The organism is Rhizobium sp. P2_G9 (assembly GCF_056403475.1).
The window spans coordinates 55505-111116 of record NZ_JBFUFK010000005.1 but is presented as its reverse complement, the minus strand read 5'-3'; the positions used below and the strand labels follow the sequence as shown (position 1 = coordinate 111116).

The window sequence follows — 55612 nt, the reverse complement described above, 5'->3', positions numbered from 1 at the left end:
GGCGTTATGACCGAAGGCGACGCCCTGGTGATTTCGTCCAATCCGACCGAAGCGCAGGACTATTCCCGCAAGACCAACAGATTGGCGGCGAGCGCATTCCCCGTCGATAGCGATGCCGCCGCGCTGATGACCGCGGACATGGGCAGGACGGCAGCCATTGCAGTCGACCCGCATCGCGACGACGGCAGCAACGACCTGATCCAGGCCTTCGAGAACGCCAATGCCCATAGTGACGTGCAGCGCTCATGGACGGCGCAGCTCAAGTCGATCGTTGCATCGGCATCCGCGCAGTTCCGCAGCTGGCTGCAATATGACGATAGCCGGCCGGAGCAGACCTCCCAGGCCAACGCGCTGCTGATGATCCGCCAGTCCGAGCGCGACGACGGCAGTCTGCTCACCGAAATCCGCGCCGGCTCCGGCGATGATCTCTCCAAGGGCATTCGTCAGCTCACCGACAATGCGGTGTGGAGCCAGCTGGATGGCGGCACTGCCTTCATCGACGCGAGCTCGATGGCGCTGGTCGACCTGCCGGGGCAGAAGCAGCACTTCGTCGAAGTGACCGAGCAAAGCTTGGGCAACTATCGCCGCATCGCCGCAGCCTGGCTCTCCGACAATTTCCAGATTTATGTCGTGCTGGTGATCGCGCTGGTCGGCTTCTTTGCCGCCTGGCTGGGCAAGGTCGTGCAGCGCAAGGGTGTGAGGACCGCGCCATGAGACGGATCGTTCCCATCGCCGCATCGCTGCTGGCCCTCACTTGCGCTTCCGCGCATGCTGAAGATCCGGTGATGCTGCTGACCCAGCACGACCAGGTCGCCCAGATCATCCGCCAGGCCGATCCGGCCCGAACCGATCCGGCATTGGATGGCAAGAAGGACGCGACCGAACCGTTGATCCGGCCCGCCCGGGTCATCGTCGAAACCACCGACAAAGCCAAGCCGGCGGCGACGGCGGTCAAGGGACCGGACAAGGTCGAGCTTGCCGCGATCTATTACTACGCCCAACAGAAGCAGGATCAGCGCGTCAAGGCTGAATATGAGCGGCTGAAGGTCAAATATCCCGACTTCCAGATGCCCGCCGACCTCTACAAGCCGAAGGTCGAGCGGGAAGACGAGCACCTGCTCTGGGCGCTCTACAACAAGAATGATGTCGCCGGCGTCGAGCAGGAAATCGCCCGTCGCAAAGCCGCCGATCCCAATTGGCAGGCGACGGACGATTTTGTCGCAAAATTCGCGCGCAAGAAATTGCGCAGTGCGGTCACCTCCTTCCACAATTCGAAGAACTGGGCCTCGGTGATCGCCGCCGGCGCCGCACTCAATCCCGAAGCCGAGAAGGAAGTCGACCTCCTCTGGGATATGATCGACGCCTATTCGGCGACCAACAACAAGGAGGCGCTCGGCCGCTTCTATCGCGGCATCCTGTTCCGCGATCAGGCCAATGCGCTGCCCAAGTCGGTGATCGTCGCGACGATCCAGAAGGCGACGCGTGATTTTGCGCCGGACGATATCCGCGCGGTCATGGCGCAGTTCGCCGCCGATCCGGAAATCATGGCCGGGCTCTCCAACGTCTCCGTCGACCTGATCCGTAAGGAAGTGGCCGACTTCAACACCGATGACAGCCGCACGGCGCCTTTGGCCGGCGACGACATCAACGCGCTGCGCACCGCGGCCGGCGGCAAGGAAGCAACGGTCTCGGATTTTTCGCTGCTCGGCTGGTACTATCTCAAGGTCAAGCAGCCGGCTGAGGCAGGCGCCTGGTTCCGCCGTGCTTTGGAGAAAGAACAGGATATCGATCACGCCAAGGGTCTTTACCTGGCGCTGGTACAGCAGAACCGCCAGGGCGAGGCCTATGACCTGGCGCTGAAATATCATGGTGCCCTGGCCGCCGATCCCGTGTTCCTGATGAACGCGCTCGCCGAGCGCTTCGCCAAGCCCAATACCGGTACGATCGACGCCAACGCAGTCCAGGCCTATGCCGGCACGATCCTGTCGACCAAGAGCGCCCCGCATGCCGAGATCCTCGCCTGGTATGCCTATAATTCCGGCCAGTACGAGGCAGCGCGGGCCTGGTTCAGCAAATCCTTCGACTGGAAGCCGGAAGCGGCGAGCCTAAAGGGTCTGGCACTGTCGGAAGGCCAGCTCGGCGATCGGGACGCGCTTGTCGCCCTCTATCAGAGCTATGGCGCGAAATATCCCGAGATCTGGGCCGACATCCATCTCAGCAAGGGCGGCCGCAGGAAACCCTCGGCGGCACGGGTCAACCCGATCGACAAGATGCAGGTCGGCGCCGTCGATCAGCAGAGTACTGCGGCAAAACCTGATTTTCTCCGAGACGATCAGCAGCCGGTGCGCAAGCCCGTGCGCCACAAGCGCCCGGCGAATGACGATTCATCATCCTCGTCCGTGCCATCCAGCAACGCCTCCGGCTATCTGTCCCCCAAGCGCGATGGCGCCTGTATCGGTGCACTTTCCGGCCGGCTTTCGCCCGACGCGTCACTGGCCAAGGGCTGGTGCCTGCTCGGCCTGAAGCGCACGACCGAGGCCAAAAACGCCTTCTCCGCGGCACTTGCCGGCGGCGGCAAGACCAGGGCCGACGCCGCCTATGGCCTGGCACTGACATTGCTGCGCGCCAAGATGACGGGCGACGCGGAATCGGTGGTTGCGCTCTATCCGCTGACGCCGGCGCGCGACAAGGAGATCAAGCTGGAAATCTACTGGCAGAAGGCGCGTTCCGCTTTCGACCAGAAGCAATACCAGCAGACGCTCAATGCGCTCAATGCTCGTCTGGCGCTGATGCCGGAGCCTGCCGACATGACGCAGCTGCGCGCCTGGTCACACTACAATCTCGGCCATATCGACGAGGCACATCAGATCTTCGAACGGCTGGCAGCCTATACCGACGATCCCGGCGTGCGCCGCGGGCTTGCGGCGACGAGCGGCCAGACCCCAACGGTTCCGGATTGATCGAATGAATGATAGGACAAAACCTGTGCGGAGCAGAGCGTTGAAAACCGTGAGCAGCCTCAGCCTTCTCCTCGCTTTGGCCTCCTGCACGGCTGCGACGACCGATCCCTACCTGACCACCCAGGCAGTGTCGCCCGATGTGGCGCCTTCGGTGACGGATGTGTCGGCGGATTTCGCCGCCGCCTATCTGCCGGGCTTTGCCGGCGCCATCCAGTCGGTGCGGCAGACGGTGTCCAACAATTCGCTGCACCAGGAAATCGTCTATGCCAACCAGACGTCGCTGTCCGGCGAGAACGTGCTGACCATCGACATCGGCGCGCCGGAAGACGCCACCTTCCTGCGTCCGCCCAGTGCGTGGCGCATCAAGAACGACATGCGCCAGGCGCTGCCGGGCATCCCCATGACGATCAGCCCGATCATTGCCGACAATGCCAGTGGTACCTACGGCTATGCGACCGCCGCGGTCGGCCAGGGCGCCTGCCTCTATGCCTGGCAATATGTCAAGCAGGTGACCCCTGCCGATTCGACCGGCTTCGCCAAATTGACCCGCCGCCATCTCGCCGCGACGATTCGCCTGCGCTACTGCCACCCCGCCATCGCGGCCGATCGCATTCACGTGCTGATGGATGGGCTCAAGCTGAAGGACATGAACAGCCAGACGATCGACATGCTGCGCTTTGCCGCCGGCACCGCCCATGTCGACCAGCCGCCGGCCGTGGTCACCGCCGAACCGGTGGTGCGCCGGCCGAAAGTCGTGCGTCACACTGCGTCGAACGACGAGGATTGGCGGCAGCCACAGAAGGCCAGTGCCAAAACGGCAACCAACCCGTCCTTTATCGACAATGCGGCATCCGTGCCGTTGCCGGAAAGCGATACGACACAACCGGTGACAGAACCGGCCAATGACGCTATGTCACAAGACCAGACAAAGATTGACCATGCAACGACGGTGCCAATCCCGCAATAGTGTATACTGACTCAGTTTCGACATCGTTTTGCCGAATATTCGCGGAACTGTACCGTTACCTTTCCGTTGAGGAAAACGAGAGGATTGTCGTTTTGAAACAGTCGGGCTGGTTCAGCAGAATCGTTCGTGAAGTGATGCGCATTGTCGGAGGCCACGAGCAATCGAGGCATCTGGCCTGGGAAAACGTGCATTCGGGACGGCCTTATCCGGACCGCGCCGATGCCTACCGCGTGCCGCGCGTACCGGCACAGACGCAGCGTGTCGAGGATGCCTTGGCAAACGAGGAAAACGTGCAGCTTGCCTGCGCCTGCTACCAGGCCTTTATCGACAAGGACCGGGCGGCGATCGAATCCTTGCTGGACGAGGATTTCCATTTCACCAGCCCCTACGACAACCGAATCGATCGCAAGACCTATTTCGACCGTTGCTGGCCGCAGAGCGAACGGATTTCCGGCTTCGATTTCGTCCATCTTGCCGCCGACGGCGATAGCGTCTTCATCACCTATGAGGCAGAGGAAATCAACGGCACGCGCTTCCGCAACACGGAGGTGATGACCATCCGCAACGGCCGGATTCGTGAAGTCGAAGTCTATTTCGGCTGGAGCGTGCCGCATCAGGCACGGCGCGGCGGGTTCTTGGGACGATAAACGCCGCGGTCGATCGCGGCTTCAGCTCTTCAAGCCTTCGACATATTTCACATTGAACCTGATATAGCCGTCCTCGATCTCCTTGAGATGCGCTTCGATCACGTCATGGAACTCCGGCAGCCGATAGAACGGCACGCCCGGATAGGAATGATGCTCGGCGTGATAGGGCATGTTCCAGGCGAGCTTGCGCACCAGCCAGGTCGTCTTGGTCGTGCGCGTATTCTCCAGCATATTGGCAACGAGGGGGCAGCGCCCATGCTCGGCGAGCAGATAAAGCCGAAGGAAAGGCTGGCCGACCACTGCCGGCAACAGCCACACCCAGACAAGCACGGCGGTGTGAAACCAGACGGACAGAACCAGCAGAGCCGCATAGAGCGCGATTATCACCCGCGTCTCGTCCCGCACCTTGGGATAGCCCTTGGGCGGGATATAGGTAGCCCGATTGCGGTCGCGGGCGTTGAGCAGCAGGCCGGAGAAAGCACCCCACCAGATCGGCAGACCCGAGACATGCTTGACATATTGCCATACCGTCTCCGGCTTGGCCGACGCCAGTTCCGGATCGTTGTCGGGATCCTGCGTGTAACGGTGATGGGCAAAATGGAAATAACGGAACCAGGCGGGCGGCAGAAACAGCAGGAAGCCTGAGACCCAGGCAGCAAGCTCGTTGATCCAAGGCGTCCGGAACGGCGTCTGATGCACTGCCTCGTGCAGCAGTGTGAACAGGAAAACGATGAGCACGCCCTGCGGCAGCATCAGCACCCACCAGAAGGGCACGTGCGCGGCGATCAGGACACCGAGCAGCACGATCAGTCCCCAATGAACGGCAAGATGCGCCAACCCGGCATAGTCCGATTTTTCGGTCAGCCGTTGGCGCAGTTCGGGGGTAAGTGAGGCGATGATGTCGCGGTGATCCATGATGCGCTCGATTGTTTTCCGATATTGACGACGGTAATCAAAACCAAAACTTTTTAATAGCGAGATTTTCTGATATGCGAGAAAGGAAAACTTTCGGATTATTGTCCATGGATATGACGCCATCGCTACGCGGTCTTCAGGCATTCGATGCTGCTGCGCGAACGGGCAGCTTCGCCACGGCGGCTCTCGAATTGAGCGTATCGCCAGCCGCCATCAGCCAGTTGGTGCGTATGCTGGAGGAGCAGCTTGGTCGCAAGCTGTTTCATCGGCAGAACCGTCGCATCACGTTGACGGAGGCCGGCCGAGAGGCGCTTCCACGCCTGACGGCAGCGTTTGAAGAAATTCGCAGTGTCTCCAGCGTCTTGCGCGGCGGCGTCGCCCGCCCGTCGCTGACCGTGTCGGTGCCGCCATCGATGCTTGCCGGATGGCTGCCGGCGCAGTTTGCCGATTTTGCCGCGACGCATGGCGTCGTCGACGTGTCGATGCGAGGCGAGGACGATCCCGTCTCCTTCGAGCGCGACAGGATAGATATCAGGCTTTCCTATGGCCGATTCCATTATCCAGGCCACGTTACGCAGGAGCTTGCGACGGATGCGGTCTATCCGGTCTGCTCCAGGCGTCTGCTCGCCGAACTCGGTTCGCTTGCGAGTGCTTGCGAGTGCTTGCGCTTTGCTTGATGCGCCGTTGATTCACACTGACTGGGGGCCGGTTGCCGCAGCCTATCCCTCGTGGTCGACCTGGTTCGAGGTGCAGGGGCTGCCGCCCAATCCGCGCATACGCCATGGCCTGACGGTCAACAGCTCACGCGCGGCACTCGATCTGGCGGAGCATGGTCTGGGCATTGCGCTGGGGCAGGGCATCTATGTCGCACCGCTTTTGGACGAGGGCAGGCTGGCTGTGGCGATGAACATATCGCATCGACTGAGCCAACCCTATTGCCTGACGGTCCTGGAGCAGAGCGCCCGCAAACCGGTCGTCGGCCTGTTTCGCGACTGGCTGTCGCGGCGCTGTATCGCTGCGATCGAGCATCCTGGGTTTGGCCCGTAGATCGCATCGTCCCGGCTGCGAAGGAGACGATGATCCGCGGCACTAACCGACGATGGTTTCATAGTCACGTCTGGTCTTGCTTGCGAGCCAAATCTTCGGTGAACTTTTGTTGCAGCTCGATGCTCTGCGCCAGCACGCGCTGCAAAAGCTGAAGCTCGGTCTCGGTGAAACTGGCCAGCATCGAGGCGCCGGCTTCGGCGACGGGTCCGTAGACTTCGGCCGTCAATTGCTCGGTTTTCTCGGCGGTTTCGATCAATACCTTGCGCCTGTCTCCTTCGTCGCGCCGGCGGCGGACGAAACCGCGGCGCTCCAGCCTGTCAATCAGTGCGGTGACCGCCGGCGGCGTCAGATTGATCTCCTGGGCGATACGACTGGCGGTCTGGGGGCCGTGAAACAGAAAGCTCAGGCAGAGACGCTCCGAAATGTTCAGGTCGTAGATTTTCCCGACCATTTCGTCGAATTTCTGCGTCGCGTCCTGCCATCGCATGATCATGCGCCCGATGGCGTCGATCAGCTGGTTTCGATCCGTCATTGACATATTAATTCCATGATCTAATAGTTAGATGACTTTAAGTAATTTTATGAGTCCCCAATCATGGAGATAAATTTGATCATGGCAAGCATGGAGCTTCGGAATCGGCGGGTAGCCATTGTCGGTGCGGGAATAGCAGGACTTGCGCTGGCTGTTGCGCTCAGCCGCAAAGGCTGTCGCCCTCTCGTCATGGAGCAGCGCGAGAGGGAGAGCCTCGGCATGGACGGGCTGTTTCTGACCCTGGCGCCGAATGGCATGAACGCGCTCAAAGCCCTGGGCCTCGATCAAGCCATCATCGACGTCGGCGTGACGATGAGCGGGCTGACGCTGTTCAACGAAGCGGGCAAGCAACTTGGCATCATCGACTATTCCCGAAATCAAAGCGATTTCGGTGCCTCTTCCGTCACCGTCCGGCGCGGCGCAATCGTCCAGGTCCTGCTCGATGCAGCGCTTGGGCTTGGCGTCGAGATCAGATTCGGATCCAGGATCGCTCTGACACGCAAGACGTCTGCCGGCTTCACGCTCAAGATCGACCAGGAAGAGCAGGCCTTCGATGCGATCATTGCTTGCGACGGCCTGCGCTCGACGGTCCGGCGGATGGCATTTCCAGATGCTCCCGAGCCGGCCTATACCGGTCTGATCGGCACAGGCGGTGTCGTGGACGGCGAGGCGATAGCGCCGACGCATGGACAGATGAACATGGTCTTCGGTCGCCAGGCATTCTTCGGCTATATCCGGGACGAGGGCGGGCCGACTTTCTGGTTCAATACCTATGCGGCTGACGACCTCAGGGGCGGCAGCAACTGGGACAGCCGCGCGGAAGCCGCCAGGATCGCAGCGATGCACCGGGGCGACCCGCTCGACATCCCGGAAATCGTCAAGGACCTGACCGCCATCGATCGCAACTACCCGATCTACGACATGCCCGCACTGCCTCGCTGGTGGAGCGACAATGTGTTGTTGATCGGCGATGCTGCGCACGCGGTGGCGCCGCATTCCGGCCAAGGCGCCTCGATGGCGCTTGAGGATGCGATCGTCCTGTCGGAATGTCTTGCAAACGATCCAATACCGCACGCTTTCCAGCGCTTCGAAAGCCTGCGGCGTGACCGGACAGCGCAGGCGATCAAGCTCGGGCGCCGCAGCGGTTCGACCAAGAAGGCCGAAAGCTGGCTGTCGCGACGCATCCGCGACTGGCTTCTTCCCCTGTTCCTGCCGATGAGCGGGCGGATGCAGGCGCAACTCTTCCGCCACCGTGTCGATCTCAATCCACTCGCTATGCCGGAACGCTGAAGCTGGACTGCCGCCCGGACCTTCAGATGACCAGGAAGTCCGTCTCCGACACGTTCAGATTGGCAGCGATGGTTGCGAACTGGACAGCTTTGCCGCTGGCCGAGCCGTCTTCGTCGTAGAACAACGCACCCGTCGTTGCGTCATAAACGATGTGGACATGCGTATCGGAGGCTGCACTTCCCGTCTCGAACGCATCATCAGCGAGTTTGCCTTTGGCGAGCGTGGTGAAAATGGCGTGGTCGAGCACGATCTTGTCCTCGCCCACGACAAAATCCTTGATCGTATCGATATTGCCGGCGCCCAGTTTCGTGTCGAAAACGAACTGGTCGCTGCCCTTGCCGCCCGTCAGCGTGTCATTGCCCAGGCCGCCATTGAGCTTGTCGTCGCCATCTCGGCCATTGACCGTGTCATTCCCGGCAAGTGCTGCGATCGTGTCGGCAACGTTCGAGCCGTGCAGCTTGTCACTCCCGGGGGTCGGCCGGATATAGGTCGGGCTGCCGTCGAAGGGGCTGCCAAGCGAGTCGAGATCGCGGCTCGGCGCGGCATAGGGAATGAAGCCGTCCTTGAGCGCCAGCTTCTCGAACTCGGCCACTTTCTTCGGATCGTTGAGATAATCGACGACATAGACCGGCTTGCCGTTGTCGAGGAAGTCGTGCTTGAGAATGTTGATCGTCTGCTTATCGGGGTGCAAACGATTGTTTTCGTCCTTGTTGCCGCGGAAATAGAGATCTTCGACGCCGATGCCGCCGATCGCGTTCAGATAGGCTTCCTTGCGTGCCTTGTCACTGCCGAGGTCTTCGAGAATCCATTCGCCGTTCTGCGGGATGACGAAGAAATCCGGATTGGTCTCGCGTGCATGCGCCGTCATGTCGACGACGAAATCGACCATGCGCTCGGCCGCCTGCTTGTCATTCTTCGGATCACCCGGCTCCTGATCCTTGGCTGAGACTTCGCTGCCCCAGAAATAATAAGCGTCGATAATGTCGAGATAGGCGGCGTCGAAACCGGCCTTGACGATGCCGTCGAGCTCGCCCGTGCCCTTGTCGTTGTAGATGATGTTCTGCCAGTCGGACTCCCAGTAGCGTACCTTGCGCGATTCCGGCCAGTCGGGATTGGTCGGGCCGAGAAAGTCCGGCGCGTCGTCGGTCAGCTTGCCGCTTGCCTTGCCGTTGGTGGTCCAGTCCTTGTCCCAGAAGTCGCGAAAATCGTCGGCTTCGCCGATCGACAGATAGGAGGCAGCGAGCGTGCGTCCGCCCATCCCGTCCTTGATCTGGCTAAGCTCGTCGGACGTGAAGCGGGTCGCGTCGCTGCCGTTATGGGTGGCGTCGATGACCATGAGGTCATAGGTCGCGGAGGCTAGGTCGCCCGTGTTGAGCGGTCGGCCGTTCAGCCCCTGCAACTCATAGCCCCAATTGCTGACGGAGACAGGGCCGGTCGAGGTTTTGTATTTGATCATCATTATTCCATTTTGAAGATCGATATCGTTCAGTCCACCCTACTGTTTCACCGCGATGATGAACAGTCGCGGGAAACGGAACAGCGTCTTGCCATCGGCAAGTTTGGGATAGGCCTTATCGAGTCGCGCCTGATAAGCCGTGAGGAAATCGCCTTGTTGCTCCGGAGCGACGCGGGCGAGATAGGGCATGAGACCCGTGCTCTTGACCCATTCGACAATCCCCGCAGCACCGTCCATCGGGTGATTGTAGATCGTGTGCCAGATGTCGAGCCGGGCCGATTTTCCGATCAGCCGGCTGTAATAATCTGATGTCGTGGGCATGTCGGCGCGGCGGGCCGAGCTTGCGGCGAAAGCAGAACTCCACGGTCCGTCATGGGCGGTTTCCTCCATCAGGAGGTGGCTGGGTTCGTTGCGATTGTCGGGCATTTGCACCGCCAGCACGCCGCCTGGCGCCAGTGCGTCCATCAGCCGGTCGAAGATGTCGACATGATGAGGCAGCCATTGGAAGACGGCGTTGGCGAACAGCAGGTCCTGCGGCTCAGAGGGATGCCAGATCGCAAGATCGGCCTGCTCGAAGTGTGTGCCGGGCAGGCGCTTGCGAGCTGCGTCGAGCATGTTGTCGTCGCTGTCGAGGCCGGAAATGCCAGCCGCCCCCCAGCGCTCGATAAGAAGTTCGGTGGAATTGCCCGGCCCGCAGCCGAGGTCGATGCCGCGTGTCACCTCGTCGAGCGGCACCTGTGCAAGCAGGTCACGCGCCGGGCGCGTGCGCTGATCCTCGAACTTGACATATTGAGTGGGAGACCAGGCCATCGCGCGACTCCTTTGCAAGTTGTTGGCTTCGTCTCCCATGCTCTGTAACGGCGGTCAAGCGCGCCGTCGGACACCATGACGTCTTGGTAAAAGTTGCCTATACCGCAAATGCCCCCAGCAACGACTTCGGCTCCAGATAGGCCTCCAGCCCGAAACTGCCGAATTCACGGCCGATGCCGGACTGCTTGAAGCCACCGAACGGTGCCTGCGGCTCCAGATAGCTGCCGTTGATCTGCACGCGGCCCGCCTGCAATTGCGAGGCGACCTCGACGGCATGCCGGTGATCGGCGCCGATGACCATGGCCTGCAGGCCATAGTCGGTCTCATTGGCGATGGCGATCGCCTCGGCCTCGTCGCGATAGCTGATGATCGACAGCACCGGTCCGAAGATCTCTTCGCGGGCGATCGCCATGTCGTTGGTGACATGGGTGAACACCGTCGGTTTGACGAAATAGCCATCCAATCCCTCCGGCTTGCCTTCTCCGCCGGCGAGCAGGGTGGCGCCGCATTCGGTGCCGATGCGGATATAGCGCTGCACCCGCTCCCATTGTTTCTGGCTGACCATCGGCCCGACCCTGACTTCGGGATCGCTGGGGTCGCCGACCTTCACGGCTTCGACGGCAGCCTTGGCCAGATGATTGAACTCTTCGAGCCTGCCCTCGTGGACCAGGATACGCGTACCGGCAATGCAGGCCTGGCCCGAATTGTTGAAACCAGCCTGAACCGCGAGCGGGATCGCCTTTTCGAGATCGGCGTCGGGCAGGATCACGGTCGGCGACTTGCCGCCGAGTTCCAGTGTCACCCGCTTCAACGTATCAGCCGCGTTGCGCATGATCGTCTTGCCGACCACGGTTGAGCCGGTGAAGGAGATTTTGGCGATATCGCGGCTGCGCGTCAGTTCGTCGCCCACCACATCGCCGCGGCCGTTGACGAGATTGAACAGGCCCTTCGGCAAGCCGGCGGCATGAATGGCCTCAAGCACGACCTGGGTCTGGATGGCGCTCATTTCGGAGGGCTTGACCACGACCGAGCAGCCTGCGGCGAGCGCGGTGGCGAATTTCGAGCAGATGAAGCCGGCATTGGAATTCCACGGCGTGATCAGCGCCGCCACGCCCACCGGCTCCATCACCACTTCGGCCTGGCCGACGCGGCGGGTGAGCGGATAGTCTTCGAGYACCTGTGCTGCGTTGGCAAAGGCCGAAGCCGCGTAAGGTGCACTGAAGGAGCGGAAATAGTCGGGCGCGCCATATTCCTCGCGCATGGCTTCGGCAATGTCCTTTTCCCGCGCCGACACGGCAGCATGCAATCGCTTCAACAGGTCGATCCGTTCGGCCACCGTGGTTTTCGAAGACACCGCGAAGGCCCGCCTGGCTGCCGCGATTGCCCGGCGTGCATCCTCGACATCACCGAGCCGAACCGTGCCGATCACCTTGGCTGTCGTCGGGTTGTAGAGCTCGAACAGGCCCTCGCCATGTGGCGTGACGAATTCCCCGTCGATATAGATCTTGTCGATGCTTCTCATGGGTATTGCTCCTGGTGGTGATGTCGATGCCCAGGAGATAGAGCGCTGGTATTGATCCGATAAGCAGCATAAATACGTATGCGGTGATGCAGGAATCGAAACAATGCGCGACAATGTCAGCGAATATGAAATGATTGTCCGGCTCGCCCAGACCAGCAATTTTCGCGCCGCTGCCGCCGAACTCGGCATGTCGCCCTCGGCTCTCAGCCATGCCGTCGCCGCCGTCGAAGCAAGGCTCGGCATCCGGCTGTTCAACCGGACGACCCGCAGTGTGTCGCTGACCGAAGCCGGCGAACAGTTCGTCACCCGTGTCGCGCCGGCGCTTGTCGATATCCGCAGGGCGGTGGAGGACATCAATGTCCATCGCGAACGGCCGGTCGGCACATTGCGGCTCAACATGGCAGTCGGCGCAGCACGGCAGTTCATGCCGACCATCCTCGACTATCTGCGCCGCTATCCGGAGATGAAGGTCGACCTCGTCACCGACAACAAGCTCATCGATATCGTTGCAGGCGGCTTCGATGCCGGCATAAGGCTCGCAGAATATCTGCCGCAGGACATGATCTCGGTGCCGCTCGGCGATAAGCAGTGCATGGTCGTGGTTGGTTCGCCCGGCTATTTCGCCCTCAATCCGCCCCCGGTGACGCCGGCCGATCTCCAACATCATCAATGCATCCGCATGCGCATGCCCAATGGTACAATCTGGTCATGGGAATTCGAACGGCGCGGCGAAATCCTCACCGTCGACGTCTCCGGAGTGCTCACCCTTGATGAGCCGAACCTGATGCTGGAGGCGGTGCTGGCCGATCTCGGCCTCTGCTACATGAACGAATGGCAGATCGCCGGTGCTATCGCCGATGGCAGGCTGGTGCGCGTGCTCGAGGAATGGACGCCACCATTCCCCGGCCTCTGCCTCTATTATCCCGGCCGCCGGCATGTGCCGGCAGGCCTGCGCGCATTGATCGAGCTGATCAAGGAAACGCGCGCTCAAACCTTTCAGTCGGCCAGTGCCTTGTCGATGTCCTGAGCGATGACCGGATCGGTCACCGGCATATTCGGCGAATAGCGGCCGATCACCTGGCCTTCACGCGAAACGAGGAATTTCTCGAAATTCCACAGCACGTCTTCAGGCTTTTCCGGCCCAAGCCCCGAATCGACCATGCGTTTGCGGAAGGCTCCGGCTCCGGCCGGCTCCGGCTGCGCCTCAGTCAGCGCCTTGTAGAGCGGATGCTGGTCGCCGCCCTTGACCGAGACCTTAGAGAACATCGGGAAAGTCACATCATAAGTGAGCGAGCAGAAGGCGGCGATCTCTTCTTCGGTGCCTGGCTCCTGGCCTTTGAAATTGTTGGCCGGAAAGCCGAGGATTTCCAGGCCTTCGCCGTTCTTGGCGCGATAGAGTGCTTCCAGCCCCTCATATTGCGGCGTCAGCCCGCATTTCGAGGCAACGTTGACGATCAGCAGCACCTTGCCGTCGTAATCGGCGAGCTGGGCGGGCGTGCCGTCTATGCGGGTTAGGGGGATGGACTGGATATCGGTCATAGGAGGCTCCGAGCGGTGGCAATAGCGTTCAGGTGATGAAGAAAAGTGCGCGAAGGCAATGCCACCAAATGCCGCGCCCGTCCAGCCTCGCCAAAGGACAGTCTCATCCCGATTGCGTGACCCGCCGAACACTGGCGCTCGCCGGCTGTTGTGGATTGGCGTGGCGTCGGAAAAGAAAATTGCAGCCGATTACCAGTGCCGCGCCGATCAGCGTGGCGATCAATCGATCGGTCAGCAAACCGGTCTCCGGCGGCTGGCCGTGATCGAGGATGAAAACGATGATCATCGTCTGGACCACGGAATAGATGAGATAATTGCCGGCCCGCGCCAGCGGTCGGATGGCGGCTAGAATGACGAAGAGGCTGAGCAGCAGCGCCTGCGGCGGCCAGTGAAACAGGAAAAGCCCGCTCAACCCCACGCCGAGCGCAGTGCCCACCACGCGCTGCGTCGTCTTGAGCGGCACGATTTCGATCTGCCGCTCGGTCAGCAGGGCAACGGCGAGCGTGATCCAGAGGAAATGATGCCCCGGCCAGGCGTAGCGGATGACGGTGGCGATCGTCAGCCCAATCACCAGCCGAAGCGTATATTGCCAGCCGGCGACCTGCCACAGCAGGCGGCGCCAGCGTGCCCATTTCTGCGCCGCTGTCGCGGTGGAGGCGGCCGGCTCGTCAAAAGGTGGCGGTTGATATCCCATCGATCGCCTTACAGAGGCGATCAGCAGGCCGATCGCGATCGTCAGCCCCATGCCACCGATGGCAAGCAGGACAAAGAAAACCTTGTCCGAGACCTTTTCCGCTGCCGAAAAGGTCAGCACCAGATAGGGAACGAAGTATGCGGCCGCGACGGCAGCGGGGCGGCTGTAGCCGCCGAACAATGCCGCGAGACCCGCCAGCAGAATCATCAGCCCTTCGGCGGGCCAGCCATGCCCGGCCAGCAGCGCAGCCAGCACGGTCGCCGCGATGGCTGGTGCGGCGCTGATAGCAGAGGTCGTCAGTTCCGCGTCTCGGCTGAGGCCCTGGGCGATGCCGCCGATCATCAAACCACCGAGGCCGGCGGCAAATCCCGAGGGCAGGTGGCCCGTCGTCGACGCGAAGACAGCGGGTCCGGCGATGCCGAGTGCAGAGCTGCCGATTTCGACCCAGCCGGGCCTCTTTTCGACCGACCAAGCCAGCGATCGGGCAAAATGGGAACGCCATGCGGACGACGACATGTTATATCCTTCCCGTGATACGTTTCAAATTAATACGCTATGCGTATTAATTTTTCAAGGCAGGGATTTGCATGGACAAAGAAGATGCGGCGCTGATCGTCAGGGGAATGCTATCGCTGAACCGGCGGATGCGTGCGGAGCGTCCTCCGGGATCGGTGAGCCTTTCGGCGCTCGGTATTCTCGGTACGCTCCGCCGCAAAGGACCGATGCCCGCCGCGAGGTTGGCGGATGAGGAGAATTTGCAGCCGCAATCACTGACCCGCTTGCTCGCCAGCCTTGAGGAGGATGGCTTGATCGAGCGTACCGCAGGCGTGACCGATCGTCGGGAAAAGCTGGTGGCGCTGACGGCGCAAGGATTGTCTGTTTTGACAACCGATATCCAGACACGCAGTCGCTGGCTTAGCACGGCAATAGCGGATCTCGAACCGCACGAACGTGACACTTTGCTGCATGCTGCGATGCTGATGGCCAGGCTGGCTGAAAAGTGACGCTTGATCACGCCCCCTCGTCATCTCAGTCTCGTCGGCTGCGATCACTTATATTTCGCCAAGAGCCGGGACACTCTCTCCTTGATCTTGCGCGGGAGCAACATTGGATTCGACTTCAGCAGCTCTGAGCGAATTCTCGCTAATTCCGTATCCTCTACGATCCGTAAGTTTTCCCAGCTCAGCAACCATGTGGCTTGCAGGTCTTCGATCGGCATTTCCTCGTGCGCTTCACCTAAGCGGCCATCGAGCTTTTCGAGATATTCCCAGGCATCGTCATCGAAACCATAACCCTCGGTGAACCGTCCGAGAAAGTCGCTTTCCCTTAACCACGTGACCATGTCGCCAAGAGGTCGGGCAAGCGTATCGGCACCCATTGCGGCGAAACCCTGCAGTGCAAAGGCGATGACGGCTTCGAAATCATCCTCAATGGTGTTCTCGATGAACTGCGAGTGCCCGCCATTCATGACTTGCCCGAAATAATAGTCGACATAATAGAGCTGCATCACGTTCTTCGGAAGCTCATTGGGCAGGAAAAAGCCTTTGTAGAGCAAGTCGTTGGTGAACACCGCGACCGAGTAGACGATGTCAAAACTATCTGGCCTCTCTCCCGCTACGAGCGATTTCGGCAGATAGACGAGTGAAGGCGAAGAGGATGCCGAAGATGAATTCTGCAAATGGATCTCCCAATGCAATTTCGCGCGATGAATGGCCTAAAATTATGCTGCGCTCAGATAAATTCGCCCTTCTCCTCCCGCACCGCCTCATGCAGGAAATCGGCGACGATGCGCACGCGTGCCAGATCGCGGGCGCTCTCGTGGAAAATCGTCCAATAGGTACGACGGATTTCCGTCTCCGGCATGACCCGGACGAGGTCCGGATATTGCCGGGCGATGTAATTGTGCAGGATGCCGATGCCTGCGCCGGAGCGCACAGCCTCGGTCTGTCCGATCGCCGAGGAGATCTCGAAACCGGCACTCCAGTTGCGCATCACCTCACCGGTGAAATTCAGCGATTGTGAGAAGATCAGGTCCTCGACATAACCGATGCGGCGATGCGCCTTCAGCCCCTCGGCGTCCTCTGGTATGCCGTTGAGGTTGGCATAGCCGCGCGACGCGTAGAGGCCGAGCGTGTAGTCGGTGAGTTTTGATGAGATGAGGCGCCCCTGTTCGGGCCGCTCGAGCGTGATTGCGATATCCGCCTCGCGGCTCGACAGCGAAAAGGCGCGCGGCACCGGCACGAGCTGGATCTTCAATTCCGGATGCCGCTCGATCAGCCGTCCCATGCGCGGCGCCAGGAAACAGACGCCGAAACCATCCGGCGCGCCGATCCGCACCGTGCCGGCGATAGCCGTGTCGGTACGGCCAAGATTGGCCTGCGCGGCCAACATCTCGGTTTCCATCCGCTCCGCAGACGCCAGGAAAATCTCGCCTTCGGCCGTGAGTTCGCAGCCATTGGTGCGGCGGACGAAAAGCCGGGTCTTGAGTGCCTCTTCAAGGGCGGTCAACCGGCGTGAAAGCGTGGCGTGGTTAACCCCGAGCCGTTTCGATGCCGCGAGAATCTGGCCGGTGCGGGCCACCGCGAGAAAGATGCGGACATCGTCCCAGTTCATGGCAGTCCTGATACAAACCCAACGTCGTTGACTGAGTTTGTATCAGGCTCGAATTGCATGCGACAGCGCTATTTCAGTGCCGCCACCAATCCCGCCGTCGAGCTGTCCAGCCCCTCGGTTCCCTTCGTGCCCTGCACGACCGGGAGCAGGCCCGTCGCCAGTTCCTTGCCGAGTTCCACGCCCCACTGGTCGAAGGAATTGATGCCGAACAGCGCGCCTTCGACGAACACCCGATGTTCGTAGAGCGCGATCAGCCTGCCGAGTGCGTAAGGTGTGAGCTTGTCATAGACGAAGGTGATCGACGGGCGATTGCCGGTGAACACCCGGTGGGGCGCAATATGGTCCGCTTTCCTCTCATCCCAGCCCATGCCCATCAGCTGCGCCTTGGCCTCGGTGAGCGAGCGGCCCTTGAGCAGCGCCTGCGACTGCGCCAGGCAGTTGGACATCAGCAGTTCGTGCTGGTAGCGCAGTTCGGGCTCGAATCCCTGCTTGGCGATCATGAACTCGACCGGGATATGGTCGGTGCCCTGGTGCAGCAGTTGGAAGAAGGCATGCTGGCCGTTGGTGCCAGGCTCGCCCCAGACGACGGGGCCGGACGAGCCATCGACCGGTGAGCCGTCCATCTGCACGCCCTTGCCGTTCGATTCCATATCGAGCTGTTGCAGATAGGCCGGGAAGCGGCTCAGCCGCTGGTCATAGGGGATGACGGCGCGCGAGGTCAGGCCGAGAATGTTGCGCTGATAGTAGCCGATCAGGCCAAGCAGCATCGGCAGGTTCTGGTCTGCCGGAGCCGTGCGGAAATGCTTGTCCATCGCATGCGCGCCATCGAGGAATTTACCGAAATTCTCCGGGCCGATGGCGACCATCAGCGGCAGGCCGATGGCCGACCAGATCGAATAGCGACCGCCGACCCAATCCCAGAAGCCGAAGACGCGATAAGGATTGATACCAAAGGCCGCAACCTTATCGAGCGCCGTCGAGACGGCGGCGAAATGGTGCTGCACGGCGTCTTCGCCAAGCGCCTTGACGATAAACGCGCGCGCCGTCTTGGCATTGGTGATCGTCTCGACCGTCGTGAACGTCTTGGAGGCGACGATGAACAGCGACGTCTCGGGATCGAGCAGCTTGATCGTGTCAGCGATATGGGCGCCGTCGATATTGGAGACATAATGCGCGCGCGGGCCGTCATGGAACGGAGCGAGCGCCAGCGTCGTCATGACAGGACCAAGATCGGAGCCGCCGATGCCGATATTGACGATATCGGTGATCTTCTTGCCGGTCGCGCCCGTGATCTTGCCGGAGCGGATGCCGTCGGCGAATTCGCCCATTGCCTCCAGCACGTCGTTGACCTCGGGCATCACGTCCTTGCCGTCGACCATGACAGGCGTGTTGGAACGATTGCGCAATGCCGTATGCAGCACCGCGCGGTTTTCGGTGATGTTGATGATCTCGCCCTTGAACATCGCTTCGCGCTTCGCAGCCACACCGCCGGCATCGGCCAGTTCGGCGAGCAGAGCGAGGACCTGATCGTTGATCGGGGTCTTCGAATAATCCATCAGCAGGTCTTCGAACCGGGTATGGTATTTGTCGAAACGGCCGGGATCGCTGGCAAAGGCCTCGCGGATCTGGGTAGCATGGGTGGAGAGGGCGATTTCCTTGAGTTTCGCGACGATGACCTGCATGGCGAGTCCTCCTGATGGCTGTGCGAACCTAGCGATTTAAATCGATTGTAGCAAGGGCGGCGGAACCGCTACATGGCCGAGCCACCTTCGATCACCGGCCGGATTCTCAACCTTGTAATGCGGTTCTTTACCCGCTTCATGACAAGGAAGCGCTTGCCGTGAAATGTGAAAGCCTGCCTCTCGTCGGGGATCGAGCGGGACTCGTAGATGACCAGTCCGGCGACCGTCGTCGCCTCGCTGTCGGGCAGTGCCCAGCCCATGGCCCGATTGAGGTCGCGGATGCTCACCGAGCCGTCGACCACGATCGAGCCGTCGGCCTCCTTGCGCACGCCGGGCAGATTGACTTCGCCTTCCTCTGAGGTGTCGCCAACCACGTCTTCGAGGATGTCCTGCATGGTCACCATGCCCTGGACGTCGCCATATTCGTCGAAGACGATGGCGAAATGGGTGTTGCGGTTCAGGAAGGCTGCCAATTGCTCGCGCAGGCTGGTCGTTTCGGGCACGAACCACGGCCGCTCGGCGATCTTGACGATGTCGAGCTTGTCAGTYGTCATCCCAGGCTCGCTAAGCGCGCGCAACAGGTCCTTGGCATGCACGACACCGATAATATTGTCGATCGAGTTGCGCCAGAGCGGCATGCGCGTATAGCGGCTGTCGAGGATCGCTCGGATGATCGCGTCGGGAGAATCGTCGGCATTGACGCCGCGCATCTGCGTGCGGTGGATCAGGAGGTCGGCGATCTCGCGTTTGTCGAGTTCGGCCATGCTGTCGGGTTTTTCCCGCGGCGCCGCGCCATTGCTGCGCGATGCCGTCTCCGCCGGTTCATTCGCCGCAATGGCAACAGGCACCGGGCGGCCCGACACCAGCCAGATCAGCCTCTGCCAGAAGGTCGTCCCGCCGTTCATGGCTAGCCGCGCTTCTCCTTGAGGAAGGAAAGGACCTCGGAGGCCGGCACATCGTCGGCGACGAAGGATTGGCCCAGCCCGCGTGTCAGGATGAAGGTCWGTTTGCCGCCCTTGACCTTCTTGTCCTGGGTAATGGCTTCGAGCAGCGTCTCGGCCGGCGGCAGTTCGCCGGGGATATCCTGCATCACCGTCGGCAGGCCGACATCGCGAAGATGCGTTTGCACCCGGCTTGCCAGATCATAGCTCGAAAGGTTCATCCGCGCCGAGAACTGATGCGCCAGCACCATGCCGATCGACACGCCTTCACCGTGGACCAAACGAGACGAGTCATAGTTCGTCGCCGCCTCCAGCGCATGGCCGAAGGTGTGGCCGAGATTGAGCAGGGCCCTGAGGCCATTCTCACGCTCGTCCTGGGCGACGACATCGGCCTTGGCCTGGCACGAGACGGCAATCGCCTCGATCCGCGACGGGCCGCCGGAAAAGACGTCCTGCCAGTTCTTCTCCAGCCATTCGAAGAAATCCGGCTTGTCGATCAGCCCGTATTTGGCGACCTCGGCATAGCCGGCGCGAAATTCGCGCTCGGAAAGCGTGTTGAGCGTGTCGGTATCCGCCAGAACCAGGTCCGGCTGGTGGAAGACGCCGATCAGGTTCTTGCCGTGGCGGGAATTGATGCCGGTCTTGCCGCCGACGGAGCTATCGACTTGCGCCAGCAACGAGGTCGGGATCTGGATGAAACGCGTGCCACGCCGGGCGATGCCGGCAGCAAAGCCGGTCAAGTCGCCGATCACGCCGCCGCCCAGCGCAATGACCGCGTCGTTGCGCTCGATCTTCGAGGCGAGGATATGATCGACCGCCTGCATCAGCGGCTCGAAGCTCTTGGTCTTCTCGCCGGCCGGCAGCGTCAGCGGATAGGTGCTGATGCCTTCGGCCTCGAGGCTGGACGTCAGCGCCGGCAGATAGGAGGCGACATGCTCGTCAGTGATAACAGCCATCCGCTTGCCCTTGAGGCGCGCGGCGATCTCGCGGCCGGCGCGGGTGATCAGACCGGAGCCGATCAGGATGTCATAGGCACGGTCGCCGAGTTCGACCCGCACCGTCTTGGTTTCATGCGTCATGAGTTCACATTTTCCAGCGTCGAGGCCACCGCGGCAATCACCTCGGCGGCCACCATGTCCTTCTTGATGTCGCGCGACTTGACCCTCAGATGCGCCGTGGCATAGGTCGGATAGCGCGCATTCATCAGGTTTTCCAGCGTCTGCTTCGGGTTTTCGGTCTTGAGCAGCGGCCGGTTGTCGCGCTTGATCACCCGTTCCCAGAGTGTCTCCAGATCGGCGTCGAGCCACAGCGACAGACCGTTCTCGCGGATCGCGTCGCGCGTCTCCTCGTTCATGAAGGCGCCGCCGCCGGTCGACAATACCCTGGGTCCGGTCTTCAACAGCCGCTTGATGACGCGCTGTTCGAGCTTGCGGAATTCCGGCTCGCCATAATGTTCGAAAAGTTCGGGAATGGTCATGCGCGAGACGCGCTCGATCTCGTGATCGGAATCGACGAAGGGAATGGCCAGCGTATGCGCCACCAGCTTGCCGACCGCCGACTTGCCGGCGCCCATCAAGCCGACCAGCACGAGATTGCGCTTGCCGAGCGCCTTGAGCGCCCGTTCGGTATCGCCACCGTCCGCCTCCCGAGCCTTCATGGTCCCCTTTCCCGGATATTGCCCGGTTTCTGTTCTCTTGCGCTTCCTATGAGAAAAGAAAGGGTAACGTCAAGCTTGGCGATGAAGACGGGCTGTGACTGGCCAACTCAGCTGTCGAATTCATTGTTGAATTCAGCCGCTTCAGGTGGTGTCTCGGCCTTCTCGATGGATGTCAGCTTCTGTGAAATCTTCCAGCCGCATCATGCGCCGAGTGCTGGTCGTGCGGATCACAAAGCGATGCCCGCCATCCGTTTGCTCCTGCGAGACCAACACGTGACCATTCTCATTGCAGAAATGCGGAATATCGATCGATGCCAGCGGATCGGTCGTCTCGACTGAAACTGTGGCATCAACTGGCAGTACTGCTATCGCTTTGCGCGTCCGGAGTACGGGCAGGGGACATTTCAGCCCGCGCAGGTCGAGCGCGAGCGCAATCTCGCCCGCCTCTTCCATTACCAGATCTTCCAGAAAGGCTTCTGTGCCGGCTGCGCGTCTTCGGTCTCGGGCTTCTGCTCGGCGACAACGGGTTGCGCGTCGGCTTTCTTCGTCTCGGTCTTCGCCTGCTTGGTCTCGACCTTGGTCTGCGCCGGCGTGGCAGACGTCTGCATTGCCTGGTCCGCCTGCTCGGTGGTCGCCGTCATCTCGGACTTTTCCGCCTGCTTCTTGGTCCAGAAGCGCAGTAGTGCCAGGCCATTGCCGCCGTCGAGCGCCACCTGCGGCTGCTCGACCGGCTTGATCGGATTGGCTTGGGGAACCGGGATCGCGGCCTTGGCGAGGCGCTTTTCGATCTTTTCCTGTTCCTTCTGCTCGGCTTCGGCAGCTTTCTTCTTGGCCTCGACCTCGGCGACCGACAGCCAGATCACTTCCTTTTCGGTGCCGTTCTTGCGGGCTTCGACCTTGGCATAGGCGGCCTCATACGAGGGGACCGCATCGGAGGTCGGCGTCAGCTTCGCCGTCGGGTCGACGAGGACGTAATCGGCATCATTTTCGATCCGCGGCTTCCTGCCCATGCGCTTGGCCTGACGCGCCAGCGCCTTGCGATCGAATTCCGGTGTGTCTTTCCAGGCGTTCTGATCGTATTTCGCCGAAGCAACAGTGAAGGCGGCGTCATAGGTCCTGGAATAGCTGGCATAGGCCGCCGTCAGGTCGGCCGGCGTGCCGGAGTTGCAGCCACCCACCTGGTTGAAGACATATTTCCGGCTGCAGACGTCGACGTTGGGCGGACGATGGGTAATCTCGAAATAGTCGTATCCGGTCTTGATGTTCTTCCAGAAATCGTAGTCTTGCGAGAACCGATGCTTGGCCATGTTCTCGGCCGTCATCCGGAAAGGAAAGGCCTCGACCTGGAAACTCTTCTGGCCGCCGACAAAGGCTTCGCGTGCAAAGGTGTAGATCTGCAGGATCGCCGCATCCGACATCGAATAACAGCCCGCCGAAGCGCAGGCGCCGTGCACCATGATGTTGCGGCCGCCGCGGCCATAGGCGCGGTCATATTTGTTGGGGTAGCCGATGTCGAAGGACAGATAATATTGCGAATGCGGGTTCATCTGGCCAGGGGTGATGTTGTAGAACCCTTCCGGCGCCTGCCGGTCGCCTTCCTTCTTCTTCGGTCCCAGCATGCCGGACCAGGCGCAGATCGGATAGGTGGCGACGAGTTGGTAGCGATCGGAAGCATTCGCCTTCCAGACCTCCATCACCTCTTCTTCCTTGAAGACGCGGATCATGATCGGCGAAGACATGGAGAGGCCCATCTGGGCGATCTTCAGCTGCATCTTCGGCGGCAATGGATGCTGGGTGCGATCGGTCACTTCTTCGATCTGCAGCGTGTCCTTGGGCGTGCAGCCTGCAAGCAGGCCGAGGCCAACAGCGATTGCAAATCCCGTCCATACGCGCATTTCAGCAATCCCGCCTTTCGTCCGCCCGGCCGCCGCCGGGAATCATGCCATGAGGCTTATAAGATAGAAAATGTTACCGGAATATTCACATCCGGTTAACGCTATCCATATCCGACCGAAACTACAAAAATCAAACCCTGCGGTCCAGAGACAAACCGCGTGAATATGGCCGAGTTTAGGCAGTCGGTGGAAGGGTTTAATAATGGCTCAGCGCAGTCGCGACCGGCTCAGAGATGACGACCCATTTCCAGGAATTTCTGCCGACGCTCGCCCTTCAGGTCCTCGCGGCCCGTCAGCTCCGACAGCGCGCCTGCGATCACGTCGCCGGTGGCGCCGATCACCTTCTCCGGATCGCGATGAGCACCGCCGATGGGCTCGGGAATGATGCCGTCGACAATGCCGAACTGCTTCAGGTCCTCGGCGGTGATTTTCATGTTCTGCGCCGCTTCCTTGGCGCGGGTTGAATCGCGCCAGAGGATCGAGGCCGCACCTTCCGGCGAGATGACCGAATAGATCGAATGTTCGAGCATGTAGACACGGTTGCCGGTGGCGATCGCAATCGCGCCGCCCGAGCCGCCTTCGCCGATAATCACGGAAACCACCGGCACCTTGACGTTCAGGCACATTTCCGTCGACCGGGCAATGGCTTCCGCCTGGCCGCGCTCTTCGGCGCCGACACCGGGATAGGCGCCGGCCGTATCCACCAGCGTCACGATCGGCATGGAAAAGCGGTCGGCGAGTTCCATGATGCGGATCGCCTTGCGATAGCCTTCCGGCCGTGCCGAGCCGAAATTGTGGCGGATGCGGGTCTTGGTGTCGTTGCCCTTTTCCTGGCCAATCAGCGCCACCGCCTGGCCGCGAAAACGGGCAAAGCCAGCCTGGATGGCGTCGTCATTGGCAAATTTGCGATCGCCGGCGAGCGGGGTGAATTCCGTGAACAGCTTTTCCTGATAATCGATGAAATGCGGGCGCGATGGATGGCGGGCCACCTGAGTCTTCTGCCATGGCGTCAGCTTGGCATAGATTTCAGCCGTGGCGTCGCGCGCCCGGGCCTCGAGGCGAGCAATTTCCTCGGAGGTATCGATGCTTTCATTCTCCGCGGCAAGGTTCTTGAGTTCGAGGATCTTGCCTTCGAGATCGGATATCGGCTTTTCGAAATCGAGATAGTTATACATGGTGATCCGTCTGATCCGTTCCGGGAAGTCGCTTGCCGCTCCTATGCCCTGTTTTTCGCGGCTTTTGCAAGAGGGTGGTGCGTTTCGACCAGTTGCCTGAGCTTTGCGTCGAGCACATGCGTGTAGATTTGTGTCGTGGCAATGTCGCTGTGACCGAGAAGTTCCTGGACGACACGCAGGTCGGCGCCATTGGCCAGGAGGTGGCTGGCAAAGGCGTGGCGGATCACATGTGGGGAGAGTTTGTCGGCACGCAAGCCTGCCCGCGCGCCAAGGCTTTTCAGGTCGCGGGCGAAGACTTGCCGCGGCAGGTAGCCCGTGGCGCTGTCGGCCGGAAAGAGGTGACGGAACTGCTTGTCGCCATGACTAGCCTGCAATTCCCGGCCATAGGCCGCCACCGCAGCGATCGCGGCCTTGGTCAGCGGCACCAGCCTCTCCTTGGCGCCCTTGCCGCGGATCACCAGGAAGCGGCCTTCCTCACCGAGCACGGTTGCCGGCAGCGACACGACTTCGCTGACGCGCATGCCGGTCGCATAGCAGAGTTCGATCAGGGCCAGCATTCTCAGCCGCACAAGCCTGTCATCGCCTTCCGTGCCGGCTTCTTCGGCAGCGCGGGCGAGCAGGCGATCGGTTTCCTCCTCCGACAAGGTCTTGGGCAGCGCACGTCCCTTTTTCGGCGCATCGAGAATGCCGGATGGATCGTCACCGCGGATATTTTCGGCATAGAGGAACTTGTAGAACTGGCGGATCGCCGACAGCCGCCGCGCTTGCGACGAGGCCTTGTAGCCCTCCTTGGCCATGTGGCCGAGAAAGGCCTGCAGGTCCGCTGAGGCGGCGGAGGTCATCGAAACGCCGCGTCCTGTCAGAAACGAGCGCAGTTCCTCCAGATCCTTCTCATAGGAAATGAGCGTATTCTTGGCCGCGCCGCGCTCGGCGCTCATCATTTCGAGGAAGGCTTCGGCATGCGCGGCGGACATATCCATGGCGGGCGACCTCATTTCGGCGCTGGCGGATTGGTGCGTTCCGATGGGATTTCGATGGTTGCCGGACGCGGTTTCGGATCGACCAGATAGGCGAGCGAAAACAGCACGGCATAGATGAGCCCCGCAATGATGGCGCACCAATAGAGAAACCTGAAAAGCGTAGGCATTCAGTCTTGTACCTGCGGGACCGAGTCATGGGCCGGAGTCTATGCGGCAATGTTTATATAGTTCTTTACCGGCGAGTAAATCTGTTGCGGTTGCGAAGGGATCGACGGAAAGCGCGCCATTTGGCCGCTAGAGTCCCCACACCACAGAATTCTCGTGCCGCTTGATCAAAAGCTTCAAATCCTCGAACCCCGCGCCAATAAACTTGGCGAACTGATCTATCGCCGGCGCTCGCAATGCATCCGCCCGCCTGAGCAGCCCCAGCGCCCGCTCTGGATGCGGGATCGTCACCGGCAGCGCCGTGATGGATCTCTCGTTGCGCAGCGCGAAGACGACGCTGTGCGGCATGATCGTCAGCGCCTCTGAATTCTTGAGGTAGTTGATGACACTCATCAACGAGCCACCGGAATATCGGATCTTGATCTCGGTGGCGCCGAACGAGAGCAGCATGCTGCGAAGGTCGGCCAGCAGCGGGCTGCCGGGTGGCGGCGCGATCCACGGATAGTCGAGCAGATGCGATGGTTGCGGCCGCCGTTTCATCAGGAGTGGATGAGTGGCGCTGCAGGCGACGACATTGCGGCCGGGCAGGATCTGCTGGAAGACCAGCCCCGATCCTTCATCGAGGATATCGATCGGGCAGATCGCGAGGTCGATCTGGTCGGCGTTCAGCGCCGCACGCAGGTCCGGGAAATAGCCGTAGGTCAGGTCGACCCGCACATCCGGATGCTTGCCTTGGAAGTCGGCGATCATCGCGGCAATCAGGGCATCCATGAAGAAAGGCGTACCGCCGACACGCACGACGCCGCTTTTGCCGACCCGGAAACTTTCCACCGTCTCCGACGCCTTGCGGCCGGCGGCCATCATCGAAAGTCCATGCTCGGCCAGCGCCTTGCCCAGCGGTGTCGGCTGTAGCGGCCGCCTGCCTTTGATGAACAGCGGCTCGCCAAGGCGCTTTTCCAGCATGGCAATGGTGCGGGAGATGGCCGGCTGGGCGAGGCCGAGAAAGGCCGCACCTTCCGTCACGCCGCCGGTTTGCACCACCGCTGCCAGTTGCACCAGATGTCGTTCATCGATCTTCATAACGATATGTTATATAAACTGGGAATAAAATGATCAACCGGCAGGCTGAGCTTTGCTACTCTCTTCAATGACAGGATTGGAGGAGAGCATGTCGCCTGGGATCAACGCGCTGAATTTCACGGAAGCCAATTCCGCTGACATGTTCGCGCAACGTCTTTCCAGCACGAAGAAGAGCGAATTGCCGCAAATCCTCGCGGCGGCGGTGCAGCATCTGCACGCCCTGATCCGGGAATTCCGCCCGACGCCGGAGGAGTGGCGCAATGTCATTGCCTTCCTCACCGAAGTCGGCCATGCCTGCGACGAGCGTCGCCAGGAATGGGTGCTGCTGTCAGATCTTCTCGGCGCGTCCGCGCTTGTCGACGAGATCAATACGCGCCGGCCGAAAGGCGCCACCCCCAACACCGTGCGCGGCCCTTTTTATCGACCAGACGCGCCGCACTATTCACCGGGCGCCTCGATCTCGCTGGACGGCATCGGCGAACCGCTCCACGTCGGCGGCCGCATCACCGACCTTGATGGCCGCCCGGTTGCCGGTGCCGTCATCGAAACCTGGCAGGCCAATGCCGAGGGTTTTTACGAAAACCAGCAGCCCGACCGGCAGCCGGAATTCAATCTGCGCGGGGCGTTCCAAGCCGATGCCGACGGCCACTTTCGCTATCGCACGATCAAGCCCGCCGGCTACGGCGTGCCGGACGACGGCCCGGTTGGCCAATTGCTGAAGCAGGCAGGCTATCCGCTTCGCCGTCCGGCGCATCTGCATTTCCTGGTCAAAGCGCCGGGCTTCGATACCATCACCACGCATCTCTACGACAGCTGCGATCCGCATCTCGGTGAAGATGCTATTTTCGGGGTCAAACCGGAATTGGTGACCGATTTCGGCGACGGCCGGATCGAGTTCACATTCGTCATGGCCCGGGCCAGGAACGGAGCACGCCTATGAGCCGCATTTTCACCTATCAGGGCAGTGCTGCCCACATCGTTTTCGGCGAAGGCAAGGCGGAGACCGCCGACGAGTGGATCCAGAAGCTGGGCTGCAAAAAGGCGCTCGTGCTATCAACCCCGCATCAAAAGGCCGATGCCGAAAGACTGGCCGGAAAGCTCGGAGCACTGGCGGCCGGCACCTTTCCCGGTGCGGTGATGCACACGCCCGTCGACGTCACCGAAGAGGCAATGAAAGTTGTCGCGGCAACGGGCGCCGATTGCGTCGTTTCGCTTGGCGGCGGCTCGACCACCGGGTTGGGCAAGGCCATTGCCTATCGCACCGACCTGCCGCAGATCGTCATCCCCACCACTTATGCGGGCTCGGAAGTCACGCCCATTCTTGGCCAGACTGAGGGCGGCCGCAAGACGACGGTGCGAGACGCGAAAATCCTGCCCGAGGTGGTGATCTACGACGCGACGCTGACCACCGGCCTGCCGGTGGCACTGTCAGTCACGTCCGGCCTCAACGCCATGGCGCACGCGGTCGAGGCGCTCTATGCGCAGGATCGCAACCCGATTTCCAGCCTGATGGCGGCGGAAGGCCTGCGCGCTTTCAAAACGGCCTTGCCGGCGATCATCAAAACCCCCGGCGATCTTCCGGTGCGCGCCGATGGCCTCTACGGTGCCTGGCTCTGCGGTACAGTGCTCGGCACGGTCGGCATGGCCCTGCATCACAAGATTTGCCACACGCTGGGCGGCACGTTCGATACGCCGCATGCCGACACCCATGCAATCATGCTGCCGCACACGGCAGGCTTCAATGCCGCCGCCGTGCCGGACCTGCTCGAGCCGGTGGCCGACACATTCGGCGGCTCGGTCGGCGGCGGGCTTTGGGATTTTGCCAAGTCGATCAATGCACCGATGGCGCTGCGCGATCTCGGCCTGACCGAAGCCGATCTCGACAAGGCGGCGAACATCGCCACCGAAAACCCCTATTGGAACCCGCGCCCGATCGACAAGCCGTCGATCCGCGCGCTGCTGCAGCAGGCCTGGGAGGGCCTACGACCGACCGCATGACGCCAACGAAAACTGGGAGGAGAGGACAATGACAACAAGACGCGAATTTCTGAAGCAGACCGCTGCCACCGGCGTGCTCGCCGCCACATCCGGTCTGGCTCTGCCGGCAATCGCCGCCGACAAGACAATCAAGCTCGGCTATGTCAGCCCACAGACCGGCCCGCTTGCCGCTTTCGGCGAGGCAGATAAATTCGTGATCAGCAATTTCCTGGCGACCACGAAGAAAATGGGCCTGAATTACGAGGTCGTGGTCAAGGACAGCCAGTCCAACCCCAACCGCGCCGCCGAAGTCGCCAAGGAACTGATCGTCAAGGATCAGGTCAACCTTATGCTCGTCTCGTCGACGCCGGAAACCACCAATCCGGTTTCGACCACCTGCGAGGCTGAGGAAATGCCCTGCATTTCCACGGTGGCGCCCTGGCAGCCCTGGTTCATCGGCCAGCAAGCCAATCCGGGCGACCCGAAGTCGTGGAAGCCGTTCAACTTCGCCTACCATTTTTTCTGGGGCCTGGAAGACATCATCGCCGTCTTCACCGGCATGTGGGGCCAGATCGAGACCAACAAGCAGATCGGCGGCCTGTTCCCCAATGATGGCGACGGCAATGCCTGGGGCGACAAGGTCGTAGGCTTTCCGCCGGTGCTGGAAAAACTCGGCTACAAGCTGACCGATCCCGGCCGCTTCCAGGACCTGACCGACGATTTCTCCGCACAGATCAACGCTTTCAAGCAGGCCAACGCCGAGATCATTACCGGCGTGGTGATCCCGCCGGACCTGACCACCTTCTGGAACCAGGCCAAGCAGCAGGGCCTCAAGCCGAAAATCGCCTCGATCGGCAAGGCGCTGCTCTTCCCGCAGACGGTGGAATCGCTCGGCGATGCCGGCCACAACCTCTCGACCGAGGTCTGGTGGACGCCCAGCCATCCGTTCAAGTCGTCGCTGACCGGTGAGACCGCCAAACAGGTTGCCGACGCCTTCACCGCCGCCACCAACCGGCCATGGACACAGCCGATCGGCTTTGCCCATGCGCTGTTCGAACTGGCTGTCGACGTGATGAAGCGCGCCGAGGACCCGACGGACGGTGAGGGCGTGGCCAAGGCGATCGGCGAAACCAGGCTCGATACGCTGGTCGGCCCGATTGCCTGGGGCAATGACAAGCTACCGCCCTTTGCCCAGAAGAACGTCGCCAAGACCCCGCTCGTCGGCGGCCAGTGGCGCCTGAAGCAGGGCGGCAAGGGTTATGATCTGGTGGTGGTGGAGAATTCGCTGGCGACGAATGTGCCATTGGGTGGAAAGCTGGAGGCGCTGAGCTAAGTGCCCGCTCACCCTTAGTGCGCGTGTCTGCCCCTCACCCTAGCCCTCTCCCCGCAGGCGGGGAGAGGGAATCCGCTCCGAAACCGCCTCGCCGTCAGCATTCGGCAGACGTTTGAGAGAGGCTCGAGCGGGTGCCCCAGGTCCCTTCTCCCCGTCACTACGGGGAGAAGATGCCGGCAGGCAGATGAGGGGCATGGCACTTAGGGCGCGGATCAAGACAACCCGATCATGCTCACAAAAACGAATGAACTTGGACAACTGACCCCATGCCCATCCTCGAACTCACCGGAATCTCGAAAAAATTCGGCGCGCTGACCGTCGCCGAACAGATTTCGTTTTCCGTCGAGGCAGGCGAGGCGCTCGGCATCATCGGTCCCAACGGTGCCGGCAAATCTACCCTCTTCAACCTGATCACCGGCAACATCCCAGCAGATAGCGGCACGATCCGCTTCTGCGATCAGGATGTCACCCGCGTCCCGCCGATGCACCGCTGCTTTTCCGGCATGGGCCGCACCTTCCAGATTCCGCAGCCCTTTGAACAGCTCACCGTCTTCGAAAACCTGCTGGTCGCCGGCGCCTTCGGGGCGCAGAAATCCGAAGGCGGGGTGGCCGACCGCTGTGCCGAAATCCTGATCGACACCGGCTTGATCGACAAGGCCAATGCCACAGCCGGCAGCCTCAGCCTGCTGCAGCGCAAGCGGCTGGAACTGGCTCGCGCCATGGCCACGGACCCGAAACTTCTGCTGCTCGATGAGATCGCCGGCGGCCTGACCGAAGGCGAATGTCGTGCGCTGGTCGCCACCATCCGCGGCGTGCATGAAAAGGGCATTGCCGTGATCTGGATCGAGCACGTGCTGCACGCACTGAATTCCGTCGTCGAGCGGCTGCTCGTGCTGCATTTCGGCAAGGTGCTCGGCATCGGCAAGCCGGATGCGATCATGGCCTCGAAAGAGGTGCGCGAAATCTATCTGGGGATCGAGATATGACGTTGATCGAGACTCGCGACCTCAAAGCCTTCTACGCGGATTTCCAGGCGCTGTTCGGCGTCGACATCACCCTGAACGAGAGCGAAACCATCGCCATCATCGGCGCCAATGGCGCCGGCAAGACGACCCTGATGCGTTCCCTATCGGGCGTGCTTCGGAATGAGCCCGGCTCCATCCGTTATCGTGGCACGGAAATCGGCGCATTGCCCGCGCCCGACGTCATGGCGCGCGGCATCGCCATGGTGCCGGAAGGCCGAAAACTTTTCCCATCGCTGACGGTCGAGGAAAATCTTCTCGTCGGCGCCTATGGCCGCAAAGTCGCCGGTCCCTGGAACCTCGACAGCATCTTCTCGCTCTTTCCGATCCTGAAAGAGCGTCGCAATAGTCCGGCGACCGCGCTCTCGGGCGGTCAGCAGCAGATGGTGGCGATCGGCCGGGCGCTGATGTCGAACCCCGATGTGCTGCTTTGCGACGAGATCAGCCTCGGCCTCGCGCCCGTCGTCATCCGCGATATCTATGCCGCCTTTCCGAAAATACGCGAGACGGGTGCGGCGATCGTCATCGTCGAACAAGACATTGCACAAGCGCTGAAAGTCGCCGATCGCATCTATTGCATGATGGAGGGGCGCATCACCCTGACAGGCAAATCCGGCGAACTCGACCGCGCCGCCATTCACAAAGCCTATTTCGGAGCGGATGGCCATGAACTGGTTTGACACCATTCTCCAAGGCGTCCTGCTTGGCGGGCTCTATGCGCTGTTCGCGGCGGGTCTAAGCCTCGTCTTCGGCATCATGCGGCTGGTCAACCTCGCCCATGGCGACCTGATCATCCTCGCCGCCTTCCTGATTCTGCTGCTTGTCTCGGCGCTCGGCCTCAATCCCTTCCTGGCGGCGCTGATTGCCGCTCCGCTGATGTTCGCCATCGGCTGGGCGCTGCAATATTACCTACTCAACCGCACGCTCGGCAAAGACATCCTGCCGCCGCTCCTCGTCACCTTCGGCCTCTCCATCGTCATCCAGAACGGCTTGCTTGAAGGCTTCACCGCCGACAGTCGCCGCATCTCGGCCGGCAGCCTGGAGACCGCATCGGTCTCACTCGGCATCGCCAATGCCGGCATCATGCCGCTGATGACCTTTGCCTCGGCCATCATCGTCATCGTCGTGCTCAACCAGTTGATCTATCGCACGGCCATCGGCCGAGCCTTCCGCGCTACCTCCGATGACGCAGTCACCGCCGGCCTGATGGGTATCCGGCCACAGCGTATCTTCGCCATGGCCACCGGCGTTGCCATGGTGGTCGTCACCATCGCAGCACTCTATCTCGGCACCCGCGCCAATTTCGACCCGACCTCCGGCCCGGCCCGGCTGATTTATGCCTTCGAGGCGGTGATCATCGGCGGGCTCGGCTCGCTCTGGGGCACGCTCGCCGGTGGCATCATTCTCGGCGTGGCGCAGACCGTCGGCGCCGCGGTCAGCCCGGAATGGCAGATCCTGACCGGCCATCTCGCCTTCCTTGTTGTTCTCCTGTTCAAGCCTCGCGGTCTCTTCCCGCGGGCGGTGGATTGAGGCGTGGCCATGGACAAGTCCGTCATCCAATCCTTCAAGGTCGAGACCCGCACCCGAGCGTCGTCGTTCTTCATGCTCATTGCCGTGCTGATCGTCATCCTCGGCATCCTCGCCCCGTTCATCGTTTCGCGCGGCGTGATCCAGGATCTGTTCTTCATCCTCACCATGCTGGTCCTGGCCCAATGCTGGAACCTGCTCGCCGGCTATGCCGGGCTGATCTCCGTCGGCCAGCAATTGTTCGTCGGCTGCGGCGGCTATGCGATGTTCGCGGTGGTGAGCCTGTTGGGCTTCGACCCGATCGTGGCGATTGTTGCCGCCGGCCTCTTCTCTGCCCTGGTCGCCGTGCCGACTGCCTTCTTCACCTTCCGCCTCTATGGGCCTTATTTTGCCATCGGCACCTGGGTGATCGCCGAAGTCGGACGGCTGCTGCTGGCGCAGTGGAAAGCGCTTGGTGGTGGCACCGGCACATCGCTGCCACGCGATGCCACCCGCGACATGTTCGGCATCAAGCTGCTGAAGGAGCTTTTCCGGATGAAAGCCGGGGAGGCGACCGACGCCATCACCTATTGGCTGGCGCTGATCCTCGTCGTCGTCACCATCGGCTTCATTTATCGCCTGCTGCGCTCAAAACAGGGGCTCGGTCTTGCCGCGGTACGCGACAACGAACAGGCGGCACGCGCTGTCGGCGTCGATGCACGGCGGATGAAGACGCTGGTCTATCTGGTCACCGCTTTCCTGACAGGTGCCTGCGGTGCCCTCATCTATATCCAGAAGCAGCGCATCTCGCCCGACGCTGCCTTTTCGGTGATCGACTGGACGGCCTATGTCATCTTCATCGTCGTCATCGGCGGCATCGGCACCGTCGAAGGACCGATCCTCGGTGTCATCGTTTTCTTTCTGCTGCAGAACCTGCTGGCCGATTACGGCTCCTGGTACCTGCTGTTGCTCGGCATGATCGCCATCGTCACCATGCTGTTTGCGCCGCGCGGGCTTTGGGGCCTGTTTTCGGCTCGCACCGGCATCCAGCTTTTTCCGGTCCGCCGCATCCTGAAAGGCGGGCTGTTGGAACACACGATCAAGGGAATCAAGGGAGGAAAGAATGGCTGATATCACCACCGACGTGCTCGTCATCGGCACCGGCCCGGCAGGCTCGGCGACCGCGGCACTGCTTGCGACCTACGGCATCGAAAACATGGTGATCAACCGCTATCGCTGGCTCGCCAGTACGCCGCGCGCCCACATCACCAACCAGCGTACCATGGAAGTGCTGCGCGACCTCGGACGGAATGTCGAAGACGAGGCCTATATGTTCGCCGCCGAACAAGATCTGATGGGCGAAAATGTCTTCTGCACCTCGCTGACCGGCGAAGAGATCGGCCGGATGAAGAGCTGGGGCAAGCATCCGCTTTCGCGCGCCGAGCATCATCTCTCGTCGCCGAGCCATATGAACGACCTGCCGCAGACTTTTATGGAGCCGCTGCTGTTCAAGACCGCTTGTTCGCGCGGCACGCAGGCGCGGATGTCGACAGAATATGTCAGCCACGAACAGGATGCGGATGGCGTCACCACCACCTGCCTCGACCGGCTGACCGGTAAGCAATTCACTGTGCGCTCGAAATTTTTGGTTGGCGCCGATGGCGGCAATTCCAAGGTGGCCGAACATGCCGGCCTGACCTTCGAGGGCAAGATGGGTGTCGGCGGCTCGATGAACATCCTGTTCGAAGCCGATCTCTCCCAACATGTCGCCCATCGCCCATCGGTGCTTTACTGGGTGCTGCAGCCGGGCGCGGATGTCGGCGGCATCGGCATGGGCCTGGTGCGCATGGTTCGGCCGTGGCATGAATGGCTGATCGTCTGGGGTTATGACATCAACCAGCCGGCGCCCGAGGTCACCGACGAGTTTGCCGTCAAGGTCGTACGCGATCTCGTCGGCGACCAGGATCTGCAGCCGAAGATCAAATCGGTCTCGACCTGGACGGTCAACAACATGTATGCGACCAGAATGTCGAACGGCCGCGTTTTCTGCATGGGCGACGCCACCCATCGCCATCCGCCGTCCAACGGGCTCGGCTCCAACACCTCGATCCAGGATGCCTTCAATCTTGCCTGGAAGCTGGCCGCGGTGATCAAGGGACAGGCGGGCGCAGGCCTGCTCGACAGCTACAATACCGAGCGCGCGCCGATCGCCAAGCAGATCGTCACCCGCGCCAACAAGTCGATCGAGGAATTCGGTCCGATCTTCAAGGCGCTCGGCCTGCTTGATTCCGTCGATCCGGTGAAGATGCAGGAGAATATGGACGCCCGCTGCGACGACACGGCCGAAGCCGAACTGCAGCGCGCCGCGATCCGCGAAGCCATCGCCTATAAGGTCTATGAGTTCGACGCCCACGGCGTCGAGATGAATCACCGCTACGCGTCGAATGCCGTGATCCCGGATGGCCAGGCCGAACCGGCTTTCGAGAAGGACGCCGAACTGCATTACCAGCCGACCACGTGGCCCGGCGCGCGCCTGCCGCATGCCTGGCTGTTCGGCAAGCAAGGCCAAAAAGTCTCGACGCTCGATCTCACCGGGCATGGCCTATTCACCATCCTCACCGGCATCGGAGGCGATGGCTGGGTGGAGGCGGCAAAGAGCGTCAGCAAGGAATTCGGCCTGCCGATCACCGTCCACAAGATCGGCCCGCGCCAGGAATGGCAGGATCTGGTCGGCGACTGGGCCAATGCACGCGAAATCCGCGATGCCGGCGCGCTGCTCGTCCGCCCCGATCACCATGTCGCCTGGCGTTCCGAAGGCATGGTCGCCGATCCGGAGGCCGAACTCCGTCGCGTGCTGAAATCGATCCTGAACAAGTGAGGCCATTATGGAAGCGCACGAAAAAGGCTTTTTCACCGAAGAGGATTCCGTCGCCGTCGTTACCGGCCGCAATCAGAGCGCCAGGGACGAACGGCTGAAACAGGTGATGGAAGTCATCACCCGCAAGCTGCACGAAGCGGTYAAGGAAATCGAGCCGTCGATGGACGAATGGATGGAGGCCATCCTCTTCCTCACCCGTACCGGCCAGATCTGCAACGAATGGCGGCAGGAATTCATCCTGTTGTCGGATGTGCTCGGCGTCTCCATGCTGGTCGACGCGATCAACAACAGAAAACCGTCCGGCGCTTCGGAAAGCACGGTGCTTGGCCCCTTCCATGTCGCCGATGCGCCGGAACTGCCGATGGGCGCCAATATCTGTCTCGACCAGAAGGGCGAGGACATGTTCATCCAGGGCCGCATCCTGGATACATCGGGCGAGCCGATCGCCAACGCCGTGCTGGATGTCTGGCAGGCCAATGACGAAGGCTTTTATGACGTGCAGCAGAGGGGTATCCAGCCTGACTTCAATCTGCGCGGCGTCTTCCGCACAGGCCCGGACGGACGCTACTGGTTCCGGGCGGTGAAACCGAAATATTATCCGATCCCCGATGACGGCCCGGTCGGGCACTTGCTGAAGGCTCTTGGCCGTCACCCCTATCGGCCGGCTCATCTTCACTACATCATCAAGGCCGATGGCTACGAGACTTTGACGACGCATATCTTCGATCCGGATGACGAATACATCAATTCGGATGCGGTGTTCGGCGTCAAGGAAAGCCTGCTTGCCGAGTTCAAGAATACGCACGATCCGGCACGGTCCAGCGACTATGGCTTTGCCGGCGATTTCTGGGATGTCGAGCACGATTTCATCCTGGCACGAAAAGGCGAAGCGCGACACTGACGTCGGCGCTTGACAAAATCTCAAATACGAGACATTTTCCCAGATATGGAAAATGTCTCGTCCGACAATGCTATTGATAGGCAAATCGCCCAGCGCCTCAAGGCCCTTCGCAATGAGCGAAACTGGTCCCTGGACGATCTGGCAAAGCGTAGCGGCGTCAGCCGTGCCTCGCTGTCGCGGCTGGAGAATGCCGAGGTCAGCGCTACTGCCGCCGTGCTTGGCCGCCTGTGTGCGGCCTATGGCATGACGCTGTCGCGGTTGATCCGGCTGGTGGAAAGCGAGTTCCAGCCCGTTATCGCCCGCGATGCGCAGCCGGTCTGGACCGATCCGAATACCGGTTACGTCCGCCGCTCCGTCTCACCGCCGGCCCAGATGCTGGCGGCCGAGGCACTGGAATGCCGGCTCGAGCCGAGCACCACGATTGCTTATGAAGCGCCGCCGCGGCCCGGCCTCGAACACCACATCATCCTGACCGAAGGGGCGCTGAGCGTCACCGTCGAAGGCCGAGAGCATAGGCTCGGGCCGGGTGACTGCCTGCGCTACCAGCTTTTCGGTGTCAGCGAATTCCGTACCGGCGAGCAGCCGGCTCAATATTTCCTGTTCATGGTGTAGACAATGACCGACATCACTATTTCCCGCCTGACCGCCGCCGAAATCCAGGACCGCCTCGATGAACTGGCAGGCCTTCTGCATGCCTGTGTCGAGGAGGGCGCCAGCATCAATTTCATCCATCCCTATTCGCATGAAGATGCAAAACGCTTTTGGGTGAGGAAAGTGCTGCCGCGCGTCGGCGACCAGGAATTGACGGTGCTGGTGGCCGAGTGCGATGGCCGGATCGTCGGCTCGGTGCAACTCGATTGCGACACGCCGCCCAATCAGGTGCACCGCGCCGATATCAAGAAACTGCTCGTGCATCCCGGTTTCCAACGCCGCGGCATCGGCCGGCAGTTGATGGCCGGGATCGAAGGGATCGCGCGTGGCTTCGGCCGGTCACTGCTGACGCTCGACACCCGCAGCGGCGACAAGGGCGAACCGCTCTACCTCTCGGTCGGCTTCATTGCGGCCGGCACCATCCCCGACTATAGCCGCGACGCCAGGTCGGAACGGTTCGATGCCGCCACCTTCATGTACAAGCCCCTCTGATCCTCAGATTGTTAGCATAGTTTTAACCATAAGAACGCGCCAATTCAGGGCGAGTTGCGGTTGTGCGGAACATTTCGGTACAGATTCCAGTTACCCGACAACAAAGGCGCTCAGCGAAACGACTGGCGCGATCAACGGCGAAACTGCTGTGAGGGACGAATGCAAACCGATCCGATCTCCGTGCTCGTCGTCGAGGACGAGCCGCTCATACGGATGGCCGTCATTGACGACCTCGAACATGCTGGCTTCAATGTGCTTGAAGCCGAGAGCACGGACATTGCAATGTCCTTGCTCCGCGGCCATCCGGAAATCCAGGCGCTGTTCACCGATGTCGAAATGCCCGGCAGCATGGATGGCCTCGAACTGGCCGAAAAGGTCCATGACCGCTGGCCGCCGATCAAGATTCTCGTCACCTCAGGCGCCGTGCGGGTGCGCAAGCGCGACCTGCCGGAGGACGCGCTGTTCATGCCGAAGCCGTATAACAGCGATGCCGTGATCTCCACCCTGCGTGATCTGGTCCTGGCAGCCTGAGCAATCAGGCCGCATGTGCCCTGAAGGCGCTCAACTGGCCTTCGAGCGCGCTCTGGAAGGCCGGCCTTGCCTGGCAGCGCTCCATATAGGCGGCAAGATTGGGATAGTCCGCGATCAGGTCGGTATGGCGGAGATTGCGCAGCACCGCGGCCATCATCAGGTCACCCGCCGTGAATTTTCCGTCGAGATAGAGCTTGTCGCCGAGTGCGGCTGACAAGTCGGCGAGACGGCTGCGAAGAAACGCCTCCGCCGCTGGCCGCCGCTCTTTCGCCCAGGCCTCGTTGGCGTAGAAAAGATCGATCTGCGCGAGCGGCACGACGGCGATCTCTATGGAGTTCAGGGCCGCTATCACCCAGGTGATGGCACGCCTGCGCGCCACTTCATCCTTCGGCAGCAGGGTTTCGCTCTTCTCGCCGATATGCAGCACGATCGAACCGGATTCGAAGATCGTCAGGTTATCCTCGATCAGCACCGGCACCTGGCCGAAGGGCTGCATGGCAAGATAGTCCTCGCTTCGTTGGATCGACGGATCGATCAGCCGGACATTGTAGGGAATGCCGGCTTCCTCCAGCGCCCAGCGGACGCGCAGGTCGCGGACAAGACCCTGGGCCAGCGGCGGCACCCATTTGAAAGCGGTGATGGTGATCATATCATTGCCTCCCGGGCAAAAGCCTCTGCATAGGTCTGTTCGCGGTCAAAACACTGGTTCCAGCCGCCGATATGGCTGTCGCGCGCTTCGACGCTGATGAACGGCGCCTGGTGGAAATTCTGCACCGTCCTGCCGTTCTCCTCGTGGAAGGTCACGGTTACCAGCGTGTCCATGCCGGGCTGGTCATGGCCGTCCTCCCAGGCGAAGCTGTAGACGATGCGGCTGTTCTTCTCGATCTCGCGATATTCGCCGCCCATCCAGCTCTCGCCATACTCCTTGGAAACGATGCAGGCGCGCCATTTGCCGCCGGGGCGGAAATCGCTGTCGAGATGGGTGCAGGTGAAATTCTTCGGTCCCAGCCAGCGGGCCATGTGGTCGCGATCCTCCCAGATGCGGAAGACCAGCGCCACCGGCGCGTCGAAGGTGCGGACAATCAGCAGTTCGTCGTCTGCGATCTCTCGCGGTTCAGTTTTCGCGTCCATTGTCGTCTCCTTTCTGAATTTCCCTGAGGTAAACGTCCATCCTGTCGAAACTGCCTTCCCAAAGCGCGCGATAGCGCTCCAGCCAGTGATCGACGGTCTTGAGGGGCGCTGTGTCGAGCTTGCATGGCCGCCACTGCGCCTCGCGACCGCGGGTGATCAGCCCCGCCGTCTCCAGCACTTTCAGATGTCGGGAAATGGCCTGCAGGGTGAAGTCGAAGGGCGCCGCGATCTCATTGACCGTCGCCTCTCCCTCGGCGAGCCGGGCAAGGATCGCCCGGCGGGTTGGATCGGCCAGGGCAGAGAAGGTGAGGGAGAGTGTGTCTTGCATATTCAACAATCTCGTTTATCAACACAATTGTTGAATAAGAGGCGTCTGATAAAATGTCAAGGGCGCGGCAACGGAAAATAGGGGTAGGCCGCCAGACAGAATCCGCGGAAAGAAGTGTTTGCCCGTCGCGAAGACGCTACTGTTTGCTGGAGCGCCCGGCTATTCCATCATCAGGATATGATTGCGCACCACCGGATAGATCTCGTTTTCCCAGCGCTTGCCGTTGAAAACACCGTAGTGGCCGACATTGGCCTGCAGGTGATGGCGCTTGAGATGCGGCCGGAGCGAATTGCAGAGATCGTGCGCTGCCGCCGTCTGGCCGAGCGCGCAGATATCGTCGCGACCGCCCTCGACGGTGAGCAGCGCCGTGCGCCGGATCAGGCCCGGATCGACCTTTTTGCCCTTGTAAGTGAAATTGCCGGTCGCAAGTTCCGACTTCTGGAAGATGCGATCGATGGTTTCGAGATAGAATTCCTCGGTGAGGTCGAGCACGGCGAAATATTCGTCGTAGAAGGTCTTGATCTTCTCCGCCGCAGCCGTCTCGCCCGCTGCCAGATGATCAAAGAGTTTTTGATGTGCGGATTTGTGCCGGTCCATGTTCATCGCCATGAAGGCGACGAGCTGCAGGAAGCCGGGATAGACCCGCCGTCCACCGCCCCTGTGCCGCGGCGGCACGGTGGAAATCACCGAATTCTTGAACCAGGACAGCGACTTGGAGACAGCGAATTCGTTGACCTCCGTGGGGCTTTCGCGCGGGTCGATCGGCCCGGCCATCAGCGTCATCGAGCGCGGCGTGCAGGGATGGTTCTCGGCCGACATGACCGCGACCGTCACCAGGCCCTGCACACAGGGCTGGCAGACGGCAAGGATATGCGCCCCAGGTCCGATCTCCTCCAGGAAACGGATGACATATTCGACATAATCCTCGACGCCGAATTTCCCGGCCGAAACCGGCACATCCCGCGCATTGGCCCAGTCGGTGATGTAGACGTCGTGGTCGGCAAGCAGTGTCTCGACCGTGCCGCGCAGAAGTGTCGGGAAATGGCCGGAGAGCGGCGCGATCACCAGCACTTTCGGCTGGCGGACATCGCTGTCCTTGACGAAGTGCAGGAGATTGCCGAAGGGCAGATGAAGCGCGATCTCGGGCCGCACGGGCACCTCGCCATGGCTGCTCCGCACCCGCTCGATAGCGAAGTCCGGTCGCACATGGGTGAGTTCGAAGCGCGAGATCATTTCGAGCGCGGCGAGCCAGTGACGCACCATCGAACCCTTGACGTCGCAAAACCCGCTGTTGAACAGCGACAGCCAGCTTCGAGCCAGCGTGCGGTAAGGGGTGACCATGTCGTCCTGGAACTGGTAAGCTTGATAGAGCATTCGCAGCACGCCCCGCTTTTTCCGTTGTGCGATGCAAAAAACTAGTGCACTTTTTGCCATCTGACCAGAAGATTATGTGACGGTTTCTTGAAGAGAGGCGGGACGCCATGACGGAAACGACACTTACCATTTCGTCGAAGAACTATTCGTCCTGGTCGCTGCGCGGCTGGCTGCTCTGCAGGATGGCGGGACTGGAGTTTCGCGAAGTCCCCGTCGCGATCGATGATCCCAATGCGCGCAAGGAATTGCTGCTGCTGTCGCCCTCCGTGCTCGTGCCGCGGCTCAGCCATGGCAAGGTGACGGTGTGGGACACGCTGGCGATCGCCGAATATCTGGCCGAGATCACCCCCAAGGCCGGGCTGCTGCCGAAGGACATCGTCGCCCGCGCGCATTGCCGCGCGGTCTCGGGCGAGATGCATTCGGGCTTCCACAATCTGCGCTCGGCGCTGCCGATGAACATCAAGGCTCATCACGACAAGTTCAAGATCTTCGCTGGCGCCCGGCCCGACATCGACCGTATCCGCACGATCTGGAGCGAATGCCTTGAAACCTATGGCGGCCCCTATCTGTTCGGCAATCAGCCGACCATTGCCGACGCCATGTATGCACCGGTCTGCTCGCGCTTCAAGACCTATGCGGTCGAACTTTCACCGCAACTTGCCGCCTATCGCGACCTGATCCTTGGCTGGCCCCTGATGCAGGAATGGGCTGAAGGGGCCACGGCTGAGGCGGACGAGATCATCGAGCTCGAAGTCGAATTTTAGCTGTCCGATATTTTCGGCTGCTGGTATCCTCATAAGATGCGTCTCCATCGACGATCTTGAAAATGGGGGGATTGGCAATGCCGCATATTGCAGTCGACTATGACAAGAGCACCGAGGCGCCGGTGGGCAAATGGGTCTGCGCGCCCGGTTCTGACCTCGGCCCTCTCGATGAGGCGCCGACGGAAAACCTGTTGCAGCCCAACTATTGCGGGCAATGTGTCTCCTATGTCAAACGGGTCTGCCCCAGCCTGCGCAACACGGCGACATTGAACTGGAAGAAGGGCGACCTTGCCAAGGGCAACGAAAACATCAAGCAAGGCACGGTGATCGCCACCTTTGACAAGAATGACAAATATTTCGGTCACGCTGCCGTCTATGTCAGTCAGGATAAAACGGCACTCTATGTCTATGACCAATATATCTATGGGTCGAAACCCAAGGGTGTTGGTCCCAGGCCGCTGAGATTCAAGGCGGTTGGCGCGGTCAATGACGGCGATCTTTTCTACATCGTCGATTGACCGGTCCGGCGCGGTTCTGAGATCGCGCCGGCCAAAATGCAGAGCTTCGCCGCTGTGGCCACCCTATTTCTTCGAAAGCACTTCCTTCGCATAATCCTCGATCGCCTTGCGCCGCTCCGGTGTACCCGGATGTGTTGAGAACATGCTGGTATTGGCATGGTCGCCGAGCTTGTCCTCCAAGAGCGCGAAGAACCGGCCGATTGCCGTCGGATCATGCCCCGCCTTGGCCATCAGTTCGACGGAGACGCGATCGGCTTCCGCCTCCGCGTCTCGCGAATAGGAGAGCGACAATAGCGCCGCGCCATCGGTCAGCACTTCATGGCCACCCGAGCCGATATCGCCGGCGATCAGCATGATCAGCCCGGCGGTGCCGGCGGCACGATACATCTGACGCAGCGCATGATGCTTCTCGACATGGCCGATCTCGTGCGCCAGCACACCGAGGATCATGTCGGTGTCGCTGCCGGCCATGCCGATCAACTGATCGGTGATGACAAGCGAGCCGTCCGGTAGAGCAAATGCATTCGGACCGATATAACCACCGTCGCGGAAATAGAGGTGGTAGCCCTCGCGACCCCGACTGGAAAAGCTGGCGAGCTTGCCGAAAGCGTCGCTGATTTTCTGCTGCTGTTCAGCCGGCAGCTTCGATGGTCCCAGCACCGTCTTGTCGAGCGAGGCAAGTGTGCCGGCGGACATCATGTCGCCAACGACCGGCGGCGTTGCCCAGACAGCAACTTCCACCAAAGCCGGGATGGCATAGCGATAGATCAGTGCAGAAAACAGAAAGACCGCCAGCACGAGAACGATCAGTCGTGGATGGAACCGCTCCAGTTCATGAATCCAGACGGCGCGGTTGCGTCGGTGTTTCCGCAATAGTGTGTCGACGGCATCGTTGTCGGTGGTTTCGAACAGGCCGCCATCGGCAAAACTGATCCGGCGCGGGATACTGCCGATATGGTCGGAAACCACCATCGTGCCGATCGTTTCCTCGCCGACCAGGCTACGGTCGGGCAGCCGCACCGCCAGCCGCTCGCCGTCAGCAAGAAGTGCCGCCTCCAGTGCCTTGCTGGAACCTGGGGGATGCCAGATGCCGCGCGCGACCATCACTTCAGAAGCCAAAATCGAACCCTTCCAGATCCATGTATTCCGAGCCGATCGCCGAGCCGCTGGCCTGGATGGCACCCACCACGTCGCCGATCTCGCCCTGCGGTATGATGCCGGTATGGGTCAGCATGTAACGCTGCTCGCGCACCGCCGCCCAGGGCCGCATCAACCCCAATGTAAGGAGTGTGACCACCGTGTTGGAGAGCCAGATCCAGACATAAGTGAGGCGCTTGAGATCGCTCCTCATCTGGTGCCGGCCGTCGAACAGCATGGCATTGACCACGATATTCCTGACCGCGACACGGTAGATCATGCCGGCGAAGGCGTAAATGACAACGAGCGGCAAGACCACGCCGTAGACCGCCAGGATGATGAACATCGCCGCTTGCCTGCCGGAGGGGTCGTCGGTACGCTGGAGGAAACTGTCGAGCATCGGATAGGCGACCAGCAAGGCGACGAAGCCCATGACAACCAGGCCGACGATGACCATCACCGCGGGCGGGATGAGCGCTCTGTAGATCGCCCCGAGCTTCGGATCGGTGGAGAAGGGCCGGTCGCCGTAGCGCAGATGGTTGAAGATGTAGCGGCTCGCCCAGCGGCTGGCGAGCGGCGCGAGGATACCGAGCGTCAGCACCGAGACAACGCCGCCGAGGATGATCGACGTGAACGCACCCCATTTATTGCCGGTGAAATCGAAGCGCACATTGCGATAGCTCGTCACCCGGGCATTGAACCTGAAACTGCGGACGATGAAAAATGGCAGGAGCGCCGCGAACACGAAAGGCGTGATGGCGCCGGCGAGCGGTACGGCCYGCGTGACCACGTTGACCATCGCAAAAATGATGAAGACGATGGCGCGGCCGAGGAAAATCTGCAGGCCTCTTGCATGGTAGTCGAAGGAATAGCCGTCGAGAAAGGTATTGCCGCGGAAATAGCGCATGCGGCGTACCTTCGCCCAGGCAGAATAGATACCGAAAGTTACGATCGTCAGCAGGATGTTGACGATCCAGATGCCGAAATATTCCCCGGCATTGCCGCGGAATTCGGCGCGTTTGAGTGTATTTTCCGCCATGACTTCAAAGTTTCCCACTGCAAGAGATGTCTATGGATGACGGGGTCATTCGCCCGAATATTCGTCAGAAGCCAAAGTCGAAGCCATCGGAGTCAAGGAATTCAGAGCTGAATACATCACCCTCCTGATGACTGATCGCCGTGACATCGGGAAGTTCACCGAAAATCCAGATGCCGGTGTGCTGAATGATGAGTTTTCTCTCCCGGATCGCTGCCCAGGGTCTCAGCAAGCCGAGGCTCGCGAGGGTAAGCATGGCGTTCGAAAGAACGACCCAGGAATATTTCAGTCGAGGCACGTTGCTGAGCAGCAAGTGGGTATCATCATAGCGTGTCGAACTGATCATCACGTTGCGGACACCGATGCGGTAAACCAGCGTCGTGAAGTAGTAGGCAAACAGGATCGGAAGAATAGTAGCGTAGTGAAACAGGATTTTCACGATCCAGGTAAACCATCGTCCATGGGAATAGATGTCCGATAAGCCCATATACTCGCGTTCTCGAATGAAGCCTACAACGAGAAACGCCGGCACCATTCCGCCAATCATGATCAACACCGGCAGCACCATCGACTTGTAGAGAGACCAGATTCTGCCCTCGGTCTTGAATTCGCGATCTCCAAAGCGGAGATTGTTGATCATGTAACGCTGGAACCACCAGCTTCCGATCGGCGCCAGCAGTCCAAGGCTAGCGAAGCTGAGAACGCCTCCAAGAAGGACGCTGAGGAAGGCAGGCCCCAGTCGGCCGGTAAACTGAAAGCGCACATTCCGGTAACTTGTGACGCGCGCCTTGAACCGCAGCCCGCGCTGGACGACCCAGGGCAAGATGAGCAGAACAAGCGCAAACACAGCCAGCGCCGCCATCGGATAGAATTGCGCGAGCGTTTTGTAGGCAATCAGATATGCGCCGACCATGAGCCAGCCCTTCAACAACTGGCCGCCGGTCGCGTTATAATCGAACGAATGCCCGTTTAAGAAAGTATTGGCGTAGAAATATCGATTTCGCCGGACTTTTGCCCACGGAGCATAAATACCGAGCGTAACGATCGTCAGCAGGGTATTGACGATCCAGATACCGAAATACTCTTTCGCGGTGCCGTTGAACTCGGCCTTTTTCCAAATCCCATCGGACCGTGTGGCGAGCATCGCCTCGACATGTCCGTTCGTCGGTGCCTGTCGCGAAACATTGACAATCGACGCAGACGTAAACTGCAAAACCAAAATCGGGCCCCTCGAACGTGTTTTGCAGCCGCCCCCAGCCGCAAAGCATCTCCGATGGAATTCACCATGAAGTTGCGCCAACCGCAAGATGAAAAAAGGCGGGCCGCCTTCGCAACCCGCCCGTAATGTCCTGTCTACTTCATCGTCTATCCCGAAACTGCTCAGGATTTTCGGAGGACATGTATCAGCTGTCGGTGTCCTTGTTGCGGAATGCCGCTTCTCCGGCATCCGACACTTCGACCCACTTCTTGTCGGGCGCTGCGTTTTCGGCGTAGTTGTCGTGCCAGTTCCACCATTTGTAAGTCGGGGTCTGAGGATAGCCCTCGGGGGAGTCCTCCCAGAGTTCCTGCCGGCCCAGCGGCGTGATGTCGAGATAGTTCCATGTGCCGCCCATCTGCTCGTCGCCGCGATTGTTGACGAAATAGGTGCGGAACACGCGATTGCCATCACGGTAGAACACGTTCGTGCCGTGCCATTCGCCGACGCCAAGATCGGCGTCGAAGCTGTCGGTAATGGTGTACCATGGCATCTCCCAGCCCATCCGCGCCTTCAGCCGCGCGATATCCGCCTGCGGCGCACGCGAGATGAAAACCAGCGTCGTGTCGCGGGCATTGAGATGCGCGACATTGGCCACCTGGTCGGCCACCATCGAGCAGCCGCGGCAGGCGTGCTCTGGCCAGCCGAAGACGCCCGGCTCGAAGAAGGCACTATAGACGATCAACTGATGCCGGCCCTCGAACAGGTCGAGCAGGCCGACCTTGCCGTCAGGACCTTCGAACACATAGTCTGCTCTTACGGCCATCCACGGCATGCGGCGGCGCTCGGCGGCGAGCGCGTCACGGGCACGGCTCTGTGCCTTTTCCTTGATGAGCAATTGCGCGTGGGCCGCCTCCCATGCTGCCGGCTCCACGACCGGCGGCGTGTGCATGGCGGGCTGAGTGGCTTTCTGTTGGTTCATGTTTGTCGTGGTCATGATGTCTGAAACCTCCTTGTTTGCGCGAAGTCCAAGTCCCGTGATGAGACCTGGCTGCATCGCAGTTCAACGCTCGGCGTCGCAGGATAGTCTGACAGTGGATGTCGAAAGGCGGGAGTAACAAGTGTGGCGGCATTCCGATCGGGTGGATGGCCACAGCGGACGGCGACCCGCTTGCGCTCACGCTTGCACCGAAACTTGCAAGGCTAAAAAATCGGCATGCCCGTCAGGTACAGGGCTTGTGTGGTTCGAGCTCGACGCGACGCCCAAGTCCGGCGATGAATTTGTCGAGCCCATCATTCTCGACATCGACAAAGCGGCCTTCTTCCAGGTCTAAGAAGCCGACCTGCGCGGCCTCCCGCAACGCTTGTAATTCAAAAACCTCACGCGCTTGGCGCATTTCGATCAGCCGTAGGCCTTCGCGCAGCACCTCGCTCGCATTCTGATAGCGCCCCGACCTCACAAGACGGTCGATGATGTCCTCGTGATGCTGGGTCAGCACGACATTGCGCTTCGGCATGGGCGGAACCTCTAAAACAAACCGGCTCAGATATAGACGAATTGGCATAAATGCTAACGTCTGGATATTTTGTCGCCAGACTTAGGCTCCCGCAACGCATTTTACCGGGGACCAAGCTCAATTCATTGCATCGTCGGAATGGCTAATTCTGCGCCGTTTCACGACCCTTGAGTCCATCGATCGGTGATCCGTCATGATCTTGATTTGTGTCCGATCAAGGCCGTTCCGACAGAAATCTAGTTGCACGCAAACGTTTGTGACGATTTATTCCAGTCGTAGAATTCTACATCGAAGGAATATGCGTGTGAGTGATTCCCCAGGCCTTTCGAGTGACGATTTCGACTCTCAGCGCCGCTACTACCAGACCCATCCGCCTGCTTGCCTTTTTGCATTTGACGTCAAGCCTATCGAGGGGAAGGGCGGGGAAACGTTGGAAAGTGGCTGGATGATGAGGTGCAAATGCGGATTGTCCGATTTTCGTGGTCGGATGTATTCGACGATAAATCCAAGTTGGTCAAAGACCGAACCCGTGCTTGTGAGCCCGATAACCTTGACTTGCACATCATGCAGCGACGAAGGGGTAGTTTTCGATTCCAACAAGGACGGCTATGATCCCGCAACGAGCGGAATCGGCCACTCGATTTATGGGCCAAAACAAGACGGCGCCAACCAAATTACATTTGCCTGCCGAAAATGCGGCAATCAAAGTCTAAAGTATTTCTCAATATTTCGGTATACGGATGATCTATATATGGATGATTTTTCGAAATTTCGGGGCATTGAGCAGAATTTATTCGAGAATTTTTCTCTTATATATAGATGCGATGGATGCAAAACAGCTGAGATGGCCTGCGATTTCGAATGCGCTTAAAGACTTCCTGCGTCGCCTTCGCTAGATTCAGAAGCTCCTCAAATTGAACTCGTGATTTTCAAAGAGAAGAAGCGGGCCCTGGCAGAGCCCGCCTCGCTAAGCGAGCGACTGATTACTTCATCGTCGGCATGACGAATTCCGCGCCGTCCTTGATGCCCGACGGCCAGCGGCTGGTGATCGTCTTGGTCCGGGTCCAGAACTTGAACGAGTCCGTGCCATGCTGGTTGAGGTCGCCGAAGGACGAGGACTTCCAGCCGCCGAAGGAGTGGTAGGCGAGCGGCACCGGGATCGGCACATTGACGCCGACCATGCCGATATTGATGCGGCTGGCGAAGTCGCGGGCAGCGTCGCCGTCGCGGGTGTAGATCGCGACGCCATTGCCATATTCGTGCTTCATCGGCAGCGACAGCGCGTCTTCATAGTTCTTGGCGCGAACGACAGACAGGACCGGTCCGAAGATTTCGGTCTTGTAGATGTCCATGTCCGGCGTAACGTTGTCGAACAGGCAGCCGCCGACGAAATAGCCGTCCTCATAGCCCTGGAGCTTGAAGTTGCGGCCGTCGACGACGAGCTTGGCGCCTTCTTCGATGCCGCGGTCGATCAGGCCCTTGACGCGGGTCTGGGCTTCCTTGGTGATGAGCGGGCCCATATCGGCCTTTTCATCGGTATAGGGACCGATGCGCAGGCTTTCGACCATCGGGGTCAGCTTGTCGATCAGGCGGTTGGCGGTTTCTTCGCCCACCGGTACGGCTACCGAAATCGCCATGCAGCGCTCGCCGGCCGAGCCGTAGCCCGCGCCCATCAGCGCATTGGCTGCCTGGTCGAGGTCGGCGTCCGGCATGATGATCATGTGGTTCTTGGCGCCGCCGAAGCACTGGGCGCGCTTGCCGTTCATTGCCGCGGTGCCATAGACATAACGGGCGATCGGCGTCGAGCCGACGAAGGAGACGGCAGCAATATCGGGATCGGTGAGGATCGCGTCGACCGCGCTCTTGTCGCCGTTGACGACGTTCAGGATGCCCGCCGGCAGGCCGGCTTCGATCATCAGTTCGGCGAGGCGGATCGGCACGGACGGATCGCGCTCGGAGGGCTTCAGGATGAAGGCATTGCCACAGGCGATTGCCGGCGCAAACATCCACATCGGGATCATGGCTGGGAAGTTGAACGGCGTGATGCCGGCGCCGACGCCGACAGCCTGGCGGATCGAATACATGTCGATATTCGGGCCGGCGCCTTCGGTGAATTCGCTCTTCATCAGGTGCGGCGCGCCGATGACGAATTCGCACACTTCCAGGCCGCGGACAACGTCACCCTTGGCGTCTTCGATCGTCTTGCCATGCTCCGAGGAGAGCAGGCGGGCAAGCTCTTCCATATTGTCGTTGAGCAACTGGACGAACTTCATGAACACGCGGGCACGGCGCTGCGGGTTGGTCGCGGCCCATTTCGGCTGGGCGGCCTTGGCGTTTTCGACGGCGGCGCGCAACTCGTCGACGCTGGCGAGCGCGACTTCCGCCTGGATTTCCCCTGTGGCAGGATTATAGACGGGCTGCTTGCGGCCGCTCGTGCCGGCGACCTGCTTGCCGCCAATGAAATGTCCGATCTGACGCATGGATTTTCCTCCGGTGTTCTGATGGCGCGGAGTGTACGCTTCAATTTGCACAAAGCAATGATCTGGAATAAGCATCCGCTGTGCAAAAATTGAAGTCAAAAGTGTGAAATCGCTGACAGTGGAGACCCGATTTCGATGACAGACGAACGCATTGTGAGAATGGCGGACCTCGAAATCGACGCCGCGCATCTGGATGATTACCGCGCCTTGCTGGCGCAGGAGATCGAGGCCTCCGTCGCGATCGAGCCTGGCGTGTTGATGCTGCATGCCGTGGCGCTCCGGGATGATCCCTGCAGGATCCGCATCCTCGAAGTCTATGCCAGCCAGTCGGCCTATGAAGCACACCTCAAGACGGCGCATTTCCTGAAATACAAGACCGGCACGTCCGGCATGGTGAAATCTCTGCGTCTGATCGAAGTCGATCCGATCGCGATGCATGCCAAACCGGACATGCCTTGATCATTTGGGTAGGAGGGGGGGCTCCGTTATTTAAGTGCATGCTGTCAATGCGATGCCAGCTTTTCCTTCAGGAACTTGACTGTCCGCTCCCAGGCAAGGTCCGCCGCCTTCTTGTCGTAGCGTGCGCTGGACGTGTCGTTGTTGAAGGCATGGTTGGCGCCTTCATAGACAAAGATCTGGAAATCCTTGTGATTGGCCTTGAGCGCCTTCTCGAAAGCCGGGATTCCGTCATTGGTGCGTTTGTCCAGCCCAGCATAGTGCAGCATCAGCGCCGCCTTGATTTTCGGCACGTCGGCGGCGTCGGGCTGCATGCCATAGTAAGCCACTGCCGCCTTGAGGTCGGGCGCGACGACGGCGAGCTGGTTGGCCCAGCCGCCACCCCAGCAGAAGCCGATGACGCCGACATTGCCGTTGCAGCGGTCATGACCCCTGAGGAATTCGACGGCGGCCTGGAGATTGGTGCGGTTGATGTCCGGATTGGACTTCGAGATCATCTCTCGCGCCTTGTCCTCGTCATCGGGTGTGCCGCCCGCGGGTGAAAGCAGGTCCGGCGCCATGGCAAGAAAGCCTTCGAGCGCCAGCCGCCGTGTGACGTCGCGAATATGGTTGTTGAGCCCGCGATTCTCATGGATGACGATGACGGCCGGCGCCCTGGTTGGCGCCGCCTTGGACACGGCGATATAGGCCCTGATGTCGCCCGGCGCACCGCGATAGGTGATGTCCTCGGCTTGCAGTCTTTTGTCGTCGGGGCCGATAATGTCTGCCTTGGCGCTGTCGGCGGCGATCAGCGGCGCAATGGCCGCTGCGGCGGCAGCGGAGCCTGTCAGCATCTGCAACTTGCGCATAAAATCGCGGCGGTCGAGCGTGAGATGTGTATATTCATCATAGGCGTTGATCATCGCCTGTGTGATTTTCGGCTGGTCCATCACCGTTCTCCCGTTGATTTTCAACGGGATTATGCCGCCAGGGCCGTGGCCGCGCCATGACGCCGCGCTGAAAAAGCTCGACCGGCACCATCAAAATAAAGTGATGGAACCGGTCTGCAATCGGAACGTTATGATTGCTTGGCTTTACTGAATACTCCAGCCATGGCTGACATTGATCGATTGACCGGTCAGCGCATTGCTCTCAAATGCGGCGAAGAACAGAGCCGTCTCGGCGACATCGTCGATCGTGGTGAATTCGCCGTCAACTGTCTGGCCGAGCATCACCTTCTTGACCACATCTTCCTCGGAAATGCCGAGCGTCTTTGCCTGTTCGGGAATCTGTTTCTCGACCAGCGGCGTGCGCACGAAGCCGGGGCAGATGACATTGCTGCGAATGCGATAATGGCCGCCTTCCTTGGCGACGGTGCGGGCGAGACCGAGCAGGCCGTGCTTGGCCGTCACATAAGCAGACTTCAATTCGGAAGCCTCCTTGGAATGCACCGAGCCCATATAGATGATCGCGCCGCCGCCCTGCTGCTTCATCAGCGGGAAACAGGCCTTGGTGGTGAGGAAGGCGCCATCGAGATGGATGGCGAGCATCTTCTTCCAGTCGGCAAACGGGAATTCCTCGATCTTGTGGACGATCTGGATGCCGGCATTGGAAACCAGCACGTCGACCCGACCCCATTTCGCCACCACGGCGGCGACGCCCTTGTTGACTTCATCTTCGCTGGTCACGTCCATGGCAATGCCGATCGCCTCGCCAGGACCCATCTTCGTCAGTTCATCGGCCGCAGCATTAGCGGCATCGGCCTTGAGGTCGGCAATGACCACCTTGGCGCCTTCCGCCACATAGAGCTTGGCGATGCCATAGCCGAGCCCGCTGGCAGCACCCGTGACGATGCAGACCTTGTCCTTGAGTTTCATGATCTTCTCCATTCTTCTTCAGCTTCTGGCGGTTTCCCGGCGATGGTCGATCTGGACGAATCCCTCATCGGGAATGATGCGGTTCAGCCATTGCGGCGAATTGAGCGTATCCGTCACGTCGTCATAGCCCGCTTTCCAATGCTCCTCCATCGTGAGCCGGGAAAATTCGTTGTCCATGGAATGGGTCTCGTATTTCTTGCGTCGGTAGATCAGATGCACGGCGGTAACGGCGCCGAGATCTTCGGGCCGGTTCAGGAACAGAAAGTCCTTGTCGTTGCGGAACTCTTCCGGCACCAGGCTCAGAACGCGGGCGAGCGCCTTCTTGTATTTCTGCTTGGTCTTTGCCTCTTGCGTGTTGAGACGCGTGCGGCTCGAATAGCGGATCTCCTTGTCGCGGGCGAGCACATCCGACATATCCTCCGGCATGCGGCCCTCGGCCGAGAACAGATCGACCTGGAAGACGCAGATGTCGTCGGTCGTCTTGCGCTCATCGAGCACCCACTGGAACGGCGTGTTGGAGACCAGGCCGCCGTCCCAATAGAACTTATCGTCGATCTGCACCGGCGGAAAGCCGGGCGGCAGTGCGCCGGAGGCGGCGACGTGGTGGGCGGTGATATGGGTCGGCTTGCGATGTTTCGACGAGGGAAAATTGTCGAAATAATCGAAATTGCCGCTGGCCACCTCGACCGCGCCGAGGCTGAGCCGCACGGCGCGATGATTGATCAGGTCGAAATCGATGAGGTGGTTCAGCGTATCGATCAGGGGCGCAGTGTCGTAATAGCTGATCCGCGCATTGGAATCGGTGAAATATTGCCAGGGTGTCAGCGCCCGCGGCACGTAAAAACCCTGCACCCCGGCAAGCGCGTTGAAATTCGCCGAATACTCGTTGAGCCACTTACGAGCCAGATCGGGCGCGTGGGCCATCAGCGATTTTGGCCCGTCCGACACCATGTCCCAGAAGCTGCGCAGGTTTTCGATGCGCTTGTCTTCCGGACTGCCGGCGATGATCGCCGAATTGATGGCGCCAATAGAGATGCCAGCGATCCATTCCGGCCGGACACCGGCCTTGTGCAGCGCCTCATAGGCGCCGGCCTGATAGGCCCCAAGTGCACCGCCGCCCTGCAGAACGAGGAATTTGCGATCCTTGCCAAGCTTCATGCCGAAAGCCTTTCGTGCTGCACCACATCGGCGAGTAATCCGCCTGGGAAAATATATCTAAGGCCCGGCATTGAGGCGAAATTGTGCAATGCAAAACAACCGAAAGACCGGAAAGATTTTTGTGCTTCCGATGCGGCGTCCAAGGAAAGGGCATGCAGGTGGACGCCAAACGAAAGACGGCACCTGCAAGGGCGCCGTCGATCGGTAATTTGGAGAATTGTCGGAGCCGATGCCGTCGGCGCCGCTCATGCACCGCCGGGATAGTTCGGGCTTTCGCGGGTGATGGTCACGCCATGGGTATGGCTTTCGCGCAGGCCCGCACCGGAAATGCGCACGAAGGTCGCCTTCTCCTGGAAATCCCGAAGGTTCTTGCCGCCGACATAGCCCATGGCGGCGCGCAAGCCGCCGGCGAGCTGGTGCAGGACGCCGGAGGCCGGTCCCTTATACGGCACCTGGCCCTCGATGCCCTCCGGCACCAGTTTCAGCGTGTCGCGCACTTCCGCCTGGAAATAGCGGTCGGCGGAACCGCGCGCCATCGCGCCAACCGAGCCCATGCCGCGATAGGATTTGAACGAGCGGCCCTGGTAGAGATAGGTCTCGCCCGGCGCCTCGTCGGTGCCGGCAAGCAGTGAGCCGATCATACCGGCTGACGCACCGGCGGCGATCGCCTTGGCGAGGTCGCCGGAGAATTTGATGCCGCCATCGGCAATGACGGGGATGTTCTGCTTGCTGGCGACGTCCACCGCGCCCATGATCGCGGCAAGCTGCGGCACGCCGACGCCGGCGACGATGCGGGTGGTGCAGATCGAACCCGGACCGATGCCGACCTTGACGGCATCCGCGCCGGCATCGATCAGCGCCTGGGTCCCGTCCGGCGTCGCGACATTGCCGGCCATGATGCGCAGCGAATTCGACAGCTTCTTGGCGCGGGTCACGGCGTCCAGCACGCGCTGCGAATGCCCGTGTGCGGTGTCGATCACCAGCAGGTCGACGCCGGCATCGATCAGCCGTTCGGCGCGTTCGAAACCGTCATCGCCCACCGAGGTGGCGGCAGCGACACGCAGGCGACCCTGCGCATCCTTCGATGCATGCGGATTGAGCTGCGATTTCTCGATGTCCTTGACGGTGATCAGGCCGATGCAGTGGCCGGCATCGTCGACGACCAGCAGTTTTTCGATACGATGCAGGTGCAGCAACCGCTTCGCATCGCCCTGTTCGACATTCTCCTTGACCGTGACCAGGTTTTCCCGGGTCATCAGCTCATAGACCTTCTGCCCTGGGTCGGAGGCGAAGCGGACGTCGCGGTTGGTGAGGATGCCGACCAACCGGCCGGTGCGGCCCGTGCCCTGGGTCTCAACCACCGGAATGCCGGAAATGCCGTGCGTCTTCATCAGCGACAAAGCCTCGGCAAGGGTGGCATCGGGACCGATGGTCACCGGATTGACCACCATGCCGCTCTCGAATTTCTTCACCTGGCGGACCTGCTCGGCCTGCGCGACGGGATCGAGATTGCGGTGGATGACGCCCATTCCGCCGGCCTGCGCCATGGCGATGGCCAGACGGGCTTCCGTCACCGTGTCCATGGCGGCGGAAAGCAGCGGCAGGTTCAGCTCGATATCGGCCGCGATTTTGGTGGAAATGTCGGTCTGGCCCGGCATGACCTCGGAATGGCCGGGCTGCAGCAGCACGTCGTCAAAGGTAAGCGCCTGAAGGCCGGTGATGGTTTCGATGATGCGCGCCATGCCATGTTCCTTAAATAATGAGTGCCGCCGGTTCGGGCGCGAACCGTGTGCGGAAATACCTTTCGGAAGATGGCGAGGGCTGGTACCACGATCACGGCCTGAAGGGAACAGGCCGGCTCATGAAATTTCAATGAATTTTGCGCAGGGCAGGGATGCAAAGATCGGAGGGAAGGCGGTCGGCATGCGACAGCAATCGCCGACCTTCCTCTTTAAAGGTAGCCAAGTCGAGCGGTTGGAAATCGTCGCTCTCGATGCTGTCGCGCCAGGCTTTCTTCAGGCCGTCTGTGGGAGTGCCATCTTTCATTGTAAGACCTCGCCGTTATTCGACCGGCCGTTCCCGAGGCACAGGCACTTTCTTGAGCGGCGGCACCAGATTCGAGAAATCCTCGATCGAGCGGAAGACGACGGCCGTAACCGGTTCTGTCGGTGAGGCATAGGCGGTCTCGGTGCTTGCCGGCACGTCGCTGGCGGTCGCCACGTCGGCGACGACAGGCCCATGATATTCGGCCGCCGCCATTGATGGCACCGCCTGCTCATTGAGCACCATGGTGCATGCCTTCGGCAGCGCGTTCATCGTCAGATAGGCTGGCTTCACCGGTTTCACCGGCTTGACCTTGGGCTTTTCCGCGACTTTCGGTATTGGCTTCGGTCTCACCCGGTCGAGCCACTGGGCCACCTCCTTGCCGCAGCCGCTGTCCTGCGGCGGGGTAACCTGCGGCGTGCAGGTCGTCGAACCGATGGGGCATTTGATGCGGATGTGGAAATGATAGTCATGGCCGTACATCGGCCTGACCTTCCACAACAGCGTCTTATCGCCGGTCCAGGTGTCGCAGAGCTTCTTCTTGATGCCGGGATTGACGAAGATGCGTTCGACCTCGGGATAGCTCGCCGCCCGCATGATCAGCGCTTCGTGCGGTGCATTGTTCCAGACGCTGTCGTTGACATAGACGCTGTCCTTGCGCAGCATCGAATTCTCCGGAAAGTGGTCGCGTTCGGCATCGCTCAGCATATGGTCCGGCATCGGCGTCAGCCAGATGTCGGCATCGAGGCCGATCTGGTGCG

At 60.7% G+C, this 55612-nt stretch carries 57 protein-coding genes and 2 pseudogenes (2 of these 59 cut by a window edge); 24 read left to right on the top strand and 35 right to left on the bottom strand.

The annotated features are described in order from the left end of the window. The 4 genes from AC1DYF_RS06025 to AC1DYF_RS06010 all read left to right on the top strand — a co-directional run. Positions 1 to 714, top strand: the final stretch of a protein-coding gene (locus AC1DYF_RS06025) for a cellulose biosynthesis cyclic di-GMP-binding regulatory protein BcsB (protein WP_477875781.1). 1632 nt of this gene lie to the left of the window's left edge; 714 of the gene's 2346 nt are visible here — the last part of the coding sequence; the start codon falls outside the window, past its left edge; the stop codon is at positions 712 to 714. Beyond that, positions 711 to 2960, top strand: a complete 2250-nt coding sequence (locus AC1DYF_RS06020; protein ID WP_477875780.1) for a tetratricopeptide repeat protein — start codon at positions 711 to 713, stop codon at positions 2958 to 2960. The genes AC1DYF_RS06025 and AC1DYF_RS06020 overlap by 4 nt, the downstream gene beginning before the upstream one ends. 49 nt (positions 2961 to 3009) lie before the next feature. After that, positions 3010 to 3927 (top strand): cellulose biosynthesis protein BcsN, encoded by a 918-nt coding sequence (gene bcsN, locus AC1DYF_RS06015; protein ID WP_477875882.1) that lies wholly within the window; start codon positions 3010 to 3012, stop codon positions 3925 to 3927. A gap of 134 nt (positions 3928 to 4061) precedes the next feature. After that, a complete protein-coding gene (locus AC1DYF_RS06010) occupies positions 4062 to 4574 on the top strand; it encodes a nuclear transport factor 2 family protein (RefSeq protein WP_477875779.1) in 513 nt (170 codons plus the stop codon). A gap of 21 nt (positions 4575 to 4595) precedes the next feature. On the opposite strand, the gene AC1DYF_RS06005 is transcribed toward AC1DYF_RS06010, so the two are convergent. Then, positions 4596 to 5489, bottom strand: coding sequence for a fatty acid desaturase family protein (locus AC1DYF_RS06005; protein ID WP_477875778.1), 894 nt, complete (start codon positions 5487 to 5489; stop codon positions 4596 to 4598). A gap of 107 nt (positions 5490 to 5596) precedes the next feature. On the opposite strand from AC1DYF_RS06005, the gene AC1DYF_RS06000 reads away from it, so the two are divergent. Together AC1DYF_RS06000 and AC1DYF_RS05995 are read left to right on the top strand one after the other, a co-directional pair. Beyond that, a complete protein-coding gene (locus tag AC1DYF_RS06000) occupies positions 5597 to 6166 on the top strand; it encodes a LysR family transcriptional regulator (protein ID WP_477875777.1) in 570 nt (189 codons plus the stop codon). Positions 6167 to 6173: 7 nt separating this feature from the next. After that, positions 6174 to 6536: a LysR substrate-binding domain-containing protein gene (locus tag AC1DYF_RS05995; protein ID WP_477875776.1), complete on the top strand. Its 363-nt coding sequence runs from the start codon at positions 6174 to 6176 to the stop codon at positions 6534 to 6536. A gap of 64 nt (positions 6537 to 6600) precedes the next feature. On the opposite strand, the gene AC1DYF_RS05990 is transcribed toward AC1DYF_RS05995, so the two are convergent. Continuing rightward, positions 6601 to 7068, bottom strand: coding sequence for a MarR family winged helix-turn-helix transcriptional regulator (locus AC1DYF_RS05990; RefSeq protein ID WP_477875775.1), 468 nt, complete (start codon positions 7066 to 7068; stop codon positions 6601 to 6603). A gap of 81 nt (positions 7069 to 7149) precedes the next feature. Here AC1DYF_RS05990 and AC1DYF_RS05985 point away from each other — a divergent pair, with 81 nt between their 5' ends. Next, the gene (locus AC1DYF_RS05985; protein ID WP_477875774.1) at positions 7150 to 8358 is read left to right on the top strand and encodes an FAD-dependent oxidoreductase; all 1209 of its coding nucleotides are present in this window, start codon (positions 7150 to 7152) and stop codon (positions 8356 to 8358) included. 22 nt (positions 8359 to 8380) lie between these two features. Here AC1DYF_RS05985 and AC1DYF_RS05980 read toward each other — a convergent pair whose 3' ends face one another. The 3 genes from AC1DYF_RS05980 to AC1DYF_RS05970 all read right to left on the bottom strand — a co-directional run bounded on the left by AC1DYF_RS05980 (position 8381) and on the right by AC1DYF_RS05970 (position 12146). After that, complete coding sequence (locus AC1DYF_RS05980; RefSeq protein ID WP_477875773.1) at positions 8381 to 9814, bottom strand: MJ1477/TM1410 family putative glycoside hydrolase; 1434 nt, start codon at positions 9812 to 9814, stop codon at positions 8381 to 8383. Between the two features lie 39 nt (positions 9815 to 9853). Continuing rightward, the gene (tam, locus tag AC1DYF_RS05975) at positions 9854 to 10624 is read right to left on the bottom strand and encodes a trans-aconitate 2-methyltransferase (RefSeq protein ID WP_477875772.1); all 771 of its coding nucleotides are present in this window, start codon (positions 10622 to 10624) and stop codon (positions 9854 to 9856) included. Between the two features lie 97 nt (positions 10625 to 10721). Beyond that, positions 10722 to 12146 (bottom strand): aldehyde dehydrogenase family protein, encoded by a 1425-nt coding sequence (locus tag AC1DYF_RS05970; protein WP_477875771.1) that lies wholly within the window; start codon positions 12144 to 12146, stop codon positions 10722 to 10724. 103 nt (positions 12147 to 12249) lie between these two features. Between AC1DYF_RS05970 and AC1DYF_RS05965 the strand changes: the two genes are divergently transcribed. After that, entirely contained in the window at positions 12250 to 13173 is a 924-nt protein-coding gene (locus AC1DYF_RS05965; RefSeq protein WP_477875770.1) for a LysR family transcriptional regulator, read from the top strand. Here AC1DYF_RS05965 and AC1DYF_RS05960 read toward each other — a convergent pair. After that, on the bottom strand, positions 13143 to 13685 hold the full coding sequence (locus tag AC1DYF_RS05960; RefSeq protein WP_477875769.1) for a glutathione peroxidase: 543 nt from the start codon (positions 13683 to 13685) through the stop codon (positions 13143 to 13145). The genes AC1DYF_RS05965 and AC1DYF_RS05960 overlap by 31 nt on opposite strands. 103 nt (positions 13686 to 13788) lie before the next feature. Beyond that, positions 13789 to 14895, bottom strand: a complete 1107-nt coding sequence (locus AC1DYF_RS05955; RefSeq protein ID WP_477875768.1) for an FUSC family protein — start codon at positions 14893 to 14895, stop codon at positions 13789 to 13791. 71 nt (positions 14896 to 14966) lie between these two features. Here AC1DYF_RS05955 and AC1DYF_RS05950 point away from each other — a divergent pair, with 71 nt between their 5' ends. After that, positions 14967 to 15383 carry a MarR family winged helix-turn-helix transcriptional regulator gene (locus AC1DYF_RS05950; protein WP_477875767.1) on the top strand — a complete coding sequence of 139 codons (417 nt, stop codon included), beginning with the start codon at positions 14967 to 14969 and terminating at the stop codon, positions 15381 to 15383. Between the two features lie 44 nt (positions 15384 to 15427). Here the strand turns inward: AC1DYF_RS05950 and AC1DYF_RS05945 are convergent, their stop codons facing one another. From AC1DYF_RS05945 to AC1DYF_RS05890, 12 genes and pseudogenes are all read right to left on the bottom strand, one after another. Then, entirely contained in the window at positions 15428 to 16075 is a 648-nt protein-coding gene (locus tag AC1DYF_RS05945; protein WP_477875766.1) for a DMP19 family protein, read from the bottom strand. 35 nt (positions 16076 to 16110) lie between these two features. Next, complete coding sequence (locus tag AC1DYF_RS05940) at positions 16111 to 16992, bottom strand: LysR family transcriptional regulator (RefSeq protein ID WP_477875765.1); 882 nt, start codon at positions 16990 to 16992, stop codon at positions 16111 to 16113. 68 nt (positions 16993 to 17060) lie between these two features. Further along, positions 17061 to 18674, bottom strand: coding sequence for a glucose-6-phosphate isomerase (gene pgi / locus AC1DYF_RS05935; RefSeq protein WP_477875764.1), 1614 nt, complete (start codon positions 18672 to 18674; stop codon positions 17061 to 17063). Positions 18675 to 18742: 68 nt separating this feature from the next. Continuing rightward, positions 18743 to 19402 (bottom strand): annotated as a pseudogene (locus tag AC1DYF_RS05930) (transporter associated domain-containing protein); the annotation flags it as partial. Between the two features lie 179 nt (positions 19403 to 19581). Next, positions 19582 to 20694: a 3-dehydroquinate synthase gene (gene aroB / locus AC1DYF_RS05925; RefSeq protein ID WP_477875763.1), complete on the bottom strand. Its 1113-nt coding sequence runs from the start codon at positions 20692 to 20694 to the stop codon at positions 19582 to 19584. Then, positions 20691 to 21272, bottom strand: a complete 582-nt coding sequence (locus AC1DYF_RS05920; protein ID WP_477875762.1) for a shikimate kinase — start codon at positions 21270 to 21272, stop codon at positions 20691 to 20693. Before AC1DYF_RS05920 ends, aroB begins: the two co-directional genes overlap by 4 nt. A 222-nt stretch (positions 21273 to 21494) precedes the next feature. Next, positions 21495 to 21725 (bottom strand): annotated as a pseudogene (locus tag AC1DYF_RS05915) (sulfurtransferase TusA family protein); the annotation flags it as partial. Continuing rightward, positions 21725 to 23167, bottom strand: coding sequence for a L,D-transpeptidase family protein (locus AC1DYF_RS05910; RefSeq protein ID WP_477875761.1), 1443 nt, complete (start codon positions 23165 to 23167; stop codon positions 21725 to 21727). The gene AC1DYF_RS05910 and the pseudogene AC1DYF_RS05915, both read right to left, overlap by 1 nt. A 227-nt stretch (positions 23168 to 23394) precedes the next feature. Continuing rightward, on the bottom strand, positions 23395 to 24342 hold the full coding sequence (locus AC1DYF_RS05905; RefSeq protein ID WP_477875760.1) for an acetyl-CoA carboxylase carboxyltransferase subunit alpha: 948 nt from the start codon (positions 24340 to 24342) through the stop codon (positions 23395 to 23397). Between the two features lie 41 nt (positions 24343 to 24383). Further along, positions 24384 to 25322 carry a site-specific tyrosine recombinase XerD gene (locus AC1DYF_RS05900; RefSeq protein WP_477875759.1) on the bottom strand — a complete coding sequence of 313 codons (939 nt, stop codon included), beginning with the start codon at positions 25320 to 25322 and terminating at the stop codon, positions 24384 to 24386. A gap of 11 nt (positions 25323 to 25333) precedes the next feature. Beyond that, entirely contained in the window at positions 25334 to 25489 is a 156-nt protein-coding gene (locus AC1DYF_RS05895) for a hypothetical protein (RefSeq protein ID WP_477875758.1), read from the bottom strand. Between the two features lie 127 nt (positions 25490 to 25616). After that, a complete protein-coding gene (locus AC1DYF_RS05890; RefSeq protein ID WP_477875757.1) occupies positions 25617 to 26567 on the bottom strand; it encodes a LysR family transcriptional regulator in 951 nt (316 codons plus the stop codon). Between the two features lie 88 nt (positions 26568 to 26655). Between AC1DYF_RS05890 and AC1DYF_RS05885 the strand changes: the two genes are divergently transcribed. The 12 genes from AC1DYF_RS05885 (at position 26656) to AC1DYF_RS05830 (ending at position 37858) form a co-directional block, all read left to right on the top strand. Further along, a complete protein-coding gene (locus AC1DYF_RS05885) occupies positions 26656 to 27507 on the top strand; it encodes a dioxygenase family protein (protein ID WP_477875756.1) in 852 nt (283 codons plus the stop codon). Continuing rightward, positions 27504 to 28565 carry a maleylacetate reductase gene (locus tag AC1DYF_RS05880; RefSeq protein ID WP_477875755.1) on the top strand — a complete coding sequence of 354 codons (1062 nt, stop codon included), beginning with the start codon at positions 27504 to 27506 and terminating at the stop codon, positions 28563 to 28565. Before AC1DYF_RS05885 ends, AC1DYF_RS05880 begins: the two co-directional genes overlap by 4 nt. A 28-nt stretch (positions 28566 to 28593) precedes the next feature. Next, complete coding sequence (locus AC1DYF_RS05875) at positions 28594 to 29877, top strand: ABC transporter substrate-binding protein (protein WP_477875754.1); 1284 nt, start codon at positions 28594 to 28596, stop codon at positions 29875 to 29877. Between the two features lie 266 nt (positions 29878 to 30143). After that, complete coding sequence (locus AC1DYF_RS05870; protein ID WP_477875753.1) at positions 30144 to 30863, top strand: ABC transporter ATP-binding protein; 720 nt, start codon at positions 30144 to 30146, stop codon at positions 30861 to 30863. Beyond that, positions 30860 to 31579 carry an ABC transporter ATP-binding protein gene (locus AC1DYF_RS05865; protein ID WP_477875752.1) on the top strand — a complete coding sequence of 240 codons (720 nt, stop codon included), beginning with the start codon at positions 30860 to 30862 and terminating at the stop codon, positions 31577 to 31579. Before AC1DYF_RS05870 ends, AC1DYF_RS05865 begins: the two co-directional genes overlap by 4 nt. Further along, the gene (locus tag AC1DYF_RS05860) at positions 31566 to 32429 is read left to right on the top strand and encodes a branched-chain amino acid ABC transporter permease (protein ID WP_477875751.1); all 864 of its coding nucleotides are present in this window, start codon (positions 31566 to 31568) and stop codon (positions 32427 to 32429) included. The genes AC1DYF_RS05865 and AC1DYF_RS05860 overlap by 14 nt, the downstream gene beginning before the upstream one ends. A 9-nt stretch (positions 32430 to 32438) precedes the next feature. Next, entirely contained in the window at positions 32439 to 33536 is a 1098-nt protein-coding gene (locus tag AC1DYF_RS05855; RefSeq protein WP_477875881.1) for a branched-chain amino acid ABC transporter permease, read from the top strand. After that, positions 33529 to 35283 carry an FAD-dependent oxidoreductase gene (locus AC1DYF_RS05850; protein ID WP_477875750.1) on the top strand — a complete coding sequence of 585 codons (1755 nt, stop codon included), beginning with the start codon at positions 33529 to 33531 and terminating at the stop codon, positions 35281 to 35283. Before AC1DYF_RS05855 ends, AC1DYF_RS05850 begins: the two co-directional genes overlap by 8 nt. A gap of 7 nt (positions 35284 to 35290) precedes the next feature. Next, the gene (locus tag AC1DYF_RS05845) at positions 35291 to 36184 is read left to right on the top strand and encodes an intradiol ring-cleavage dioxygenase (RefSeq protein ID WP_477875749.1); all 894 of its coding nucleotides are present in this window, start codon (positions 35291 to 35293) and stop codon (positions 36182 to 36184) included. A 45-nt stretch (positions 36185 to 36229) separates the two neighbouring features. Further along, the gene (locus AC1DYF_RS05840; protein WP_477875748.1) at positions 36230 to 36796 is read left to right on the top strand and encodes a helix-turn-helix domain-containing protein; all 567 of its coding nucleotides are present in this window, start codon (positions 36230 to 36232) and stop codon (positions 36794 to 36796) included. 3 nt (positions 36797 to 36799) lie between these two features. After that, entirely contained in the window at positions 36800 to 37327 is a 528-nt protein-coding gene (locus AC1DYF_RS05835) for a GNAT family N-acetyltransferase (protein WP_477875747.1), read from the top strand. Positions 37328 to 37486: 159 nt separating this feature from the next. Continuing rightward, positions 37487 to 37858, top strand: coding sequence for a response regulator (locus AC1DYF_RS05830; protein ID WP_477875746.1), 372 nt, complete (start codon positions 37487 to 37489; stop codon positions 37856 to 37858). Between the two features lie 4 nt (positions 37859 to 37862). On the opposite strand, the gene AC1DYF_RS05825 is transcribed toward AC1DYF_RS05830, so the two are convergent. From AC1DYF_RS05825 to AC1DYF_RS05810, 4 genes are all read right to left on the bottom strand, one after another. After that, positions 37863 to 38507 carry a glutathione S-transferase family protein gene (locus AC1DYF_RS05825; protein ID WP_477875745.1) on the bottom strand — a complete coding sequence of 215 codons (645 nt, stop codon included), beginning with the start codon at positions 38505 to 38507 and terminating at the stop codon, positions 37863 to 37865. Then, on the bottom strand, positions 38504 to 38989 hold the full coding sequence (locus tag AC1DYF_RS05820) for an SRPBCC family protein (protein ID WP_477875744.1): 486 nt from the start codon (positions 38987 to 38989) through the stop codon (positions 38504 to 38506). Before AC1DYF_RS05820 ends, AC1DYF_RS05825 begins: the two co-directional genes overlap by 4 nt. Continuing rightward, positions 38973 to 39317 (bottom strand): ArsR/SmtB family transcription factor, encoded by a 345-nt coding sequence (locus AC1DYF_RS05815; protein ID WP_477875743.1) that lies wholly within the window; start codon positions 39315 to 39317, stop codon positions 38973 to 38975. The genes AC1DYF_RS05820 and AC1DYF_RS05815 overlap by 17 nt, the downstream gene beginning before the upstream one ends. A gap of 159 nt (positions 39318 to 39476) precedes the next feature. Further along, positions 39477 to 40691: a polyhydroxyalkanoate depolymerase gene (locus AC1DYF_RS05810; RefSeq protein ID WP_477875742.1), complete on the bottom strand. Its 1215-nt coding sequence runs from the start codon at positions 40689 to 40691 to the stop codon at positions 39477 to 39479. A gap of 107 nt (positions 40692 to 40798) precedes the next feature. Here AC1DYF_RS05810 and AC1DYF_RS05805 point away from each other — a divergent pair, with 107 nt between their 5' ends. Both AC1DYF_RS05805 and AC1DYF_RS05800 read left to right on the top strand, forming a co-directional pair. Then, complete coding sequence (locus AC1DYF_RS05805) at positions 40799 to 41455, top strand: glutathione S-transferase (RefSeq protein WP_477875741.1); 657 nt, start codon at positions 40799 to 40801, stop codon at positions 41453 to 41455. Between the two features lie 77 nt (positions 41456 to 41532). Further along, complete coding sequence (locus AC1DYF_RS05800; protein ID WP_477875740.1) at positions 41533 to 41973, top strand: BPSL0067 family protein; 441 nt, start codon at positions 41533 to 41535, stop codon at positions 41971 to 41973. A 63-nt stretch (positions 41974 to 42036) separates the two neighbouring features. Here the strand turns inward: AC1DYF_RS05800 and AC1DYF_RS05795 are convergent, their stop codons facing one another. From AC1DYF_RS05795 to AC1DYF_RS05770, 6 genes are all read right to left on the bottom strand, one after another. Further along, the gene (locus tag AC1DYF_RS05795) at positions 42037 to 43095 is read right to left on the bottom strand and encodes a M48 family metallopeptidase (protein WP_477875880.1); all 1059 of its coding nucleotides are present in this window, start codon (positions 43093 to 43095) and stop codon (positions 42037 to 42039) included. Continuing rightward, entirely contained in the window at positions 43082 to 44149 is a 1068-nt protein-coding gene (locus tag AC1DYF_RS05790) for a YjgN family protein (protein ID WP_477875739.1), read from the bottom strand. Before AC1DYF_RS05790 ends, AC1DYF_RS05795 begins: the two co-directional genes overlap by 14 nt. A gap of 64 nt (positions 44150 to 44213) precedes the next feature. Then, the gene (locus tag AC1DYF_RS05785) at positions 44214 to 45365 is read right to left on the bottom strand and encodes a YjgN family protein (protein ID WP_477875738.1); all 1152 of its coding nucleotides are present in this window, start codon (positions 45363 to 45365) and stop codon (positions 44214 to 44216) included. 184 nt (positions 45366 to 45549) lie between these two features. After that, a complete protein-coding gene (locus AC1DYF_RS05780; RefSeq protein ID WP_477875737.1) occupies positions 45550 to 46338 on the bottom strand; it encodes a DUF899 domain-containing protein in 789 nt (262 codons plus the stop codon). 226 nt (positions 46339 to 46564) lie between these two features. Beyond that, complete coding sequence (locus tag AC1DYF_RS05775) at positions 46565 to 46858, bottom strand: type II toxin-antitoxin system ParD family antitoxin (RefSeq protein WP_477875736.1); 294 nt, start codon at positions 46856 to 46858, stop codon at positions 46565 to 46567. A gap of 983 nt (positions 46859 to 47841) precedes the next feature. Then, positions 47842 to 49338 (bottom strand): CoA-acylating methylmalonate-semialdehyde dehydrogenase, encoded by a 1497-nt coding sequence (locus tag AC1DYF_RS05770; RefSeq protein ID WP_477875735.1) that lies wholly within the window; start codon positions 49336 to 49338, stop codon positions 47842 to 47844. Positions 49339 to 49473: 135 nt separating this feature from the next. Here AC1DYF_RS05770 and AC1DYF_RS05765 point away from each other — a divergent pair, with 135 nt between their 5' ends. Continuing rightward, positions 49474 to 49797 (top strand): putative quinol monooxygenase, encoded by a 324-nt coding sequence (locus tag AC1DYF_RS05765; RefSeq protein ID WP_477875734.1) that lies wholly within the window; start codon positions 49474 to 49476, stop codon positions 49795 to 49797. 44 nt (positions 49798 to 49841) lie between these two features. On the opposite strand, the gene AC1DYF_RS05760 is transcribed toward AC1DYF_RS05765, so the two are convergent. The 6 genes from AC1DYF_RS05760 to mepA form a co-directional block, all read right to left on the bottom strand. Then, complete coding sequence (locus AC1DYF_RS05760) at positions 49842 to 50723, bottom strand: dienelactone hydrolase family protein (protein WP_477875733.1); 882 nt, start codon at positions 50721 to 50723, stop codon at positions 49842 to 49844. 144 nt (positions 50724 to 50867) lie between these two features. Next, positions 50868 to 51650: a 3-hydroxybutyrate dehydrogenase gene (locus tag AC1DYF_RS05755; protein WP_477875732.1), complete on the bottom strand. Its 783-nt coding sequence runs from the start codon at positions 51648 to 51650 to the stop codon at positions 50868 to 50870. Positions 51651 to 51668: 18 nt separating this feature from the next. Next, positions 51669 to 52808, bottom strand: a complete 1140-nt coding sequence (locus AC1DYF_RS05750) for a patatin-like phospholipase family protein (RefSeq protein ID WP_477875731.1) — start codon at positions 52806 to 52808, stop codon at positions 51669 to 51671. A 245-nt stretch (positions 52809 to 53053) separates the two neighbouring features. After that, entirely contained in the window at positions 53054 to 54550 is a 1497-nt protein-coding gene (gene guaB / locus AC1DYF_RS05745) for an IMP dehydrogenase (RefSeq protein ID WP_477875730.1), read from the bottom strand. A gap of 127 nt (positions 54551 to 54677) precedes the next feature. Beyond that, positions 54678 to 54854 carry a hypothetical protein gene (locus AC1DYF_RS05740; RefSeq protein ID WP_477875729.1) on the bottom strand — a complete coding sequence of 59 codons (177 nt, stop codon included), beginning with the start codon at positions 54852 to 54854 and terminating at the stop codon, positions 54678 to 54680. A gap of 15 nt (positions 54855 to 54869) precedes the next feature. Continuing rightward, positions 54870 to 55612, bottom strand: the 3' portion of a protein-coding gene (mepA, locus tag AC1DYF_RS05735) for a penicillin-insensitive murein endopeptidase (RefSeq protein ID WP_477875728.1). 319 nt of this gene lie beyond the right edge of the window; the window shows 743 of its 1062 coding nt (coding positions 320–1062); the start codon falls outside the window, past its right edge; the stop codon is at positions 54870 to 54872.

What these genes read in the sequence shown, in the direction of transcription:
- AC1DYF_RS05885 (WP_477875756.1), top strand. Translation starts at nt 26,656, where the DNA reads ATGTCGCCTGGGATCAACGCGCTGAATTTCACGGAAGCCAATTCCGCT.
- AC1DYF_RS05740 (WP_477875729.1), bottom strand. Translation starts at nt 54,854, where the DNA reads ATGAAAGATGGCACTCCCACAGACGGCCTGAAGAAAGCCTGGCGCGAC.
- AC1DYF_RS05825 (WP_477875745.1), bottom strand. Translation starts at nt 38,507, where the DNA reads ATGATCACCATCACCGCTTTCAAATGGGTGCCGCCGCTGGCCCAGGGT.
- AC1DYF_RS06005 (WP_477875778.1), bottom strand. Translation starts at nt 5,489, where the DNA reads ATGGATCACCGCGACATCATCGCCTCACTTACCCCCGAACTGCGCCAA.
- AC1DYF_RS05865 (WP_477875752.1), top strand. Translation starts at nt 30,860, where the DNA reads ATGACGTTGATCGAGACTCGCGACCTCAAAGCCTTCTACGCGGATTTC.
- AC1DYF_RS05880 (WP_477875755.1), top strand. Translation starts at nt 27,504, where the DNA reads ATGAGCCGCATTTTCACCTATCAGGGCAGTGCTGCCCACATCGTTTTC.
- AC1DYF_RS06010 (WP_477875779.1), top strand. Translation starts at nt 4,062, where the DNA reads ATGCGCATTGTCGGAGGCCACGAGCAATCGAGGCATCTGGCCTGGGAA.
- AC1DYF_RS05965 (WP_477875770.1), top strand. Translation starts at nt 12,250, where the DNA reads ATGCGCGACAATGTCAGCGAATATGAAATGATTGTCCGGCTCGCCCAG.
- tam (WP_477875772.1), bottom strand. Translation starts at nt 10,624, where the DNA reads ATGGCCTGGTCTCCCACTCAATATGTCAAGTTCGAGGATCAGCGCACG.
- AC1DYF_RS05750 (WP_477875731.1), bottom strand. Translation starts at nt 52,808, where the DNA reads ATGAAGCTTGGCAAGGATCGCAAATTCCTCGTTCTGCAGGGCGGCGGT.
- AC1DYF_RS05835 (WP_477875747.1), top strand. Translation starts at nt 36,800, where the DNA reads ATGACCGACATCACTATTTCCCGCCTGACCGCCGCCGAAATCCAGGAC.
- AC1DYF_RS05955 (WP_477875768.1), bottom strand. Translation starts at nt 14,895, where the DNA reads ATGTCGTCGTCCGCATGGCGTTCCCATTTTGCCCGATCGCTGGCTTGG.
- AC1DYF_RS05875 (WP_477875754.1), top strand. Translation starts at nt 28,594, where the DNA reads ATGACAACAAGACGCGAATTTCTGAAGCAGACCGCTGCCACCGGCGTG.
- AC1DYF_RS05990 (WP_477875775.1), bottom strand. Translation starts at nt 7,068, where the DNA reads ATGACGGATCGAAACCAGCTGATCGACGCCATCGGGCGCATGATCATG.
- AC1DYF_RS05950 (WP_477875767.1), top strand. Translation starts at nt 14,967, where the DNA reads ATGGACAAAGAAGATGCGGCGCTGATCGTCAGGGGAATGCTATCGCTG.
- AC1DYF_RS05805 (WP_477875741.1), top strand. Translation starts at nt 40,799, where the DNA reads ATGACGGAAACGACACTTACCATTTCGTCGAAGAACTATTCGTCCTGG.
- AC1DYF_RS05960 (WP_477875769.1), bottom strand. Translation starts at nt 13,685, where the DNA reads ATGACCGATATCCAGTCCATCCCCCTAACCCGCATAGACGGCACGCCC.
- AC1DYF_RS05780 (WP_477875737.1), bottom strand. Translation starts at nt 46,338, where the DNA reads ATGACCACGACAAACATGAACCAACAGAAAGCCACTCAGCCCGCCATG.
- AC1DYF_RS05755 (WP_477875732.1), bottom strand. Translation starts at nt 51,650, where the DNA reads ATGAAACTCAAGGACAAGGTCTGCATCGTCACGGGTGCTGCCAGCGGG.
- AC1DYF_RS05820 (WP_477875744.1), bottom strand. Translation starts at nt 38,989, where the DNA reads ATGGACGCGAAAACTGAACCGCGAGAGATCGCAGACGACGAACTGCTG.
- AC1DYF_RS05850 (WP_477875750.1), top strand. Translation starts at nt 33,529, where the DNA reads ATGGCTGATATCACCACCGACGTGCTCGTCATCGGCACCGGCCCGGCA.
- AC1DYF_RS05810 (WP_477875742.1), bottom strand. Translation starts at nt 40,691, where the DNA reads ATGCTCTATCAAGCTTACCAGTTCCAGGACGACATGGTCACCCCTTAC.
- pgi (WP_477875764.1), bottom strand. Translation starts at nt 18,674, where the DNA reads ATGCAGGTCATCGTCGCGAAACTCAAGGAAATCGCCCTCTCCACCCAT.
- AC1DYF_RS05765 (WP_477875734.1), top strand. Translation starts at nt 49,474, where the DNA reads ATGACAGACGAACGCATTGTGAGAATGGCGGACCTCGAAATCGACGCC.
- AC1DYF_RS05940 (WP_477875765.1), bottom strand. Translation starts at nt 16,992, where the DNA reads ATGAACTGGGACGATGTCCGCATCTTTCTCGCGGTGGCCCGCACCGGC.
- AC1DYF_RS05900 (WP_477875759.1), bottom strand. Translation starts at nt 25,322, where the DNA reads ATGGATATGTCCGCCGCGCATGCCGAAGCCTTCCTCGAAATGATGAGC.
- AC1DYF_RS05760 (WP_477875733.1), bottom strand. Translation starts at nt 50,723, where the DNA reads ATGGACCAGCCGAAAATCACACAGGCGATGATCAACGCCTATGATGAA.
- AC1DYF_RS05895 (WP_477875758.1), bottom strand. Translation starts at nt 25,489, where the DNA reads ATGCCTACGCTTTTCAGGTTTCTCTATTGGTGCGCCATCATTGCGGGG.
- AC1DYF_RS05870 (WP_477875753.1), top strand. Translation starts at nt 30,144, where the DNA reads ATGCCCATCCTCGAACTCACCGGAATCTCGAAAAAATTCGGCGCGCTG.
- AC1DYF_RS05890 (WP_477875757.1), bottom strand. Translation starts at nt 26,567, where the DNA reads ATGAAGATCGATGAACGACATCTGGTGCAACTGGCAGCGGTGGTGCAA.
- AC1DYF_RS05860 (WP_477875751.1), top strand. Translation starts at nt 31,566, where the DNA reads ATGAACTGGTTTGACACCATTCTCCAAGGCGTCCTGCTTGGCGGGCTC.
- AC1DYF_RS05980 (WP_477875773.1), bottom strand. Translation starts at nt 9,814, where the DNA reads ATGATCAAATACAAAACCTCGACCGGCCCTGTCTCCGTCAGCAATTGG.
- AC1DYF_RS05775 (WP_477875736.1), bottom strand. Translation starts at nt 46,858, where the DNA reads ATGCCGAAGCGCAATGTCGTGCTGACCCAGCATCACGAGGACATCATC.
- guaB (WP_477875730.1), bottom strand. Translation starts at nt 54,550, where the DNA reads ATGGCGCGCATCATCGAAACCATCACCGGCCTTCAGGCGCTTACCTTT.
- AC1DYF_RS05920 (WP_477875762.1), bottom strand. Translation starts at nt 21,272, where the DNA reads ATGAAGGCTCGGGAGGCGGACGGTGGCGATACCGAACGGGCGCTCAAG.
- AC1DYF_RS06000 (WP_477875777.1), top strand. Translation starts at nt 5,597, where the DNA reads ATGGATATGACGCCATCGCTACGCGGTCTTCAGGCATTCGATGCTGCT.
- AC1DYF_RS05830 (WP_477875746.1), top strand. Translation starts at nt 37,487, where the DNA reads ATGCAAACCGATCCGATCTCCGTGCTCGTCGTCGAGGACGAGCCGCTC.
- AC1DYF_RS05905 (WP_477875760.1), bottom strand. Translation starts at nt 24,342, where the DNA reads ATGTATAACTATCTCGATTTCGAAAAGCCGATATCCGATCTCGAAGGC.
- AC1DYF_RS05985 (WP_477875774.1), top strand. Translation starts at nt 7,150, where the DNA reads ATGGCAAGCATGGAGCTTCGGAATCGGCGGGTAGCCATTGTCGGTGCG.
- AC1DYF_RS05815 (WP_477875743.1), bottom strand. Translation starts at nt 39,317, where the DNA reads ATGCAAGACACACTCTCCCTCACCTTCTCTGCCCTGGCCGATCCAACC.
- AC1DYF_RS05910 (WP_477875761.1), bottom strand. Translation starts at nt 23,167, where the DNA reads ATGCGCGTATGGACGGGATTTGCAATCGCTGTTGGCCTCGGCCTGCTT.
- AC1DYF_RS06020 (WP_477875780.1), top strand. Translation starts at nt 711, where the DNA reads ATGAGACGGATCGTTCCCATCGCCGCATCGCTGCTGGCCCTCACTTGC.
- AC1DYF_RS05855 (WP_477875881.1), top strand. Translation starts at nt 32,439, where the DNA reads ATGGACAAGTCCGTCATCCAATCCTTCAAGGTCGAGACCCGCACCCGA.
- AC1DYF_RS05770 (WP_477875735.1), bottom strand. Translation starts at nt 49,338, where the DNA reads ATGCGTCAGATCGGACATTTCATTGGCGGCAAGCAGGTCGCCGGCACG.
- AC1DYF_RS05840 (WP_477875748.1), top strand. Translation starts at nt 36,230, where the DNA reads ATGGAAAATGTCTCGTCCGACAATGCTATTGATAGGCAAATCGCCCAG.
- AC1DYF_RS05800 (WP_477875740.1), top strand. Translation starts at nt 41,533, where the DNA reads ATGCCGCATATTGCAGTCGACTATGACAAGAGCACCGAGGCGCCGGTG.